The organism is Streptomyces cyslabdanicus, from assembly GCF_052663305.1.
The window spans coordinates 1-41324 of record NZ_JBQRUW010000078.1; the positions used below are offsets into that span (position 1 = coordinate 1).

Consider the following 41324-nt stretch of genomic DNA (forward strand, 5'->3'; position numbering starts at 1 on the left):
GCCCGCGTCGCCTATGGAGTCGTGCTCGCCGGGCACGGTGAAGACGCGGTCGGTCCGCATCCCCGTCATCATCTGCCTGACCTGGTCGAACTGCGAGGACGTGGACAGGTGGGTCAGATCGCCGCTATGCATGACGAAGTCGGGTCGGAAACCCAGTGAGTTGACCTGGCGGATCGCTTCGGAGAAGGAGCCGGCCACGTCCATGTTCGCCGGACCCTGAAAGCCGATGTGGCTGTCGGAGACCTGCACGAACCGCAGTGTGCCGCTCGTCGTCGTGCCGGCTCCCGCGGCCGCGGTTCCGGCGGTGGTCCCGGCGATGCCGCGGCTGTCGGCGATGTGGCTGATCACTTCTCCGCCGGCCACGGTCAGCACCACGGCCCCGCCGAACCACCCTGCGTGCCGGAGGAGTTGGCGTCGGGACATGCCGTGTTCGTCGGGTACGGGCGGTTCGTTGCCACCGATCGGTGATCCCTGGTGAGGGTCGTGGTACTCGGTCATCGGGTCACCTCCACGGTGGCGGTCATGAACGGATGGATGGTGCAGAGGTAGTGGTAGGTGCCGGGCTGTGTGAACCGGTGGCTGTACGTGGCGTGAGTGGCCAGGGCGGCCGAATGCAGCGGGCCGCCCGATCCGGCGCTGGTGACGGTGTGGGCGTCGGTGTCCTGGTTGGTCCAGGTCACCGTGGTGCCCGCTTTGACCTTCAGCGTGGCCGGGGCGAACGCGAAGTTCTTGATCGCCACGGCGCTCCCGGCCACCGGCGCGGTCGGCTTACTGGTGCTCGGAGGGCTCATGGGCATGGTCATGCTGGGCATGGGTGAGGCGCCGGGAGCGGAGCCCGCCGCGTGTCCCGGTCCGGAGGCGCCGGGCATGCCGGCCGTCTGGTGCTGACCCTGTCCCGGTGTAATGGCACCGGCATGGGGGGACGAGGAGTGCGACGACTGGCCGCATGCGCTCAGGAGCCCCAGTGCGGCGACGGTGGCGACGGCAAGCCCAGCCGCAGCGCGTGATCGCCGGCCTGGTGTACGAAGGTGCGGGTACATGCTGTTCGTTCCTCACGATCAGGTTGAGATGGGCAGTGCGCCGGCCGAGTGCGCAGACGAAGCGAAGTCGCAGGCGGCATACGGCAGTTCCCCGTCTGCGGGCCGAGAATGGCTTGGGCGTGGGCGAGAGATGCCGCGTATGTCGGCTCTTGTCTGACTCCACGGGTGGCGGGGGTCGTACGGTTCGGTCGATTCGCAGCTTTTATGACACTTTCTTCAGGTCACCGCAGATCGATCAGCCCTCCGGCGCCCCGCGCGCGGTCCTGGCAGTACTCACAGAGGGTGACCATTTCGATACGGAGCATCACAAGGCAAGCCAGTAAATACGCGCAATGATCGCCTTATGCCCTGGAGTTCCCGAAAACGTGACCCAAGGACCGATCCGGATCGCTCCGCGGACCGTGTCTCTGGTAAAGGGACGCTTTCGGACACGGACGAGGAACTGCTGCGCACCCTGTACGCCGAGCACGCGGGCCCCCTGCTCCACTACGTGCTTCGACTGACCTCAGGAGACCGGCAATGGGCGGAGGAGATGTCGTGCAGGAGACGTTGCTGCGAGCGTGGCAGCATCCCGCCGCCTTCGACCCCGCACGAGGCCCGGCCCGGGCATGGCTGTGCACGGTCGCTCGGCACCTGGTTGTCGACGCCCGCCGGCCTCGGCAGGCCAGGCCTGCCGAGGCCGGCGGCGAGGCACTGGAGCGGGCCGCCGAGCAGACACCGGGAGAGGACGAGATTGAGCAGGCACTGCAGAGCTGTGCAGTTGCCGACGCCTTCCGGACGCTGTCCCCGGACCACCGCGCGGTCCTGCTGGAGACCTACTACCGGGGCCGGACCATGGCGGAGGCCGCCGATGTGCTGGGCATTCCGCTGGGCACCGTGAAGTCACGGACGTACTACGCCCTGCACGCCCTCAGGCTGGCGCTGCTGGAGCGGGGCATCGAGTCATGACCATGCGATGCAGGAGGTGGCGACCATGAGTGCCGAGCACGACGCCCTCCGGCTGGCGCTGGGAGGATACGTCCTGGGCGCGCTGCCCCCGACGGAGATGGAACAGGTGCGCGACCACCTCGCAGGATGCGCCGAGTGCCAGGCGGAACACACGCAGCTGGCGCGACTGCCCGCACTGCTGGCGACGGTGACCGCGGCCGAAGCCGCAGGCCAGACGATGTCGGCTGCCGACGGAGACCTGGCCGATCGGCTGGTGGCGCGGGCAACTGAGAGCACGCAGGGCTCTCCGCCCGCGCGGCCCGCCGCGGCCGGGGCGCCGCATGCACGCGAGGCGGGGGTACTGGAGAGGCTGCTGCAGCAGGCCGCGGCCCGGCGCCGCAAGACGTGGCGGCTGCAACTGGCGGGCGCCGCCGCCTCCCTGATGCTCCTCGCGGGTGCGGTCGGCGGCACCTGGCTGGCGACCACCGGGTCCGTGGTCAGTGAGGCGACGCCGCCCGGACCGACCACCCCGGCTCCGTCGCGCACCTTCTCCGGAAGCGATCCCACCACCAACGTCTCCGCCTCGGTGAAGGTCTCGCCCTCTGCCTGGGGCAGCGTCCTGCAGGTCTCCGCCAAGGGGGCGCCTGCCGGGATCACCTGCCGGCTGCAGGCGGTCGGACCCGGCGGGGCCAGGGCGGACGGCGCCACCTGGCGGGCGGGCGAGTACCCTCCCGGCACCACGATCCCAGGGGCGGTTGCCATGTCTCCGGGTGCCATCGAGCACTTCGAGATCGTCGCCGGCAACGGTCAGAAGCTGGTCACCATGCGGGCGTGAGATCGCCAGGAGTCCGCCCGACCCCGCGTCAGGCGGGCTCCTGGCACACCGGACCACGGTCGTTTACAAGACTCCGGCCCGCTCCCCTCCTGCGCTCGCCGAACCAGTGGGACCGGTCGCCCTCGCCGCCGATTCCCGCGAAGAAGGCCAGCCCCTGGCCGACTTGACGCGTAAGTGCCCAGCCCGGGGCGTGCAAGTCCCCCGATCACCGGCCACCCGACGACCGGTGTCCTCGGCTCCCCTGACCGAGGCGAACGAGTCAGCCTTCCACCGACCTTGACCTGACCCACAGGAAGTGGAGCAAAAGGTGTGAATTGCTCGAACCGTTCGGCATGCGTCGTCCGTGGAACTGAATGAACACTCCGATGCAGGATCCGGCATACCGACCCCTCTTCGAATGCCTTGGCAGTCTCCACGTTCCGGTCTCCGCACATCCACAGAAGAGTCAGAAGACCATGTTCGTAACCGATTCCCCCCGCCCGAGCCCACCGCTCTCCCGGCGTTGTCGCCACGAGGCACTGCTCACCCTGCCCGCGCAGGAGGCACACGTCTCCGCCGCTCGTCACCTCGCGGCCGATCTGCTGGAGACCTGGTGTGTTCCCAAGAGCGAGCGCGAGTCCGCCGTTCTCATCGTCGACGAACTCGCAGCCAACGCCGCCCAGTACGGCCGCGAGCACATGACCCTGCGGCTCGTCCTCGACCACGGCACCCTGAACATCGTGGTCAGTGACTCCGGAACGGCCGTGGAGCGCCATCGCCCCGACATCGCCCCGGACGAGCACGGCCGCGGCACCGGCATCGTCCAGCACCTCGCACAGTCGACCGAGGTCCACCAGACACGCAGCGGCCGCGAAGTCCGCGCCTGCCTGAGGTGCTCGCCATGACCCGGCCGGACGTTCGGCACGAGGAGCTGCGACCCCCTGCCGGTGCTGGCACTGCAGCACAGCGACGAGTCACCAGGGGCGGCAGCGCCGGGTCACCCGACGCCCCCACCGAGTGGCCTTCGCCACCCACAGGCTGTGCCCCATCGACGGCTGCCCGGGCCCGGCCCAGGTTCCCATGCGGTCCGCGGCACACCCATCGACCCTCGATCACGGCGACCCCGACCACGACACGGTGCTGTGTCAACGCTGCGGCGCCGGCCCCTACGAACCGGCGGAGGTGTGAGGGTGAACGCCACCCCGAACAGCGGCGAGGGCATCAGCGCCCCGCCCCCGCACGAGGCGTACGCGAATGCGCCAAACCTGCGCCGCGAGATGCACCGAGTGCTCGCTCTCGGGGCCGAACGCGACGGCCGCGAGGCCAGGCCCGTCACCGGCCCCCCGGTCGACGCGACGGCCGCCGAACGCGCCTGGCGGCTACGCCGGGCGGTCCTCATGGACCGGATGGCCCTGGATAACCCCGGCCCCGGCCCGGTCGCAGCCGCCGCAGAAACCGCCGAGCAACTCCTCCTGCACGACCGCCGCCATCCCAACCTGGTGGCCGGCCCGCTCCACCCCGACGCGATCACGCTCGCCCCCAGCCGCCGCCTCTACGTCCGCCAGGAGTACGCCGCCTGGACGGCCGCCGGGCGCCCTGCAACCTGAACCGCCCCCGACCCGATAGGAAGACGGACACATGACCCGCAAGGACAACACCCGGCACGCCCCCGCAGCAGCCGGCCAACTCCACTCGCCTCGCCTTCCACGCCCGACAGCCACGCGTGCGCACCGCGCCAGTCTGCAACAGGAACGGTCACTCCAGGGAAAACCGATGAACGCACCGTGGTCGAACGCGAAGACCCATCGGCTGTTCCAGGTACCCGAACGTGGTTGCTCCCAGGGGCAGCGACTGAGCCTCCATCGGGCCCAAACGCCCCCGCACACTCCGCGGGCCAGGCAGCCGGCGCAGGTGGCCATGCAGGTCACAGGCGGACCTCGACGGCGATACGCGCATTTGACCGGCCCCCGGCCGCCAGCCTCGATCTTGCATGAGGGTCCGTCAGCAAGCTGACGGACCCTCATGCAAGATCGAGGTTAAGGAGCAGCCGACCGCCGAGGAGACCGCGGCACAGATCAAGAACCTATCCGACCTCGCGGCCTACAGTGGCACGTTGAAGCGCGTGGTCAAGGTGCTGTCCGTCCTCACGAATCGGCCAATCTGAGGCGTGTTCGTGCTCCGAATGCGCGCACAGGCCCGCTGGGGAACTACTTCCATGCGACGGCCACGACGACTGCGGCCGCCGTGAACGTCCCAACGGCGTAGAAGGCCCACGCCTGCTTGTTGCGCATGCCCACCAGCGCCGCCACCGCTACCAGGACGTCCAGGGCCAGTTTCACCCCCATCTTCGCGTTGTCCACTGGAAGGTCCAGGGACGTCCGGGTCCATATGAGTCCCGCACCGGTGACCAGCTGAACGACCGCACTGATCGGCATGTAGCTGCCGGTCACCGGGTCCTTCCCTCTCAGCTGGTAGAAAAGGCCGCCCATGATCGCAGCAAACCCGAAGAGGTGGAAGACGAGGAACACGTACCGAAGAATCTCCATGGCGGTGATCGTTCCATAGGATCAACGCAAGTTGACCAGCTCTTGCACGAAAGCTCGACCACGTCCGCACCACCCTCGCGACCGCCACCGCCATGGTCGACGATCTCAACGAGTGGCACGAGCTGCGACCGGGCGGGCGCCTTCCTCAAGGAACGGGTCGGTTCGGCAGTCGCCGCCAGCGGCATGAACGCCGATGCGCAGACGCATTTCCGCCACCCTTCCTCGCCCCGCTTCGGCAGAGCCTTGCCGGCGAGGGGCCTGCGGCTATCGAATCCGGCCACCACTGGAGCGTGGCGATCGGCGAGACTCTGACACGGCGGCTATGGCAGCCTGCGGACATGTCAGAGCTGCGTGTTCATGCAGGCCGTCACTACGCCCTCCAGTTCCACTACGCCTTGCCGGACGATGCCTGGTGTGTGGAGCTGAGCGAGGCCGTCCCGGCGCCAGCCTCGTGGGCTGAGGTTCCCAACGCAGAGACACACCTGCCGGGAACTGCCTTCCTGGTGGCCGTGATGTCCGACGAGGATCCTGGCCTGGAGCCGACCGTTCACATCCACAGCTACGACGAGCACGTCATCCCCTACGAGATCATCCGCTGGTTCATGGAGCAGGTGGCCGAACAGGTCGAACGCTGCCGCATCGCGTTCGAGCGGAGAGAACCCGAAGCAGTGAAATGATCACGGAGTGACCGGTGTGATCACGGCGTCAGAGCCTTCCTGGATAACCCCGTTCAGCGGACTGAGCCCACGGCAGTTCGGCAAGCTGATCACCGCGCTGCGGCGCGAGGGCGTAGACCCGGTTCGCAAGGGCCGGCCGTGGAGCCTGCCGTTGGAAGACCGGGTGCTTCTGGTTGCCGCGTACTGGCGGACCAACCTGACGTGGACGGCTCCCTGGTCCCCACCCGCGACCACACCGTCGCCGAGCAGTCGAAGAACTACCGGTACTCCACCAACCACCAGGTCGTCATCAACGCCGACACCCGGCTCGTCGTCGCCGTCGGCCGGCCCCTGCCCGGCAACCGCGACGACTGCAAGGCGTGGGAGCTGTCCGGCGCGAAGGACGCCGTCGGCCGCACCACGGTCATCGCCGACGGCGGCTACCGCGGCACCGGCCTGGTCATCCCCCACTGCCGCGAACCCGGTCAGACCGAACTTGCGGCCTGGAAAGAAGAACACCACCGCTCCCACCGAAGGGTCCGCGCCCGCGTCGAGCACACCTTCGCCCGCATGAAGACCTGGAAGATCCTCCGCGACTGCCGCCTGAAAGGCAACGGTGTCCACCACGCCATGCTCGGCATCGCCCGCCTGCACAACCTCACCCTCGCCGGGTGACCGGGAAACGACGCTGGTCATGCATGGCGTAGATCATTTACGGGACAGCACTTAGTGATCGTTAACGGATTTGTCAGATGCGGGTCCAGATGCCCGCGCTTCCGGAAAAGGGAAAGCTCATGTGGAGTGCTCAGGACGTGGCGCGGGATCAGGTCCGGCGTCAGGCGAGTGGCCTGGACGTCGCTGCCGTTGCGGAGAAGATCGCGGAGGCCGCTGTCCGTGAGCGGGAAACCGCGGAGCAGTTGAGGGGGAACGGTTCCTTCTACGAGTTCGAGATGGATCGGGAGCGGCTGGCTGCCATCTGGCTGGCCAAGCATGCTGAGTGGCGGCGCGTCAGGGACTTGATGACTGCGGTCGGTTGGAGCGTGTACGAGCCGGAACGGGATGCTCAGGGCTCGGTGTGGGCTCGCGAGCGTGAGGAACGGTTTGCTGGTGCTCTTGCGCCACAGGCCGCCTTCGGGGAACGGCGGCGGGAGGGAGCGGATGAGTTGCGAGCGGAGGTCTGGCTGTCCGCCGCGTCCAGTCGGCTGATCCAGGTGATGGCGGACCGGGCGGGGCTGCGCCCCTCTCAGGTCCTGGCCCAGCTTGCCGAGCGGATCGTCGTGGGTGAGGACGGCACGGTGTCCGTCCCGCCCTTCACGCCGTCCCTGTGATTTCCGAAGCGAGGGGATGAGAAGGCAGAGGAGGAGTGCGGGGATGCTGGGTATTCAGCTTCGGGAACACCAGGTGGCCCAGAAAGCGAGTTTCCGTAAGTGGGTGGGCACGCACCGGTCAGCGGCGGCAGCCCTACGAGGCTCGCCGCCTTCTCGGGCAGCAGCTCAACCGTGCACACCCGGGCGTCGATCCCGCCCCCACTGAGGCGTGCTGAGGTGACGCCAGGAATGCCGCAGGTCTCGCCAACGTCGGCACCCTCTGAGGCCGTAGGGATTTCGTCAAGTCGCCAGCTGCGAGGGTGCCTTGGGCGGTCCACCGGCGATCACCAGTAGTGACGTCGTCCGCCGACAGCGTGTCCGAGTGCTCCGAGGACCCACAGGATGGCACCGATCACCAGCAGCACGATCCCGATGGTCCACAGGATGGAGATGCCGAACACGAAACCGAGGATGAGGAGGATGACTCCGAGCGCAATCACCGGGGCCTCCGATCTTCCAGGAGGAGGAGTAATACCGTCCATATGCCCGGTTACTTATGATGTAGGCCCATCTCGCGCGGAACCCGCGGACCGCCCACGCCTGGCCTGCTGGCGGCGCCCTGCTCCCATCGGTTCACCCTCGTGCGTACGGGGCAGAAGGCCTCAGGCATGACCGTGATGACGTGCGTGGCGCTGCCCTGGGCACCTTGGGGTGGTGGCGTTCGCCGTTGCCGCCACGGTTGCGCGCTTCGCCGGGGCGCGGGTCGTGCAGGGTGCGACCGCCGGGGAGCTGCGGGTCGCCCTGGTCGTCGGCGACGTCATGGGCACTTCCATGGCCTCGGCCGCGGTCACGGGCCGGCTGCGTGTCGCCGCACGTGCACTGGGCAAAACCGCCCTCCGGCCGGCAGAGGCCTGGAGCATCGGCTGGCGGTGTGAGGTGTCGGCCAGAGATCTCACACCAACGGGTGAAGGACCCGCACAGGGCGATCTGCCGGTTGAGATGCGGATTCCTGGCCATCGGGTCGCGGGAAGCGCCGGAACGCGGCCAACGCGCCCTGTGGAGCGGGATACTGGTGTCTTCCGACGACGGGGCGACCAGGGGGCGCATCAGTGAAATCTACGGGAAGGACGGGGCGTTGGAGTGGGGGCGGCGGGCGGGGCGCTCGGCATGCGGTCGTCGTGGGCGGAAGCCTTGCGGGGCTGCTCGCGGCGCAGGTCCTCGCCGAGCACGCCGACCGGGTGACCGTCGTGGAGCGCGACCGGTTCCCGGACGGCACGATGGCGCGGCCCGGTGTACCGCAGGGCCGGCATCCGCATGTCCTGCTGGAGGGTGGGCAGGTGGCCCTGGAGTCGCTGCTGCCGGGCTTCCTGGCACAGCTGCGGGCGGCGGGTGCGCCCCGTGTGGGCATGCCGTCGGACATGGTGCAGAGGCAGGACGGGCGCTGGTTCCGGCGGCTGCCCGCGACGACGCACATCTACACGGGTTCCCGCGCGCAACTGGAGGAACTGGTGCGACGGCGCGTCCTCGCCGATCCGGTGATCAGCGTGGTGGAGGGGGCCGATGCCGTCGGGCTCCTCGGTGACGCCTCGCGCGTGCGGGGCGTGCTGCTGCAGGACCGCTCCGGCGATGCCCGAGGGGAGCAACGGGCCCTCGAGGCCGACCTGGTCGTCGATGCCTCCGGCAGGGGCACGAAGGCCCGGCAGTGGCTCACGGCGATCGGGGCCGAGTCCCCACACGAGGAGACCATCGACACAGGTCTCGCGTACGCCTCCCGCGTCTACCGCGGCAGGAGCGGCGTCCTCGACGGCGACACTTGCGGCTACTACGTCTACCCCAGTCCCGCCCAGGTCCACGGCGGTGGTGCGCTGCCCTTGGAGGACGGCACCCACCTGGTCGTCGTCTCGGGGCTGCGCGGTGACGAGCCGCCCACGGGCGACGACGAGTTCGTGACGTACGCCAAGAAGCGGCTGCCGCATCCGCTCCTGCACCAGTGGCTGGACGAGGCCGAACCTCTCTCACCGGCGTTCGGCCATCGTCGGACCTCGAACATTCGCCGCCGCTACGATCTGCCCGGCCGTCGCCCTGCCGGATTCCTCGCCACCGGCGACGCTCTGTGCGCGTTCAACCCGATCTACGGGCAGGGCATGGCCGTCGCCGCGATGAGCGCCCTCGCCCTGCGTGACGCACTGGCCGATCCGCGCCGGACCCCCACGACGCGGCGCGTGCAGCGGGCACTGCTCGCCGCGTCCCGGCAGGCGTGGGACATCTCCGCCGGAGCGGACCGCAACATGCCGGGCGCGGTGGGCACTGCGGCAGCCGCCGGAGCTGCGGACCGCGTCGCCGACTGGTACTTGCAGCGCGTCCTGGAGCGCTACCCCGGCGACCCTGTAGTCGGGCCCGCCTTCCGCTCCGTACTGACCCTCCGCACGCCCGTCGCCGCCCTGTTCACCCCGCCCGTGGCCCGGGCCGTCCTCCTCCGCCCGCCCGCCCCGACGCCCACCGAGCCGCCGACGGCACCAGAGGAACCGGGAATCTGAGCGAAGCCGGCCGCTGACGGCAACCAGCCGATACACAGCTCGGTGCCGATCAGCAGCAGGCCACCGTCATTGACCGGACCACGCTGCGCGATCTTCGACACATGGTGAAGAACATGGAGCGGGGTGTGGCCCGCCGAACCAGCCCCTCGCCGGGACGACGGCCAGTGGATCACCTCCCCGGTACCGTCGGACGGCACGGTGACGGACCGTCCGAAACGTGCCCGGTGCCAACCGGCGACCACCGTCGAAGTCGACGACGGCGCCGCCCGTCGCCGATGCCGGCTCTACCCACCCCCGAAAGCCTGCGCTGCCGGCCCGGCCTGGGGTGTTTGGTGTCAGGCGAGGTCCCGGCGGCGGCCCACCGGGACCGTGAGCAGGTACAGCGGCGGCAGGAGCGCGGCTGTGCACACCGTCCACAGGGCCGCGTGCGTCCCCGCGTAGGTGGCGAGCAGGCCGGCGATGAGGGCGCCGAGCGGTTGGGCGCCCCAGGAGACGAAGCGGACGGTGGCCATGACACGGGAGAGGAGCTCAGGCGGGGACTCGGCCTGGCGGTGGGTGCGGGTGGTGATCGACCCGATGACGACGCCGAAGGCGAAGCCGGCGTTGCCCAGGGCGAACCAGTACGTGTTGGCTGCGGACGTGGTCAGCGGGGCCAGCAGGGCGGCAGTACCGCCGGCCAGCGCGGTCCCGACGAGTCCCCGGGCGGTGCCGAACCGTCGGGTCAGTCGGACCGCCACGGCGGATCCGGCGAGCGCGCCGATTCCGTCCGTGGCGAGCACGAGGCCGAGTTGTACGGGCGTCAGTCCGGCCTCACGGACCAGGTAGAGGGGCGTGAGGGCGACCAGGGCGGCGCAGACGAAGTTGGTGGCGGTGGCCCAGAGCATGCAGGGCAGCATCACTGGGTGCCGTGTCACGTACGTCCAGCCCTCGCGGATCAGCCGGAGGGCGCCGTCGCCGGTGCGGGAGGCGGGACGGCGCTCGGGCAGGGTACGCAGCAGCACGGCGGAGAGCAGGTAGCTGGCCGCGTCCACGAGGAGCGCGCCGACCGGGCCCGCGGCGTGCACGAGGAGGCCGCCCCCGGAGGGCCCTGCGGTCTCGGTGACGGCGTGTGTGCCGGACATCAGGCTGTTGCGGGCGGCGAGTTGTCGGTTCGGGACGATGGCGGGCAGAAAGGTCGAGTTGCCGATGTCGAAGAGTACGGTCGCGGCGCCGGTGACCAGAGCGGCGAGCAACAGGTGCGGGTAGCTGAGCCGGTCGAGCCACCAGGCGAGCGGGAGGGATCCGACGGCGACGAACCGTACGAGATCGAGGGTGACCTGGAGGCGGCGGAGCGGGACGCGCTGGGCGATCACTCCGGCCGGGAGGCTGAGCAGCAGCCAGGAGATCTGTCCGGCGGCGGCGAGCAGGGCGGCCTGGAGGGCGGTGGCGTCGAGGACGGTGAGGGCGACCAGGGGGAGGGCGAGGGCGGTGACGGCGGTGCCCGCGTTGCTGACGGTGGCGGCGGTCCAGTAGCGCCAGAAGACGACCGGGGGCGAGGTCGCGTGGTGGGTGCTGCGGCGATCGTGCTCCGGGACCGTCGGTGTCTCGCTCATGCGACGCCCACCCTCCAGTGAGTCTCTCATGGGAACTTACCTGGTTGCGATTGAGTTCCTATCGGGAACTGACCGCATGGCGCAAGATGGTTTCGAAGACGGGACGTTGTATCCGGAAGACGGGAGACCCATGGTCAGGTCGGTGCCCGAGCGGGACGCCGCGTGTGCGATCGCGCAGGCGGCGGCGGTGGTCGGCGATTGGTGGAGCCTGCTCCTGGTGCGGGAGACCGCACGCGGGCACCACCGGTTCGACGCGCTCCAGGAGGAGTTGGGAATCTCCCGCAAGGTGCTGACCGAGCGCCTTGCGCACCTGGTGGAGGCGGACGTCCTGGAGAAGGTTCCGTATCACACCGGCCCGGTGCGCTACGAGTACCGGCTGACGGAGAGCGGGCGGGGGCTGCTGCCCGTGCTGCTCTCGATGCAGGACTGGGCGGACCGCTGGCTGCTCGGCAACGGCTCGCTGAGCGGCACGGCCGACGAGGAGAGTGCCGAGGCGCGGCGGGTGGCGGGCCTGTTGGGCGAGCGGCTGCCGCGCCTCGAGTTGCCGGGGCACTGGGACGGTGAGCCGCTGGACCCGGTGGCCGAGGCTGCGGCCACCGTCCTGTTCTGCTACCCGGCAACCGGTCGCCCGGGCCCGTTGCCGGACGACTGGGCCGACATCCCGGGTGCCATCGGCTGCACGCTGGAGAACCGGCTGTTCCGGGACGCGTACGACGACTTCCGCGCGGCGGGCGCCGAGGTGCGCGGCGTGAGTACGCAACGCCCGGATGAGCAGCGGGTGTTCGCGGTCGAGGAGGGCATCCCCTTCGTTCTGCTCTCAGACGTCGACCTGCGCCTCGCCGCCGCTCTGCGGCTGCCGGTGTTCCGCGCCGGGCAGGCACTGCGGCTGAAGCGGGCGGTACTGGTGGTGGACCGCAACCGCGTGGTGCGCCAGGCGCGCTTCCCGGTGACGGACATCCCGGGGGCAGTGCGCGAGGCGCTGGCGGTGGTACGGCGGGTGGCGGCGGGGAGCTGACGGGCGCGGGCGCGGCGACGGCACATCGCCCACCTTTCCCGGGCCAACGGGGGTGAATCAGATCGGTCTTGACCAGGCCGGTCCTCGACCTGGTGGGCGCGGGCGAGAGGCTCCCGGGCCGCCGATCCTGTGCCTGCCGCACGGCCGGTGGCCCTCTGGTCTCTCCCGCGGACGGCTTGCCGGATCAGCGGCTGACCCGTTCCGGGTGATGTCGCCCGCGGCGGTACGGGGATTCGACACCGATCTCGCCCCACGGCCCGCCACGAACGCCGAGCTCAGGATGTGCCCTCGGCCTCGGCGCCGTTGTCGCTCCCGGCCGTTTCGTCCCGTGTCATGCCGAGGAAGCGCCGGACGGCTTCGACCGGCATGTCGAGTCCCTCGGACGCGGACTGCTCGTCGCCGAAGACCTGCACTGCCTCAGTGACCGCCACGGCCAGTTCGACCTCCGCCTTGCGGACCTTGGCCTCGGCCTTGTCCACGGTGTCGACCACCGCCAACTGACGGCGCTGCCTCTCCTGAAGTCTCTGTTTACGGGAAGGGGTTTTGTCAGGGTTCTGCACAGTCATGACCAAGATCATAATCAGTTGGGTGCACGCCCATGAAATCGGCAACTCACCGGCATTACCGGGGCGTTCACGGCTCGAAGGCTCAGCACCGGCGGCCCCGTGAAGCTGTTGCCCAAGGCAGGTGCGGTGCCGGGGCGTCGTCACTCGGTCCGGGCTCGCGGGCTGTTCGGGGTGCGGCTGCTACAGGTCGAACTCCAGGTGCTCGATGTCCGTGAAGCGGACCTCCTCCAGCCGGCCCGCGCGGCGGCCGTTGTCCTGGAAGTACACGTCCTTGAGCGCTTCGGCGGCGATCTCCTCGAGGCGCTGCTCGGTGGCGCCCTGCTCCTGGGCATCGAAGAGGCGGGCGGCGTAGCGGGTCGGCGTCCTTGCCCGGACCCGACAGCTTCGGCTGCCCGAGCTTCGCTTCCTTGAGAGCCCACTCCACCAGGGACGGGATGGTCTTGGCGGGCACGTTCAGGACCAGGCCGCCGACGCCGTACGCGTACGCCTGGCCCTCGGCGTCGACGTCGACGACCACGAGCGGACCGTTCTCGAACCGCGTATCGGTGCTACCGGCTGGGGTGCCGGCGAGGGCGGCTTTCCGCGCGGGCGGGCGGCGCGATGTCGGCCTGGTCGCGGCCGCCGGATGCGGTACAGCGGCGGGGCGCAGTGCGGTGTTCTCGGACGCAGGCTCCAGGATCGGGCCTGTGGGTTCGGTGCGGGCTTTGGGCGGTTCGGTGCGGGCTTTGGGCGGTTCGGCTCTCGTTGACGCAGGAGCGGATGGGACGGCAAGCGTCTCGGGGACCGCCGTGTCCGTCGCGGGCGCCGCGGCGTTGGGGTCGGCGGGGTAGAGCTGGGCGAGTTGCTCGAGCATGCGGGCGTAGGCGTCACGCTCCGGCGGCCGCGGCTCGGTCCTGCCTGCCTCCCAGCCGCTGACCGTCGCCCGCCGCACCCGCAGTGCGGCGGCCACCTCGTCCAGCGTCAGGCCATGTGCCTGGCGCAGCCGCCTGCGCTCCGCCGGGGGCGGCAACGGGGAACGGGACGCGATGAGCGCGTCGACCGCGTCGAACAGCTCGGACATGCAGAACCTCCTGTCCCCGACCCTAGCGTGAAGCGCACATTTCGCGTACGGAGCGCGTACGGACAGCGTTCGCGTCGTGATCTCGTGAAGCTGGGCAGCGGCCAGGACCGGCAAGAGCCCGGTGGTGGTTGTTGCTTGGTGAGCCCCTGGCTTGGCAGCAGCGTAGAAGACGGGGTGGGCGAGGTTCGCGCAGGCCGGGCGGGAGTGGCTGGGGCCGCTGGCCGGCACCGACTACGGTGGCCCGCTGACCTCCTGGATGGGCAGCGTCATCCGCCTCCGCCGCGGGGCGGCCGGCGGGCCGCCCGGAGCAGGCGCGGTGACGGCGGGCACGGCCGGTGATTCAGCCCTGGAGGGAGGCGAGCCAGGCGGTCAGCAGGCGGTTGACCTCCTCGGGGCGCTCCTGCTGGATCCAGTGCCCGCAGCCGTCCAGGATGTGGGTGGAGGTCAGGCCGGGGAGGGTGGCTGGGTAGGCGTCGATCGCGTCGGCCATCCAGGTCGTGGAGGCATCCAGGGCGCCGCCGATGAACAGGGACGGCTGCTTGATGGGGGCGCCGCGGTACTGGGCGAGGTCCTCCCAGTCGCGGTCCATGGTGCGGTAGCGGTTGAGGGCGCCGGTCATGCCGGTGCGCTCGAACTCCCCGGCGTACACGTCGAGGTCGTCCTCGGTCAGCCAGGTGGGCAGCTTGCCGCCGGGGAAGCGGTCACGCAGCCGGCCGCCGGTGCGGGACACGAAGTGCGGGTCGGGCTCGCCCTGGGCGGGCATGGTGTCGGCGGACAGGGCCGCGTAGAAGCCCGCGAGCCAGCCCCGGACGTCGGGCTCCATCTCCGCTTCGGCCCGGCCGGGCTCCTGGAAGTAGGAGACGTAGAACTCCTCGTCGCCGCCCATCTGCGCGAAGACGTCGGTGGGGCGGGGGCCGCCGGGCGGCGCGTAGGGGACGCTCAGCAGTCCGACGGCGCGGAAGACCTCGGGGTGGAGCAGGGCGGAGGCCGCCGCGATGTTGGAGCCCCAGTCGTGCCCGACGACCACCGCCTTCTCCTCGCCCAGGGCGCGCACCAGGGCGACGTTGTCCTCCACCAGGTCGAGCATCCGGTAGGCGTCCGTCGCGGCCGGTTTGGAGGAGCGGCCGTAGCCGCGCACGTCGAGCGCCGCGGCCCGGTACCCCGCCGCCGCGAGGGCCGGGAGCTGGCGGCGCCAGGAGTACCAGGACTCGGGGAAGCCGTGGACGAGCAGGACCAGCGGTCCGGTGCCCTGCTCGACCAGGTGCAGGCGCCCGGCGGGTGCCTCGATGGTGCGGTGGCTCAGGCCGGCAAACGGCGCGGACTGGTGCATGGCTTCTCCTTGGTTCACGGGTGGCCGCGGTTGTCCACCGATCATGTGGTGCTGTGGCCACCCGACGCGAGTACTCTTGCCATGCTGGCAAACTGGCAGGTCAGGGTGGTGGAAGCGGCACGGCCGGAGGGAGCGCGGTGATGGTGACGGACGACGGCGTAGCTGACACGCTGGCGGCCATGGGCCCCCGGCTGCGGGCCGCGCGCGAGCAGCGCGGCGCCACGCTCACCGGTGTCAGCCGTGCGACCGGGATCTCGCTGAGCACGCTGTCGCGGATCGAGACCGGCAGGCGCAAGCCGACCCTGGAGGTGCTGCTGCACCTCGCGAAGGCGTACGGCATCTCCCTGGACGAGCTGGCCGGCACCGCGCCCGTCGCCGCGGCCGGACCGCGCACCCCGATGTTGCAGCGTCCCGGCGACAAGGCGGTGCTGCCGCTGACCCGGTACGTGGGGGGCCTGCACGCCCACAAGCACGTCCTGCCCGCCGTCGGCGCGCCGCCGACGCGGCCGCGGCAGGTCTCCCACGACGGGTACGAATGGCTGTGCGTCCTGTACGGGCGGCTGTGGCTGGCGCTCGGGGAGCAGGACCTCGTCCTGAGCGCCGGGGAGGTGGCCGAGTTCGACACCCGTACCGCCCATGGAGTCACCAACGCCGGACCCGGCGGCCCGGTCGAGTACCTGATCATGTTCGGGCCGCAGGGAGAGCGCCTACGACCGCGCGCCCCAGCCCCCGGCCGCGGGGTCCGGTAGTGCGGAGCACAGCGTCCGGGACCATCCCCCCGGCGACAGTGGTGACCGGTGACCACCCAGCCGTCGGTGTCCTTGACGTCGACCACCCCGAAATCTCCTGCAGCAGAGCCCGCATGCAACAGGACCGAACTCGCTGCTTGACGTTCGCGTGTCGGGGATCGGTGGTGTTCAGCGCAGGGTGAGCGGGGTCGTGGATGCGACGTGGGACAGTTTCTCCGGGTTGCGGACGTAGTAGAGGCTGGTGACGCGGGCGTCCTCGATGTGGATCGCCATGACGCCGTCGATCTCGCCGTCCAGGCGGACGAGGAGTGCCGGGTTGCCGTTGACCACGGTCGGTTCGGTGGTGAGCGTGCCTTTGAGCTTGCCGATGCCGCCGGCGAACATGCGGGCCACCTTCTCGGCGCCGGTGACCGGCCGCAGCGCGGCGTGTTTGATGCCGCCGCCGTCGCTCATCAGGACGACCTCGGGGGCGAGCACCTCGAGGAGGGCCTGCGGGTCCCCGGTTTCGAGCGCGTGCTGGAACGACTTCAGGACCGCCTGGCTCTGGTTCGCGGAGACCGGCCGGCGGGGGCGGCGGGATTCGACGTGTCGGCGGGCGCGGTGGGCGATCTGGCGGACGGCCGCGGGGCTCTTGTCGACGGCGGCCGCGATCTCGTCGTAGCCGATATCGAAGACCTCGCGCAGCACGAAGACGGCGCGCTCGGTCGGTGACAGCGTCTCGAGGACGAGCATCAGCGCCATCGACACGCTCTCGGCGAGTTCGACGTCCTCGGCCACGTCCGGCGCGGTGAGCAGCGGCTCGGGCAGCCAGGTGCCGACGTATGCCTCCCGGCGGCGCTTCATGGTGCGCAGCCGGTTGAGTGCCTGGCGGGTGGTGATCCGGACCAGGTAGGCGCGCTGGTCGCGTACCTGACCCTGGTCGGCCTTAACCCATCGCAGCCAGGTCTCCTGGAGGACGTCTTCGGCGTCGGCCGCCGATCCGAGTATCTCGTAGGCGACGGTGAAGAGCAGGTTGCGGTGGGCGAGGAACGCCTCGGTCGCCGGGTCGGTGGCGTCGTCGCTCATCTCTCGTCCCTCTTCCTCGTCCTTCGCGGTCGGCCCTGGCGGCCGACCGCGTTCGCGTGCGTCCACGGCAAGATCCTGGCGGCACCCGGCGGTCAGGTTGCCCGGTCGGCGACGGCAGGTACCTCGGCGCGGTGGGCACGCAGCAGTTGCCGGCGCTTGCCGGCCCCTCCCGGAACGCGGTGCAGGCTGTACGAACCGGGCTTGTGCGCCTCGTCGGACAGGTGCTTGGGGATGCCCTTGCAGACCGTTTCCTTGATCCTGGCGCCCAGGCCGTCGTCGATGTGCAGCCACACCGCGACGTCGGACCTGTTGGCGAACTGGAAGATGCCCGCGCTGCGGCCCAGGCTGACGCACTGGGCGGAGAACGACTGGTGGAGGTTGTCCGGCTGCTCACCCGCGAGTCGGCTGAGCACGGTGTCGGCGGCCCGCGCGCCCAGCGGGATCGCGTTCAGGCAGCTCATCCGCAGTGGCAGGCCGGTCGGTGCGGCCGAGTCCCCGGCCGCGACGATGTGCGCGTCGTCCACGCTCGTCAGCGTCTCGTCCGTGAGCAGGCGGCCCACGGCGTCGGTGCTCAGCCCGCTGCGGGCGGCCAGGTCCGGAACGCCGAAGCCGGCGGTCCAGACGGTGACCTCGCTCGGCAGCTCACGGCCGTCGGCGAGCCGCACGGTGTCGCGGGTCACCGCTGTCACCTTCGCGTGGGGGCCGTCGATGAGCGTCACTTTGAGCTCGGTCAGCCGCTGGGCGACCGAGCGCCGGCCCCGGGTGTGCAGGTACGGGCCGAGAACGCCGCCGCAGACCAGGGTCACCCGGCGGCCCTGTTCCGCCAGCTCGGCGGCGGTCTCGATGCCGGTGGGACCGGCGCCGACGACCGTCACCGGGGCCGTCGCGGGAGCGGCGTCGAGGACCGGGCGCAGCCGCTGTGCCGCTTCCAGGGAGGCGATCGGGTAGGCGAACTCGGCCGCGCCCGGCACGCTCGGTTCGGCGCTGCCGCTGCCCACGGCGTAGATCAGGTAGTCGTAGTCGAGCGTGCCGTCGGTCGCCAACGTCACGCTGCGCTCGGCCGCGGCGATCCGGGTCACGGTGTCGACCACCAGCCGGACGCCCTCGGCCAGGACGTCCTGGTAGGCGATGACTGCGTCGTCGGACCCGCCCACCAGTTGGTGCAGGCGGACCCGGTGGACAAAGTCCGGGCGCGGGTTGATCAGTGTCACGGTCACGTCGTCGCGCAGTGTCAGCCGGTTCGCGGCCATCACGCCCGCGTATCCGCCACCGATCACCACCACATGCGTGTTCCCGGTCATTCTGCCTCCTCCGTTTCCACGTGTTCGGCCTCAAGACACCGCGCCATCGGCCGCTGTGACAGGGTGTGATCCGGATCACTTCACTGGGGCTCGACCGGAGCTGGGGCCGCATTGGTTCGCCCGGTCGGGTCGGGCTGCTGTTGTGAGAGTGGGGTCCGCCCCAGAGGGTGCCCTTCTCGCTTCGGATGCGGGCTCGCTTTCGCGTTCGGCGGCCAGGACGTCGCGGTGGCGGGCGTCGTCGACCATCAGCTGGTAGCACGCCACGCTGGAGGCGTCAGCGGGTGCCACCGAGATCCTGGTGACCGGCCGGACCGTGCTGTTCATCGACTTCTCCCGCACCCTGTCCGACGCACTGCTGCCCTTCCTGGGGCTGGTCGCCGGCCTGGCCTTCCTGCTGCTGCTGCTCCTGGTGTTCCGCTCGATCCTGGTGCCGCTCAGGGCCGCCCTCGGATTCCTGCTCTCGGTCAGCGCGGCGCTGGCGCGATGGTCGCGGTGTTCCAACTGGGCCGGGGTGCCGACGTCTTCGGTATCGAGCAGCCCGGTCCGATCATGACGACGATGCCGATCTTCATGATCGGTGTGGTCTTCGGCCTCGCCATGGACTACGCCAAGCACCGCGACGGCCCGGCGCGTCAGTTCCCGACCTGCCTCGGTGCGCAGCGTCGCCGATCCGCCGTACGAGCTCGACGCGCGGTGCGCCTGCGGGCGCGGTCTGCGGGCCTACGGCGGCGGGGACGGGTGCCGGCGGTCACCGACACCGTGCAGTGGTGTGCGCCCGCCGCGGCGACGTGGCCAACTCCCTTGCGGACGCGACCGGTCTGCGGGTGAAGGCGCCGGACGGCATCGCCGCCAGCGGCACGCTGGACCTGGTGGTCGAGACGGTCGCGCGACGGGCCGGAACGGTCAATCTGGGCACTGTGCTACCGGTCTACCTGGACGCTAAGGTCGGCCCCGTGCTGCGGCGCGTGGAGGCGACGGCGCCGGGAGAGCGGGTGCACGCCCCGTTCACGGTCCGGGTGGCACCGGGCGCGACCCCGCAGGCGTACTCCTTCTGCCCGTACACGGTGCAGGATCTCGGGATCACGGCGGCGCGGGTGCACGTCACGGTGCGCCCGGCACCGGACACGGGCACACGCACGGACACCAACGCCTCGTTGGCAGCGGCCGGAATGGAGCGCACGACAGTATGAACATCACGGACAGCGCGACGGATACCCCGGCCGGCGGGCGCTCCTGGGCGCCTCTGAGGCACCGGCCGTTCCGGCACCTGGCGGCCGGACGTCTGCTGGTGTACTTCGCCAACGCGATGGCCCCGGTCGCGCTGGCGTTCGCCGTCCTCGACGCCACGGGACGGGCCACCGACCTGGGCATCGTGGTGGGGGCGCGTTCGCTGGCGAACGTGGCTCTGCTGCTGCTCGGCGGGGTGGTGGCGGACCGGGTGCGACGCACCCTCGTCCTGCAGGGTTCGGCGCTCGGCGCGTCGGCGGTCCAGGCGGCCATCGCCCTGAGCGTGCTCCTGGACGCCACGTCCATCCCGCTGCTCGTGCTGCTCAGCGTCCTCAACGGCGCGCTCGCCGCCCTGTCCCTGCCCGCCTCCGCCGCGCTCACCCCGCAGACCGTGCCGGGCGATCTGATCCGTCCGGCCAACGCGGTGATGCGTATGGGCACCAACCTCGGTGCGATCGCCGGATCGTCGCTCGCGGGCGTCGTCGCCGCGGTGTTCGGCCCCGGCTGGGGACTTTTGGGCAATGCGGTGGCGTTCGTCGGGGCCGCGGTGTGCTTCTTCGGCGTGAAGCCGAAGGACGAGAGGCCTGCCGCCCCGGCTGAGCGGACCCGCCCGCTGCGTGAACTGCGGGAGGGCTGGCAGGAGTTCACCGCCCGCCGCTGGGTGTGGATCGTGGTGGCGCAGTTCATGGTGGTCAACGCGGTCATCGCGGGCGGTGTGCAGGTGCTCGGGCCGATCGTCGCCGACGCCACGTTCGGGCGCGGTGTGTGGGGCGCGGTGCTGGCCGCGCAGATGGCGGGGGCGGTCGCCGGCGGTGTCCTCGCCGCTCGCTCCCGGGCCCGGCACGCGCTGCTCATCGGCGTCGCGCTGGTGGCGGTCGAGTCGCTTCCCCTGGTGGTGCTCGCCGAGGCACCGGGCGCCCTGCTGCTGGGCGTCGCGATGTTCGCGAACGGCGTCGCCCTCGAACAGTTCGGCGTGGCCTGGGACGTGTCGCTGCAGGAGAACATCCCGGCGGACCGGCTGGCGCGGGTGTACTCCTACGACGCGCTCGGCTCGTTCGTGGCCTTGCCGCTGGGCGAGATGACCGCGGGCCCGGTCGCCGCGCACTTCGGAGTGCGCGCCACGCTCCTCGCGGGCGCCGTGCTGGTCGTCCTCGCGACGGCGGGGGCCCTGTGCAGCCGGCAGGTACGTGCCCTGACGACGGGCCGGCCTGTCGCGTTGGCCCCGCAGACGGCAGCGGGCGAGCGGACGACGGCCGCGGCGGCCACGCGGTGACCCGTCCTGTGGCGGTTGCCGTGGGACGGGTCCAGGGTGGGGCGTGACGCCCGGTCGCCTACCGCACGATCTCAGGAGCTGCGGGCGAAGTGGGCGTCGATGTCGCCCACGCTGGTGGCCGGGTCGGCCACCAGCGTGGACAGTTCGCCGTCGGTGTGATGGCGGGTGGCGACGGCGGGGCACCGGCGGCAGGCGGCGACGCCGGCCTGTCCCCCCACTCGCCTGCTCCCTCGTGGGCCCGCAGTCGTTCACCCCGGTGAGTGCCTCCAACAGCTTCTGGCGCTACGTCGGACTCGACCGCCCCTGCTGGATCGACGTCGAACGGGTGGCCTTCGAGAGCGGCAGCACGGTGACGGTGGAGGTCGTCGGGCGCCAGGACGGGCACAACGTCTTCTCCTCGACGCTGACGGGACGCGTGGACTGAGACAAGTCGCGCGGTCGCCCGACACGCACGGACAGGGCGGCGTACTCCGACGTGAGGTCGGGGTACGCCGCCCTGTCCATGGACAGCCGCGGGCCGGGGCCCGCGCTGTCGCGGTGGTTACTTCGGGTCCTTGTTGAACGTCGAGGCCGACCAGAAGTAGCCGAGAGCCGCGAGGCCGAGGCTCCAGCCGACGGCGAGCCAGCCGTTGTGGCCGATGTCGGTGCCCAGCAGGAGTCCGCGCAGGGTCTCGATGGCGGGAGTGAACGGCTGGTACTCGGCGATGGGCTGGAACCAGCCCGGCATCGAGTCGAGCGGCACGAACGCGCTGGAGATCATGGGCAGCAGGATCAGCGGCATCGCGTTGTTGCTGGCCGCCTCCGCGTTCGGGCTGACCAGGCCCATGCCGACAGCGATCCAGGTGAGCGCCAGAGCGAAGAGGACCAGCAGACCGAAGGCGGCGAGCCACTCCACAACGCCCGCGCCCGAGGAGCGGAAGCCCATCGCGACACCGACCGCGCCGACGAGGACCACGCTGATGATCGCCTGCAGGACGCTGCCGACGACGTGCCCGATGAGGACGCAGGCGCGGTGGATGGCCATGGTGCGAAAGCGGGCGATGATGCCCTCCGCCATGTCGCCGGAGACGGAGACCGCGGTGCCGATCGTGGTCGAGCCGATCGTCATGAGCAGGATGCCGGGGACGATGTAGGCGATGTAGGTGTCGCGGCCCGCGCCGCCACTGATGGCTCCGCCGAAGATGTAGACGAACAGCAGGAGCAGCATGACCGGCGTGAGCAGCAGGTTCAGGGTGAGCGAGGGGTAGCGCCGCGCGTGCAGGAGGTTGCGGCGCAGCATGGTGGACGAGTCACGGACGGCGAGGGAGAGGGAGCTCATCGCGCAGCCTCCATCGGCTGGTCGGTACGGGCGGGCCGGGCGGGGGCGTCGGTGAGGGCGAAGAAGACGTCGTCGAGGTCGGGGGTGTGCACGGTGAGTTCGTCGGCTTCGACGCCGGCGAGGTCGAGCCGGTCCAGAACAAAGCGCAGCGCGCGCTGGCTGCCGTCGCTGGGGACCTGGAGCGAGAGGGCGTCGTCGTCGCGGGTGGCGGTGTCCAGGGCCGAGGCGGCGCTTTGGTAGGCGGCCGGGTCGGCGAACCGCAGCCGCACGTGTCCGCCCGGGATCAGCCGCTTGAGTTCGTCGGCCGTGCCCTGCGCGGCGATCTTTCCGTTGTTCAGCACCGCGATCCGGTCGGCGAGTTCGTCGGCCTCCTGAAGGTACTGCGTGGTCAAGAAGACCGTGACGCCGCCGGTGACAAGTTCGCGGATGATCTGCCACATGTTGTGGCGCGAGCGCGGGTCGAGGCCGGTGGTCGGCTCGTCCAGGAAGATGATCCTGGGGCCGCCGACCAGGGTCATGGCGATGTCGAGGCGGCGCTTCATGCCGCCGGAGTAGGTCGAGGCGGGCTTCTTCGAGGCCTCCACCAGGTCGAAGCGTTCCAGCAGTTCGGCGGTGACCCGACGGCCCTCGCGCTTGGACAGGTGGTGCAGGTCGGCCATCAGGAGCATGTTCTCCTCCCCCGTGATCAGCCCGTCCACGGCGGAGAACTGGCCGGTCACCCCGATCGCCGCACGCACGGCCTGTGCCCGGGCCGTGAGGTCGTGGCCGGCGATCTGCGCCTGTCCTTGGTCGGCGCTGATCAGTGTGGAGAGGATCTTGACGGCGGTGGTCTTGCCCGCGCCGTTCGGGCCGAGCAGGGAGAAGATCGTTCCCTCGGGCACGGACAGGTCGATGCCGTCGAGAACCACCTTGTCACCGTACGACTTGCGCACACCGCGCGCGGCGACAGCCAGGTTCGTCATGAGCGGTACTCCTTCTTGTGGCCGCAGGCGGTCAGAGGCTGCGGGCGGTGATGTCGCCGTGGGCGGTGGTGGCGTGGACGGTGAGGGCGGCATCGGCGCCCTGGGTGCCCAGCAGGCTGTTGGTGACGCGGCCGTAGGTGGTGCCGGCGTCGAGGACGGTGGAGGTGCCGCGGGCGGTGGTGACGGCGATGTCGCCCTGCTCGGTGCGCAGGGTGAGGGTGCCGCCGACCGCTTCGGTGACCGTCAGATCGCCCTTGTGGGTGGCGAGGTGGGCGGTGCCGTCCAGGCGGCCGAGAGTGATGTCCCCGGCGGCGAGGGTCAGGCGCGCGCTCGCGGCCTCGTCCACCTCGACCGAGCCCTGGGCGCCCTCGAAGGTGACGTCGTCGAGGCGTCCGACGGCGCAAAACTCGCCGCTGGCCGCCCTGGCCTGGACGCGGGAGCCGGCGGGCAACTGGACGGTGACCTCGACAGAGCCAAAGTTCCCGAGGACGCGGTGCGTGTCGGGGACCGCGATGTGCAGCACACCGTCGTCGTAGGCGATCCGAACCTGCTCGGCGGCCTTCACGTCGCGGCCCTTGGAGGCGTCGGCGGGCAGGACCTCGACCGTGGTGTCGGCGCGGTCGGCGGCGATGAGCTGGATACGGCCGGCGGGGATGTCCAGGACGGTCGAGACCGGGGCGGGGGTAGCGAACTTCTGCATGGTTCTCTCCTTGCTCCTCGTTGCGAGCTCCACCATCCACCCGCTGTTTCTGACGATGGAAACGCTACGTTGCTTTCAAGTTTCGAGCAATATACTTGTTGCGCATGTTCGCCATTTATGCAGGTGAAGGTGATGAAATCGTTGCTCTGGCCTGTGATTTAACGCAACGAAGTGCACTTCGAACGTTGCAATGAATGAGGGTGAACGCTCTTCTCGCCATCCCGGCGCACCGGCGGTCACCACGCCGGTTCCGCGGTGCGCCCCCGCACCGGCGAGGCGGCGCCGGCAACCCGCTGGATCAGCCGGCGAGCCGCCCGCAGCAACGACGCCCCGCGAGCCGCCTGGCCCCGCTCCCGCAGCACGCGCGCGTCCTCGAACAGGCCCCGGGCAGTGTGTGCCATGAGCTCTCGGTCCACCGCGCACAACCGCCCGCGCGCACCGTCGGCCACCACCGCGAGCAGCGGGGCGGCGACCTCGGCCGGCGAGGCCCGTGCCGCGCGGAGCACGTGCGCGGCACGCAACCCGAGCCGGGCCCGGCCCGGTACACCGATGCCGGCGAGGACGGCGGCCCGCACCGCCGACTCCCTGCGACCCAGGCCATCCAGGAAGCCACACGCACACAGGACGGCCAGGCCGGGCAACACGCTGGACGCACCCCCCACCAAGGCGCCCAGGCAACTGCCGCCGCCCGGACGAACACCGAGGACAGCGAGCGCGTGCACGGTGGACATCACCTCAACGCCACAGCACCGCAGGCAGTCGGTAACCGCCCGCACGAACAACCCGTCGCAAGACGACTGCCAGAACACGGCGCCCTCCCCCAAAAACGCCCGCAAGAACAGCAGGCTGCCACCACTGAGACGGCGCAGGCACACCACCACCCTGGCCAACCTCGGCCCGCACACCAGACCCCGGCCCACAAGGACGCGCTCAACATCGGGTCTGTCCAACGAGCGGCAGGGTGGTTGGGTTACTGGCGGGCGGCTGAGAGCCGGCCGTCGAAGGTGATGTCGAAGGCGTTCAGTGCGGTCTTCCAGCGCATGGTCCAGCGGGCCTGGCCCTTGCCGGTGGGGTCGAGCGACATGACGGCCATGTAGACGCACTTCAACGTGGCCTGCTCGTTGGGGAAGTGTCCGCGGGCCTTGACCGCCCGGCGAATGCGGGCGTTGACCGACTCGATCGCGTTGGTGGTGCAGACGATGCGGCGGATCTCGGTGTCGAACCGCAGGAACGGAGTGAACTCCTCCCACGCGTTCTCCCACAGCTTCACGATCGCCGGATACTTCCGGCCCCAGGCGTCGGCGAACTCCGCGAACCGCTCCAGGGCGGCCTCCTCGGTCGGCGCCGTGTAGACGGGCTTGAGGAGCTTGGCGATCTTGTCCCAGTCCTGGCGGGCGGCATAGCGGAAGGAGTTCCGCAGCAGGTGGACCACACAGGTCTGCACGATCGTCTTGGGCCAGACCGTCTCCACTGCTCGGGCAGGCCCTTGAGCCCGTCGCAGACCAGCATCAGCACGTCGCCCACGCCGCGGTTCTTGATCTCGGTGAGGATGTGCAGCCAGCGCTTGGCGCCTTCGCCGCCGTCCCCGGCCCACAGGCCCAGGACCTCTCGCCGGCCCTCGAAGGTGACGGCCAGGGCCACGTAGATCGGCCGGTTGGCGACGGCGCCGTCGCGGATCTTGACGTGGATGGCGTCGATGAAGACCACCGGGTAGACGATGTCGAGAGGCCGGTTCTGCCATTCGGCCATGCCGTCCAGGACCTTGTCGGTGATGGTGGAGATGGTCTGCCGGGAGACCTCGGCGCCGTAGACCTCCGCGAGATGAGCCTGGACCTCACCGGTGGTCAGGCCCTTGGCGGCCAGCGAGATGACCATCTCGTCCACGCCAGTCAGGCGCTTCTGCCGCTTCTTGACGATCTTCGGCTCGAAGGAGCCGTCCCGGTCGCGGGGCACGGCTATCTCCACCGGTCCCACGTCGGTCAGCACCGTCTTGGAGCGTTTGCCGTTGCGGGAGTTGCCGCCGTCCTTGCCCGCCGGATCGTGCTTGTCATAGCCGAGATGGTCGGTCATTTCGCCCTCCAGGGCGGACTCCAGCAGCCGCTTGGTCAGCTGCTGCAGCAGCCCGCCCTCGCCGGTCAGCTGCAGGCCCTCGGCCCGGGCCCGGCTCACCAGCTCGTCGATCAGCTGGTCGTCCACGGCCTTCGCCGACACCGCCGCTGCCAACTCGGCAGCCTCGTGCTCGGCCACGTTCTCACTGGTCATCGATGCATCTTCCATGATCGGGAGTTACACCGAACGATTGGCTCTGTCCCGTAATCGGTGGTAGCGCTGTGTAGTGATCATTGGAGGAGGATGCGGTGGCGGAGCAGGGGGAACCCGGCTCGGCCGTGCATCTGCCTCATGATCCGCTTGGTTCGCGTGTTGACGCCCTCGGTGCGGCCGTTGTGGTAAGGGAGGGTGAGTCCGGCGTCGACGGCGGCGCGGTCGAGTTCGAGGCCGTTCGCGAAGGAGTGCAGGTGGGGCAGGTCGGCGGCGCGGACCGTGGTGATCCAGTCGGTGAGTTTGGCGTCGTTGCCTTCCGCTGGGGTCAGTAGCTGAGCGAACTCGCCGGTGAGGCGGGCGAGTTCGGTCATCTCGGGGCAGGCTGCGGTGAGTTCCCGCAGTAGTGCGGTGTCCTTGTTGCGCAGGTTCTCGGGGCGGGTGAGCAGGAGGCGGGCGAAGCGCTGCGGGGTGGTGACCGGCTTGTCGCCCTCGGCGCGGCCCTGGGTGATGTAGCGATAGAGCAGGTTGAGGCTCCCGGTGTAGCCCAGCTCCTTGATCTCCCGGAAGAGTCGGAGGACGGGGACGGCCGGGTCTTCCGCGCGGCGGGTGCGCAGGCGGTCGCGGTAGGGGTCGACGAGCGTGGGCTTGTAACGGGGTGCGCGGCGGTCGCCGGTGGGCTCCTTCATGCGGGCGTACCGCTTGACGGTGTTCAGGGCCACATCGAGGCGGCGGGCGCATTCGAGCAGGCCGACGCCCTGGTCGAGCAGATGGTGGACCCGCTGCCAGCGCTCGCGGGTGGTCTGCTCGCGTACGCCCCCGAGCCGGGCGGGGTTCACAGCGGTGGCCCAGCAGGTGGCGTGCGAGCGGACCTCGGCCAGGACCTTGCCGCACAGGTTGCTCCACAGGTGCCACCTGTCGCTGACCTGCACCGCTTCGGGGAGGGCCTGGCGGATCGCCTCGCCATAGGAGCCGGATCCGTCGCGGCAGACGTATTCGGCCCCGGGGTGCTCGCGCAGCCACGCGACCAGGGTCTGCGCGGTGCGGTCGGGCAGGACGTCGATCCGCTCGCCGGTCTCGGCGTCGATGATCACGGTGGCGTAGCGGTGCCGGCGCTTGAGGGCGAAGTCGTCGATGCCGAGCACGCGCGGGACGCGCAGCGGCGGTGCCGCCCTGCGCATGAGCATGCGCAGGGCGGTCGAGCGGGAGATCGCGCAGGCCAGCACGCGGGAGATGCGGGCGCCCGCCCGGCCCGCTAACTCCTTGACCACGGAGCCGAGTTGGTCGGCCAGGCGGTTGGTGCGACGCTGGTAGCGCTCCACGACGCCCGGAACCTGCTCACGGAAGGTCTGCCGCGGGCAGCCGAGCACCGGGCAGACCAGGCGCCGGACCCGCACCGACGCCACGACCCGCCGTCCGTCCACCGGCACGTCCGCGACCACCCGCCCGTGGAAGCCATGCACCCGCCCCGTCGGCTGCCCGCACACCGGGCACGGCACCGGATCGTCCCGGGTCCGCGCCGACACCCGGATGACCTCGCCCTCGTCCGTCACGCCCTCGACGACGAGGGCCGACAGCCCCGAAAACACCACACCCACAAGCTCATTGACATCTCTCACACCATGCCAACGACGACCGTCACCCTTCGTTACCACCGATTACGGGACAGAGCCGAACGATTTACAGTCCCGTTTCTGAAGCCCGGCATAGATCAGGATGGATCAGCAGGGCAAGATCAGGCGTATGGAAAGCGCACGGTTTGCAGAGCTGTTCGAACGGGGGCGGGACGCACTGCTGTCCGGGGACGTCCCACACCAGGAGCCGCCCCTGGAAGGTGGAGGACGCTGGGGTCTCACCGTGGTCCTGCGGCCGGACTCATCAGTGGCGCGACGAATGGAGCGCGTTAGTGCGGAGGCAATGGCTGTAGCAGGAGACTCACACTGGCCCACAGGTGCGTCGATCTCGTCACATTTCACTATCCGCACGCTGGAGCATTACCGGCCAAACGTCGCCAAGGACGACGAGCGGGTCATACGGTATCAGGCAGCACTGCGCCAGGCGTCCGACCGGGTGGGAGCCATCCGGCTGGAGCTGACAGGGCTGACTCTCACTCCCGCGAGTATCATGCTGTGCGCTTCTCCGTCAGACCACACCGTCGAACGGTTCGCCGGGTATCTGGCGGAGGAACTGGCGGATGACGCATGGTTCGAAGGCGGGTTCGACCGCGATATCTGGTACTCGAACTTGGTTCACTTCACCGGGCTTCCTGAGGATTCCCAGGCCCTTGTTGAGTGGGTAGCTGCCCGCCGGAGCCTGGACCTGGGGTCCAGCGTGCACACCTCCGCGGATCTGGTCGCCTGGACGTTCAATGATCGACAAATGGTGCCTGCAACTCTTGGGAGAGCGGAGCTGAGCGGGCCCCCCGGATCGCAGGTCGCGGTCGTCGATCAGGATTCGAACGAGAAGTGCGGCTGACTCGAGCCGGGCCGGGCAGGCCGGTCTGGGCTCAGCGGTTCGACTGACGGTCTTCCGCGGGGGCTGAGTACGTGTTACTTGGGTGGCTGGGCCAATGACGGCTCGCTGTCAGAGGGCTCGTCCACTCTCCGGCAAGTGACACACCAGCTGATAGATCCACGCACCCTCAAAGCCGCCATCCGTGATGCGCAGGAGGCTCTAGAGGTCTTTAACGGTGCGGGTTACCTCAGGGCTTCGGCGTAGTCAGCCCTGGTCCGATCTGTGACGGTTCGTTGACCGGTGGGCGTCCCGGAGACAGGACAGGCACGGATTTCCAAGATCATGGAGCTCTCTACGCCCCGTGACCTGCCTGGAAGACCGTGCCTGCCGACGCATCATTGCCGATTCCGCCTGCCCTTGACCAGCTCCGCGAGCAGCCCGGCGTCGGGCCCGGGGAGGTGGCGGGCCTGCTGGAACGGCTGGCCGAGGTGCCGGACCCACGGGACCCTCGCGGTGTGCGGCACGCGTTGGCCGTTGTTCTCGCCCTGGCCGCGTGCGCGGTGCTGGCGGGGGCGACTTCGCTGCTGGCGGTCGGCGAGTGGATCGCGGACGCGCCGCCCCAGGTGCTGGAACGGCTCGGTGTGCGCCCCGATCCGGTGCTGCCCAGGCGGCTGGTGCCGGCCGAGACGACGGCGCGCCGCCTGCTCGCGCGCGTCGACGGCGACGCCCTGGACCAGGCGGTGGGCGGCTGGCTCGCCGACCGCTGCCCCGCCGGCTCCGGGTTGCGCGGACTGTCCGTGGACGGCAAGTCCCTGCGCGGCGCGGCCAGGGCGAGGGGGCGGAAGATCCACCTTCTTGCGGCGGTGGAGCACAACACCGGCCTGGTCCTGGCCCAGCTCGACCTCGGCGAGAAGACCGGCGAGACCACCTGCTTCCAGCCGCTGTTGGACACCGTCGCCGACCTGGCCGGGACGGTCGTCACCAGCGACGCACTGCATACCCAGCGCGAGCACGCCGGCTACCTTCTGGGCCGCCGGGCCCACTACATCGCGATCGTCAAGGGCAATCAGAAGAAACTGCGCAAGCAGCTGAAGTCCCTCCCCTGGAAGGGCATCCCGCTCCAGGGCCGTACGCACGGCAGCGGCCACGGCCGCGCGGAGATCCGCCGAATCAAGGTCGCCACCGTGAACAACCTGCCCTTTCCCGGCGCCTGCCAGGCCGTCCAGATCAAGCGCCGCCGCACCGACCGCAAGACCGGCAAGACCACCATCACCACCGCCTACGCGGTGACCAGCCTGACCGCCGAGCAGGCCGCCCCCGCCCGGCTCGCACAGCTGGTCCGGGACCACTGGAAGATCGAGGCCCTGCACCACGTCCGCGACACCACCTTCGCCGAGGACGCCCCCCAACTGCGGACAGGCAATGCACCCCGGGCGATGACGACCTGGCGCAATCTCGCCACCGGCGCCATGCGGCTGGGCGGCGTCAAGAACATGGCCGCCGGCCTCCGCCCCAACGCACGCAACGCCTGCCGACCCCTCGCGTTCCTCGGCCTCGCATGATCACAAACCGGACGTCATCCAGTCTTTGCCGAAGCCCTGGGTCCGACGGCTGAGGTTCATCTACTCTGTCGTCATGGCATGCAGGGTATGTGGACTCGGTGGGCACAACAATCGCACATGTCCGGGTGAACACCCCACGCTTCCGAACTGTGGTAAGCCGACAGCCAACATGAGCGACTACTCCGAACGACACGACAGCGATTACTGCTCTCCGTTTACCTCCTCCGATTGCTGGGGTGAAGCGCGGTGACAGCGCTTGTCTGTACAGGCTGTGACGATCCCCTCGAGAACGCGACTGACTGGGACGACGAGTCTCAGATGTGCAGCGCTTGTTATGAAGTCAGCGGCGGCCCCATGTACTGCTGCGGCGTTATGTACGACGATGGCGAAGACACCTGCAGGAGTTGCGGCGACCCACTTTAAGAGACCGTTGTGCTCCAACATTGCGTCGCGGGCCTGCGACGCAACGCCCGCAATCCCCGATAGCCCCTCGCACTCCTCGGCCTCAGATGATCACAAACCGGACACAACGCGACTACGCCGAGGCCCTGCGGGTTACCTCGGGTCGTGACGGCGGTTGTGGTCTGCGCTATGCCGGGAGGGTGAGGTATCCCGATGGCGGTGGGCTGACGGCCGAGGAACGGTCTCGGCGTGAGCAAGTGCGGTTCGCAGCCGCCGATCTGATCGAGACCGGGGCCAGTGACCGGGAGGTGGCCCGGCGATTCAGGGTGAGCTACGTTGGATCAGCGCGCCGCGGGACCGCGCTCTTATCGATGAGCCTGCCGGACAGAATTGGCGATATTACGAGGCCCGAGCACCCATCTCGTCCCGAATTGGCTGGGGCGTCGGCGCGTTGCGGATGAAGATGAGGATGAGTACCGCCGCAATGAACTCCACGCCGGCGATCACGTACAGACCATCGGAATAGGAGCCAGTTGATGTCTTCACGCCGCTAAGGAATTGAGGCGCGAAGAAGCCTGCCAGGTTCGCTACGGAGTTGATGAGTGCCACACCCGCGACGAGGGCGGTCCCGGTCATGAAGCGCGGAGGCAGGTTCCAGAACACCGGAATCGATCCCATGGTCCCGGCCGCCGAGACTGCAAGCGCGAAGATAACGCCCGGCGCACTTCCGGTCTGCTGTGCGATGGCGGCCATGACGAGACCGAGAGCACCCAGGGCCGCAGCGCACGCGGCGTGCCAGCGCGACTCGCGACTGCGGTCGGACAGCCAGCCATTGATGATCATACCGAGCCAGCCGAAAGCGAAGATTCCCGACATGATCCAACCGACGGTGGTGATGTCGCTGTATCCGGTGGCTGCCACGAGGCTTGGTCCGTAGAAGGACAGCGTGGCGTTTCCGGTGATGATGCAGAACAACGAGAGGATGAGAACCCACACGGTCCGGGTGCGGAAGCTTGCCCAGAACTTGTGCTGGCGACCGCTGTGTTCGGCGGACTCCTTGGCCAACTCGTAGGCGATGTGGTCGCGCTCCTCTGAGTTGAGCCACTTGGCATTGCTCGGCTTGTCTGTCAGGACGAAGGCAGCGAGCACGCCGAGGATGATCGAGGGGGCACCTTCGATGATGAACAGCCACTGCCAGCCTGCGGTCCCGAGCAACCCGTCGGTGTACTTCATGACGTAGCCGGCCATGGGGCTACCCAGCAACAGAGAAAGCGGCGAAGCTGACATGAAGATGGCTATGGCTTTGCCCCGCCGCTGCGCCGGGAGCCAGAAGGTCAGGTACAGGATGACGCCGGGGTGCAGCCCAGCCTCAAAAGCCCCCTGCAAGAAGCGCAGGCCGTAGAAGTTCCACGGCTGAGTTACGAAGGCCATGAGCACCGATACCGCGCCCCACCCCAGGGCGATGCGCATGATCGTTTTGGGCGCTCCGATCTTTTGCAGCAGGAGGTTGCTGGGCACCTCGAACAGAAAGTAGCCCAGGAAGAAAATTCCCGCGCCCGCGCCGTAGATGGCATCGCTCCATTTGAGGTCGTCCATCATCGTGAGCTTTGCAAAACCGATGTTGACTCGGTCGATCCAGGCGATGACGTACACGAGAGTCACGAACGGGATGATCCGCAGAACGACCCGTCTGAATGTTCGGTCACGTTCTTCAACCGTCGCGGTCGTCTTCGGCAGCCCGGGGTCGGGGTGGGGCATCACTGCCTCCTAGGTTTCCGTGATGCGAGATGAAGATTTCGCTTGACGGAGCGTGACCGTAGGGCGCAGCCATGTTTGCCGTCAAGAGCTTGCGTCAAAACCTGACTTCATTGCGTGGCCTACTCGTGCGCGGTGGTCGGGGGTCGGACGCTTGGGCTGCTGACCTGCTAGAGCCGTACACACGAACCACCTGTAGCCTCCGGCTTGATCGAAGCCGGGCGGGACTGCACATCCTCGTCCAGGCGCTGCGGATCACATCGGCGTTGCCTGCGAGCCGAAGCCGTCTCGCACGCCGGCAGACCCCAGGGCCAAGGCAGTCGTGATGCGGTGGGCCCGCCGATCGAGGGCTGAGGGCAAGTGCCGGACCGCCCAACCGACCCCGTCCGGGCAACCGACCTTGTGGCGTACCGAAGTTCATGGTCGGCGCGGCGGCGCTCCTCGCCCTGACGTGCACGGAACGCGACGCCGCCAGGTGGCTCTTGGGCGAGCTCAAGCCCCTGCCTGCGACCTGCTCAAGTGCGCACGGACTCGACACCCGGGGTCAACTATTCGATGCTCGGGATCGGTTGGGATCCCGGAGGCGACCTGCTCGAGCATGCTGGCAACGACCTGTTCGGGCGGGCGGACCAGGGATGCGGTGCGCCACTTGTTCGCCGCCTTCGGCGCGGGGCGGGTATCGAATTCGGCCCACCACCGCGCACGCGGTACGACGGGGCTCCGGCCGCCGCACCCCCTCCTACGCGGATTCGGGCGACGATTCGGCGGGAGTCGACCCAGGTGCGGCGCACGTCCGGATGGGGATGCCGAAGGTCGCGCCGATGACCGTCACCGTTGCGCCGGCCGGAAGTACGGCACGGGGCCAAAGCGGCGATCAGCTTGGGCGAGAACCCGAGGGACACGCCGTACGTCCGGAACAGCAGGGACAGGGCGGGGATCTCGTGACGCCCGACCGTGTACACCACATCACCAGCCCGATAGCCGAGTTGGGCGCGCGGCGCCAGCTTCCGGCAGTCGTCGTCCAGCCGTTCGACCGACACCGTGAGTGCCCGGCCGGGGTCAGCCCTCGGCGGCGAGCGCCCCCGAACCCGTGGCCGACGATCTCACCGCGGCATCGGCCGAGTTGGGAGCCGGTCTGGCCCCGTTCAAGTGAGCCTCGCCGACGCAGGCACTTGGAAAAAATGGGATCCCATTCATTGACGGGACACCTCAGAGGTCCTAGCTTTATGGGATCCCAAGTAGGTACGGATTCGGCCTCCACATGGCCGGACCTGAGGCGCAGTCGGGAGACGACTCAAGCCAAGGTCCGCGGCTCATGCTCGTGCCCGGTGCGCAAAGGAGCTACGACGATGCACTACCGCTCGGACCCCGAACCTGTGAACATTCCCCTGGGTGAACCGTCCGCCTCGACGGCGACCCGAGGGACCATCCCGCCGCCGGTCACCGAGGCGCCGATCAACGATCAGCGCCGGGCGAACCTGCTCCTTGCCTCGACCATGGACCGGATCGGCACCAACCGGTGCCACAAGGTGATCCTCTCCATCGTCGTCATCGGTGCGTTCTTCGACGTCATCGAGCAGAACACGGTGGGCATCGTCGGACCCTCGCTCAAGGAGCAGTGGGGGATCTCGGCGACCGGGATCGGCCTCCTCGCATCGGCCACCTTCGGGGCGATGTACGCGGGCGCCGCCCTCGCGGGGTGGCTCAGCGACCTCAAGGGCCGCAAGACCATGTTCAACTTCAACCTGGCGCTCTACAGCCTGGGAGCCCTGGTCTGCGCCTTCGCCCCGAACTTCGCGGTGCTGGTCACGGGACGAGTCATCGTCGGCCTCGGTCTGGGCGGCGAGTTCGTCGTCGGCATGACCCTGCTCGCGGAAATGACCTCGACACAGTTCCGCAGCACAGCCCTCTCGCTCCTCCAGGTGGGCGCCGGCGGCCTCGGCAACCCCGCCGCCTACCTGTTCGGCCTCTTGACAGTCGGCATAGTGGGTCCGCACCTGCCCGAGTTCCTGGGCGGGCCGGACGCGAGCTGGCGATGGGTGTTCGCCCTGCTCTGTCTCCCGGCCCTGCTGATCCTCTACACCCGCCGCCACATGCCGGAGACACCGCGGTACCTCGTGTCCAAGGCACGGATCGAGGCCGCCAACAAGTCGCTCAGTGTCCTCGAATCGGGCCGGCTCAACCCGCGCGACCTCGTGGTGACCGACCACCTCCCCAGTGATCTCCAACTGACCGAGGAGAAGCCGCGCCTGACCGAGATCCTGCGCGGCAGGCTGGGGCGCAACTCGGCCGTACTCGGCTCCTGCACCGCCGCGCTCTTCGGCGCGCAGTTCGTCCTGCTCACCTTCTGGCCGACGATCCTGGTGGAACAGGGCTACGCCGTTGACACCAGCCTCGCCTTCACCATGATCATTTTCATCGGCGCGGTCACGGGGGCCATCTTCGCGTCATACCTCAACACCAGATGCCGCCGGCGCCCGACGGTGTTCGTCGCCGCCGCCCTGTCCTGCGCCTCGGCTATCGCGTTCCCCTTCCTCGCCCACGGCTCGACGGCCATCCTCATCCTCGGCTTCCTCTTCGAGTTCTTCTCCTGGTGGGCGAACTGCTCGATCTCCGCGTGGTGCCCGGAGCTCTACCCGACGCGCGTCCGCGCCCTGGGCATCGGCTGCATCTCCAACCTCGGCATGATCGGCGGCGCTCTGCTGCCGCCTCTCGCCGGCGCCCTCCTCGGCTCCCTGGGAGCCTCCGCCCTGCTGACGCTGGTAGCGGCCATGTGCGCGATCGTCCTCATCGCCGTTCCCTTCGGCCCGGAGACCTTCGGACACTCACTGGAGGAACTGCACGAGAGCTGAGCGCCGCGGACACCCGGCCCGCAGCTCGCCCCACACCCACCCACCTCGGCCATGAACGACCACAACCGGATTGGACGGAACATTGCGCATAGGTATTGACGGGCTCAAGATGCCCGAGTCGGCCAAGCGCGGGCCCATCGGAACTCTCACGCACGCCAAGGAGAACGGCCTCGAAGGTGTCTTCTTCCGCTCCGTCCTCGGCATCAGCCCCACCCTCGACCCGGCCGAGCTGCGGAACATCCGGGACCGCGCGGACGACATGGGGATGTACCTGGAGACCGGCCTCGGCAAGGTGAACCCGTTCGCCATCCCGGAGGCACCCGAGCTCCGGGCCGTCGGCGCCGGCGACACCCTCCTCGGGTTCCGCCGGATGATGGAGGCGTGCGCATCGATCGGCTGTTACGAGTTGTGGGCTTCGACGGCCAACGTCAAGCCGATGTTCCCCGGCCGCCTCGCCTGGGACCGCTTCCGAACCGACGTCACCTGGGAAGAACAACTCGTCGCCATCGAGCGCTTCCTGGGCCGGCTGGCACCGTACGCACGTGACCTCGGTGTCCGCATCAACCTTGAGACCCACGAGGAGATCACCTCCTTCGAGTTGGTTCGCCTTGTGGAAGCTGTCGGCCCGGATGTGGTCGGCATCACCTACGACACGGCCAACGCACTGCACCGCGTCGAACACCCGGTGTGGACGGCCCGCCGCGTGGCGCCGTACATCCAGCAGACCCACATCAAGGACGCCCACGTCGCGCACGGAGAGGACGGTCTGTACTACCAACTGCGACCCTGCGGCACGGGAGTTGTCGACTTCAGCGAGATCATCCCGATCATCACCGAGGCCAACCCGGCGGTGAACCTCACTCTGGAGAACTATGAGTCGTACGAGGACCGGCCCAGGAACCCCGAGAAGTGGCTGCTGGAGATCTACGACGAGGAATTCATCAGCGCCCACCCCGACCTGAGCACCAGCGAGTTCGCGGCCTATCTCAAGATGGTCCACGACTACGAGGCACGCATCGCTGCCGGCGAGCTGCCCAACCTCGACACCTACGCGGAACAGCCCTTCGGGTACGTCGAAACGGTCCGGTACATCACCGACAGCGCGGCCCATATTCGAGAGGTCTGCAACGCGGCCAAGGCCGCGCAGAACCCTGCCTAGCCCCATCAGTGGTCAGTCAATCAAGTCACTGCAAAATAAATCAGCTGAGTACCCATCACGCCATCAAGGGAGACACCACCATGACCGCTCTGTATGAGACGTTCGACGAAAGGTCGATGGACCTGCCCGACGAGCTGATCCGCGGGACGAGCGACGTACACGTCCACAGCGGACCCTGGCTGAAGTCCTGCCCCGGCCGTCTGGACCCGTTCGCGATCGCGGAGCAGGCCAAGGCCGCGGGGATGAAGTCGCTCGTGTTCCTCGACCACACGCTGGGGATCAGTAACGGCACCTCCATGCTCGTGAAGCGGCAGGTGCCCGGGATCGAGATCTTCGGCGGCATCATCATGACAAGTGTCCTCGGCGGCCTCAACCCGCGTGCTGTGAAGACCGCCCTGCACTACGGCGCCGGCGCGAAGTTCGTGCACTTCGGCGCGCACTGCACCCACTTCATGGCCAGCCACGAGGGCAGCTACGTCGACGGCAAGCCCGTCCCGTTCAAGGACCAGTACCCGAAGTTCGCCGAGGAGGAGCTGTCGCGGTCGATCCGGATCCCGCTGGAGGGCCCTGCCCCTGACGACCTCGCGGAGATCCTGGGTCTGATCGCGGAGCGCCCGGACGTCCACCTCAACACCGGGCACGTGTCGGTCGAGGAAGCCTTCCGCCTGGTGGAACTCGCCCAGGAAGCCGGGATCAGGAAGATCGTCGTGGCGCACCCCTGCCGTGGACGGATGTCGACCGAGCAGCAGAAGCAGCTCGCGGCCAAGGGCGTCATGCTCGAAGGCGCGGTGTCCGACTGGATGTTCCACCGCGGCCTGCCCCGGACGAACTACTACGTGGAACGCGAGTGGGCGGACGAGATCGCCGGCATCGCCAACGCGCCCGAGTTCAGCGGCATCATGCCGTGGGCGCGGCAGATCCGGGAGGTCGGCATCGAGCACTTCATCCTGGGCACCGACTACGGGATCCGCTCGGGCCCGACGCCGGTCGAGGGCATGCGGACCCTGATCAGTTCGCTGCTCGACCTCGAGTTCAAGCCGGACGAGATCAACACCATGATCAAGGACAACCCGGCCCAGCTGCTCGACCTGGAGCCGTGAGTCGGACCCAGGGCAGCCCGGCCCACGGTTCGACCGTGGGCCGGGCATGACGCGGAACATGTGAGTGCCTACAGGCGGCCGATGTGCGTACGACGCACGGGCACACTTCGAAAGGATCGATCCCTTGCACACCGGAACCCGGACCGTGCTCCTGGTCAACCCCAACACCAATCGTGGGACGACGTCGATGATGGTCGAGCTGGCGCGGGGCGAGCTGGCGCCCGCGGGTCTGGTGGTCGAGGGGATCACCGTCGAGCACGGCCCGTCGATGATCGTGGACCCGATCACGTTGGACGAGTCCGCGCAGCACGTCGTCGACGCGGTGCGGCGCCGGCTCGCCGCACCGATGGCGGCGGTGATAGTGGGAGCGATCGGGGATCCGGCGCGTGACCAGCTCGCCGCCGAGCTGGACGTGCCCGTGGTCGGGATCGGGCAGGCTTCGATCCTGGCGGCCGCAAGCGAGGGCCGCAGGTTCGCCATGGCGACCAGCACTCCGCTCCTGGCCGATTCCTTGACCAAGCTGGTCGAGCAGCACGACAGGTCCGAGGGGTTCACCGGGGTGCGTCTGACCGCCTCGGACCCGGTCGTGCTCGCGGCGTCCGCCGAGCAGCAGTACCTGGAGCTGGCTGCGGCGGTGCGGGCCTGCGTCGAGGAGGACGGGGCCGAAGCCGTGATCATCGCCGGTGGACCGCTGAGCGAGACGGCCCGCAGGCTGGCCGCACTCGACCTCGTCGAGATCATCGAGCCGGTGCCGTGCGCCGGCAGGTTGGTCGCCGACCTGGTGGGCGGGCCCGGCCCCATGAGCCCGATTCGGTCGGGCCTCGGTCCGGGAACCGTTGGCGTGCCCGTTCCCCGGCTTTAGACTGGCCGTTCCTGTAGCGGTCGGTTGAGCGAACGTGAGCTGAGTCCAGTGGCGATGTCGTCTTCGAAGTTGTACCGGAACAAGCTGCCGTTGCGTGACATCGTTGGCGAGAGCATCCGCAGCAGCATCTACGACGGCACGTTCGCGCCCGGGACGCGGTTGGTGGAGCAGGAGTTGGCGCAGCGCTACTCCGTCTCTCGGCTGCCGGTGCGCGAGGCACTGCGGGTGCTGCACAACGAGGGCCTCGTCGAGCACCTGCCGACGCGCGGCATGGTCGTGCGTACGTTGGACGAGCGGCAGGTGGCCGAGTTGTACGACCTCCGCGAGGTCCTTGAGGTTCTTGCCGCCCAACAGGCGAGCGAACGTGTGGCACAGGGCGCCGAGTGCGGTCTCGCGGCCGCGTTGCACAAGGCCAGCGAGGCCGCGGGAGCGGACGACGCGCCGGGTGTGCACGCGGCCAATTCCGACCTGCACCAGGAGATCACGGCGCTGGCCGACAACGTGCTGCTGGCCCAGACACTCGAGCCGATCGTCGGGCGGGTCGACTGGTTGCGCCGCGGCGTGGAGGATTTCGACGTGATCTTCGCCGAGCACGTGACCCTGACCGACGCCATCGCCGTTGGCGATGTCGAGGGGGCGGGTGAAGCGGCGCGCGCCCATGTGCGCGCGTCGCGCGAGCGCACGCTTTCGGGACTGTTCGGCTGACTGGCCCTCGGCGGGGTGTTCTCGGCCGCACGGCACCAGCGCTGCTGGGTTCACAGAAGCTGTAAAGAATCAACCTGTTGGCGTGTCGCTATCCGGTGGGACTGCGGCGAAGAGTTCGTCCGCGGTGCGGTAGCGGGTAGGTGCGGGGACAGGGGTGTGTCCTTCCTGCTGGAGGAGGGGGCGAGTTTCGCGGACGGCATTGCCGGTCGAGGATCGGCAGACGTCGCCGAGTGCCTCGGTGAGGACGTCGAGTGTGCACAGCTTCCGCATGTAGAGGATGGTCAGCAGGACGCGTTCACTGTTGCTGATCTTCTGGGGGAAGACGCCGCTGCGGGTACCGGGCTGGCGCGGGCCGCCGCGTCGTTGATGGCCGAGGCGCTCGGCCAGGGCGGTCTGCCGTGGAGCGAGCCGCTGGGTGAGCTGGTGCAGTTCGTCTCGGGTGAGACCAGTCAGCACGGGATGCGACAGCCGCTCGATGATCCCGTATCGGGCCGGTCGTTGATCGCTGTCCAGGAAGGTGAGCAGGGCATCGGTGGTGGGGAAGCGGACGGCGGCCACGCCGGGATCGTGATCGTGGTCTTCGAGGACTTCGCGGGTCTCCTTGACGTGGTCGGCGATGCAGGTGGCGGTGACCTCCAGCAGGTCGGCGAGCACGTTCAAGGAGCACACCTGGCGCTGGTAGAGGAGTGTCAGCAGCAGGCGGGCGGCATCATCGAACAGGGGCTTGCTGCCTCGCAGCTTGCCAGTCGCGCGGCGGGCCCGGCCGCCGCGTTGTTCGCTGTATCGCTGGTGGGCGCGGGCGGCCTGCGCCGGAGCCAGGGCGGTGGCGAGTTCCTCAAGCCGTGCGCTGCTCAGGCCGGTCAGCCGCTCATCGGCCAGGCGGTGCAACATGGCCTGGCGGCGCCGGGCGGGGCCGCCCGCCTCGCCGACGGGAGCCGGGGCGGCAGCGTCGGAGGCGTCTTGAGGGTGGAGGGTGTAGTTCCAGGTGCTATGGACGGCATGCCGTTCCAGCGGTAGGGCCTGGAAACGCTCTTTGCTAATGGCGATGCCGGTGGGGTAGTCATCGGTATCGAGGACGGCTTCGACGCGCAGACCGCCGCGGGTGCGGGTCGCTGCGATCGTCTTGACGACCACTTCGTGGCTGGTCAGCGGGCGCCCACGCCAGTTGTGGGTGATGTGCGAGAACAGCCGGTGCTCAATCTTGTTCCACTTCGAGGTACCCGGAGGAAAGTGACACACCGTGATGCTCAGGCCCGTCTCTGCGGCCAGGGCGGCCAGTTCACTCTTCCAGACCCGGTAGCGGTAGCCGTTGGAGCCTCCTGCGTCCGAGGTGATCAGCAGCCGGGTGGCGTGGGGGTAGTCGAGGCTGCCTCGTGATTGCCACCAGCGGCGGATCGACTCCACGGCGAAGACGGAGGTGTCGTGGTCGACGCCGACGTTGACCCAGCCTGTGTTGCGGGTGATGTCGTAGATCCCGTACGGGATCGCCTGCTGCACATCCGGGCCGCTGAAGAAGAAGTGGTGGTCCTCGACCTGAACCGGCTCGCCCTTCGGGCGCCACTCCCGCCCAGCCATCGGCAGCCGCCCGATCTGCTCCCGCTTCTTCGTGTCCACGCTGATCATCGGCTCGCCGTCGGCCTGGTGCTGCTTGACCTGCTCGTTGATGTAGCGGAACTGAGCATCCCGGTCCGGGTGCTGGGCGCCTTCGAGGGTCTTGACGTTCGCCTGCAGACTGAAGCCCTCCTGCCGCAGCAGCCGGCCCACCGTCGGCGCGGACACCGGGTGCCCCTGCCTGCTCAGCTCTTCGGCCAGATTGCGCAGGGACTTCGTCGTCCACCGCAACGGAGATTCCGGATCACCCCGCTCGTCCGGCTCGACCAGCCCCAGCAACGCCTTCAACAGTGCAGGATCGATCTCTTCGGCCCGCTTGCGGCCACCACCCGGCGCACGGATACGACCGCTGGGCAACCCGGCACCCGCATCGAGTTCCGACACTCCCCGGCGCACGGTGGTCTCGCTGACCTCGGCGATCCGCGCCACCGTGCGTATGCCGCCGTGCCCGAGCAGCCGGGCCTCCGTCGCCAGGGCCAGTCGCCGCTGTCTCTCGTTCAGATGCGGCAACAACACGGCGAATCTGCAACGGAGTTGGGAGCAGACATCCTCTGGAACCGCCATACCAAGGCAACGAGCCCACAGACGAGAAGCAACACCTTGATTCTTTACAGCTTC

At 69.2% G+C, this 41324-nt stretch carries 36 protein-coding genes and 7 pseudogenes; 23 read left to right on the forward strand and 20 right to left on the reverse strand.

Translation table 11 applies throughout. The features are described from left to right. Nucleotides 1–498, reverse strand: a 498-nt coding sequence (locus ACTYVM_RS35825) for a metallophosphoesterase family protein (RefSeq protein WP_445529961.1), incomplete at its 3' end; no start/stop codon positions are given. Next, nucleotides 495–791 (reverse strand): plastocyanin/azurin family copper-binding protein, encoded by a 297-nt coding sequence (locus tag ACTYVM_RS35830; protein WP_445529491.1) that lies wholly within the window; start codon nucleotides 789–791, stop codon nucleotides 495–497. The genes ACTYVM_RS35830 and ACTYVM_RS35825, both read right to left, overlap by 4 nt. Nucleotides 792–1485: 694 nt before the next feature. On the opposite strand from ACTYVM_RS35830, the pseudogene ACTYVM_RS35835 reads away from it, so the two are divergent. From ACTYVM_RS35835 to ACTYVM_RS35850, 4 genes and pseudogenes are all read left to right on the forward strand, one after another. Beyond that, nucleotides 1486–1988 (forward strand): annotated as a pseudogene (locus ACTYVM_RS35835) (sigma-70 family RNA polymerase sigma factor). Between the two features lie 25 nt (nucleotides 1989–2013). Beyond that, the gene (locus ACTYVM_RS35840; RefSeq protein WP_445529490.1) at nucleotides 2014–2802 is read left to right on the forward strand and encodes an anti-sigma factor; all 789 of its coding nucleotides are present in this window, start codon (nucleotides 2014–2016) and stop codon (nucleotides 2800–2802) included. Between the two features lie 455 nt (nucleotides 2803–3257). Next, the gene (locus tag ACTYVM_RS35845) at nucleotides 3258–3686 is read left to right on the forward strand and encodes an ATP-binding protein (protein ID WP_400036336.1); all 429 of its coding nucleotides are present in this window, start codon (nucleotides 3258–3260) and stop codon (nucleotides 3684–3686) included. Nucleotides 3687–3971: 285 nt separating this feature from the next. Continuing rightward, nucleotides 3972–4388 (forward strand): hypothetical protein, encoded by a 417-nt coding sequence (locus ACTYVM_RS35850; protein WP_445529489.1) that lies wholly within the window; start codon nucleotides 3972–3974, stop codon nucleotides 4386–4388. Between the two features lie 600 nt (nucleotides 4389–4988). Here the strand turns inward: ACTYVM_RS35850 and ACTYVM_RS35855 are convergent. Next, nucleotides 4989–5327, reverse strand: a complete 339-nt coding sequence (locus tag ACTYVM_RS35855) for a hypothetical protein (protein ID WP_376653126.1) — start codon at nucleotides 5325–5327, stop codon at nucleotides 4989–4991. 338 nt (nucleotides 5328–5665) lie between these two features. Here ACTYVM_RS35855 and ACTYVM_RS35860 point away from each other — a divergent pair, with 338 nt between their 5' ends. The 3 genes and pseudogenes from ACTYVM_RS35860 to ACTYVM_RS35870 all read left to right on the forward strand — a co-directional run bounded on the left by ACTYVM_RS35860 (nucleotide 5666) and on the right by ACTYVM_RS35870 (nucleotide 7311). Beyond that, nucleotides 5666–6004, forward strand: a complete 339-nt coding sequence (locus ACTYVM_RS35860; RefSeq protein WP_445529488.1) for a hypothetical protein — start codon at nucleotides 5666–5668, stop codon at nucleotides 6002–6004. Nucleotides 6005–6011: 7 nt separating this feature from the next. Beyond that, nucleotides 6012–6658, forward strand: a pseudogene (locus ACTYVM_RS35865) (transposase). A gap of 77 nt (nucleotides 6659–6735) precedes the next feature. Further along, nucleotides 6736–7311, forward strand: coding sequence for a hypothetical protein (locus ACTYVM_RS35870; protein ID WP_445529487.1), 576 nt, complete (start codon nucleotides 6736–6738; stop codon nucleotides 7309–7311). Nucleotides 7312–7634: 323 nt separating this feature from the next. Here ACTYVM_RS35870 and ACTYVM_RS35875 read toward each other — a convergent pair whose 3' ends face one another. Continuing rightward, nucleotides 7635–7790 (reverse strand): DUF6131 family protein, encoded by a 156-nt coding sequence (locus tag ACTYVM_RS35875; protein ID WP_400036327.1) that lies wholly within the window; start codon nucleotides 7788–7790, stop codon nucleotides 7635–7637. Nucleotides 7791–8055: 265 nt separating this feature from the next. Between ACTYVM_RS35875 and ACTYVM_RS35880 the strand changes: the two genes are divergently transcribed. Together ACTYVM_RS35880 and ACTYVM_RS35885 are read left to right on the forward strand one after the other, a co-directional pair. Continuing rightward, nucleotides 8056–8403: a SpoIIE family protein phosphatase gene (locus ACTYVM_RS35880; protein ID WP_445529970.1), complete on the forward strand. Its 348-nt coding sequence runs from the start codon at nucleotides 8056–8058 to the stop codon at nucleotides 8401–8403. Nucleotides 8404–8468: 65 nt separating this feature from the next. After that, nucleotides 8469–9827 carry an FAD-dependent oxidoreductase gene (locus ACTYVM_RS35885; protein WP_445529485.1) on the forward strand — a complete coding sequence of 453 codons (1359 nt, stop codon included), beginning with the start codon at nucleotides 8469–8471 and terminating at the stop codon, nucleotides 9825–9827. A 335-nt stretch (nucleotides 9828–10162) separates the two neighbouring features. Here the strand turns inward: ACTYVM_RS35885 and ACTYVM_RS35890 are convergent, their stop codons facing one another. Further along, nucleotides 10163–11419 carry an MFS transporter gene (locus ACTYVM_RS35890; protein WP_445529484.1) on the reverse strand — a complete coding sequence of 419 codons (1257 nt, stop codon included), beginning with the start codon at nucleotides 11417–11419 and terminating at the stop codon, nucleotides 10163–10165. Nucleotides 11420–11549: 130 nt separating this feature from the next. Between ACTYVM_RS35890 and ACTYVM_RS35895 the strand changes: the two genes are divergently transcribed. After that, the gene (locus tag ACTYVM_RS35895) at nucleotides 11550–12434 is read left to right on the forward strand and encodes a winged helix-turn-helix transcriptional regulator (RefSeq protein ID WP_445529483.1); all 885 of its coding nucleotides are present in this window, start codon (nucleotides 11550–11552) and stop codon (nucleotides 12432–12434) included. 275 nt (nucleotides 12435–12709) lie between these two features. On the opposite strand, the gene ACTYVM_RS35900 is transcribed toward ACTYVM_RS35895, so the two are convergent. The 4 genes and pseudogenes from ACTYVM_RS35900 to ACTYVM_RS35915 form a co-directional block, all read right to left on the reverse strand. Next, nucleotides 12710–13000: a hypothetical protein gene (locus ACTYVM_RS35900; protein WP_445529482.1), complete on the reverse strand. Its 291-nt coding sequence runs from the start codon at nucleotides 12998–13000 to the stop codon at nucleotides 12710–12712. A gap of 180 nt (nucleotides 13001–13180) precedes the next feature. Next, nucleotides 13181–13360: pseudogene (locus tag ACTYVM_RS35905) on the reverse strand (telomere-protecting terminal protein Tpg); the annotation flags it as partial. Continuing rightward, nucleotides 13350–14060 (reverse strand): annotated as a pseudogene (locus ACTYVM_RS35910) (helix-turn-helix domain-containing protein); the annotation flags it as partial. The pseudogenes ACTYVM_RS35910 and ACTYVM_RS35905, both read right to left, overlap by 11 nt. A 340-nt stretch (nucleotides 14061–14400) precedes the next feature. After that, complete coding sequence (locus tag ACTYVM_RS35915; RefSeq protein WP_445529481.1) at nucleotides 14401–15390, reverse strand: alpha/beta fold hydrolase; 990 nt, start codon at nucleotides 15388–15390, stop codon at nucleotides 14401–14403. 140 nt (nucleotides 15391–15530) lie between these two features. On the opposite strand from ACTYVM_RS35915, the gene ACTYVM_RS35920 reads away from it, so the two are divergent. Next, complete coding sequence (locus ACTYVM_RS35920) at nucleotides 15531–16139, forward strand: helix-turn-helix domain-containing protein (protein WP_445529480.1); 609 nt, start codon at nucleotides 15531–15533, stop codon at nucleotides 16137–16139. A gap of 168 nt (nucleotides 16140–16307) precedes the next feature. Here the strand turns inward: ACTYVM_RS35920 and ACTYVM_RS35925 are convergent, their stop codons facing one another. Next, nucleotides 16308–17204 carry an RNA polymerase sigma-70 factor gene (locus ACTYVM_RS35925; protein ID WP_445529479.1) on the reverse strand — a complete coding sequence of 299 codons (897 nt, stop codon included), beginning with the start codon at nucleotides 17202–17204 and terminating at the stop codon, nucleotides 16308–16310. A gap of 92 nt (nucleotides 17205–17296) precedes the next feature. Then, nucleotides 17297–18505 carry an NAD(P)/FAD-dependent oxidoreductase gene (locus ACTYVM_RS35930; RefSeq protein WP_445529478.1) on the reverse strand — a complete coding sequence of 403 codons (1209 nt, stop codon included), beginning with the start codon at nucleotides 18503–18505 and terminating at the stop codon, nucleotides 17297–17299. A 268-nt stretch (nucleotides 18506–18773) separates the two neighbouring features. Between ACTYVM_RS35930 and ACTYVM_RS35935 the strand changes: the two are divergent. From ACTYVM_RS35935 to ACTYVM_RS35945, 3 genes and pseudogenes are all read left to right on the forward strand, one after another. Further along, a pseudogene (locus tag ACTYVM_RS35935) lies at nucleotides 18774–19111 on the forward strand (MMPL family transporter); the annotation flags it as partial. Between the two features lie 161 nt (nucleotides 19112–19272). After that, complete coding sequence (locus ACTYVM_RS35940) at nucleotides 19273–19695, forward strand: hypothetical protein (protein ID WP_445529517.1); 423 nt, start codon at nucleotides 19273–19275, stop codon at nucleotides 19693–19695. Continuing rightward, complete coding sequence (locus ACTYVM_RS35945; RefSeq protein WP_445529477.1) at nucleotides 19692–21005, forward strand: MFS transporter; 1314 nt, start codon at nucleotides 19692–19694, stop codon at nucleotides 21003–21005. Before ACTYVM_RS35940 ends, ACTYVM_RS35945 begins: the two co-directional genes overlap by 4 nt. A gap of 71 nt (nucleotides 21006–21076) precedes the next feature. Here ACTYVM_RS35945 and ACTYVM_RS35950 read toward each other — a convergent pair whose 3' ends face one another. Then, nucleotides 21077–21223 carry a hypothetical protein gene (locus ACTYVM_RS35950; RefSeq protein ID WP_445529476.1) on the reverse strand — a complete coding sequence of 49 codons (147 nt, stop codon included), beginning with the start codon at nucleotides 21221–21223 and terminating at the stop codon, nucleotides 21077–21079. A gap of 14 nt (nucleotides 21224–21237) precedes the next feature. On the opposite strand from ACTYVM_RS35950, the gene ACTYVM_RS35955 reads away from it, so the two are divergent. Continuing rightward, a complete protein-coding gene (locus ACTYVM_RS35955; RefSeq protein ID WP_445529475.1) occupies nucleotides 21238–21429 on the forward strand; it encodes a hotdog family protein in 192 nt (63 codons plus the stop codon). 117 nt (nucleotides 21430–21546) lie between these two features. Here the strand turns inward: ACTYVM_RS35955 and ACTYVM_RS35960 are convergent, their stop codons facing one another. The 6 genes and pseudogenes from ACTYVM_RS35960 to ACTYVM_RS35985 form a co-directional block, all read right to left on the reverse strand. Then, nucleotides 21547–22323: an ABC transporter permease gene (locus ACTYVM_RS35960; RefSeq protein ID WP_445529474.1), complete on the reverse strand. Its 777-nt coding sequence runs from the start codon at nucleotides 22321–22323 to the stop codon at nucleotides 21547–21549. Then, nucleotides 22320–23285 (reverse strand): ATP-binding cassette domain-containing protein, encoded by a 966-nt coding sequence (locus tag ACTYVM_RS35965; protein WP_445529473.1) that lies wholly within the window; start codon nucleotides 23283–23285, stop codon nucleotides 22320–22322. The genes ACTYVM_RS35960 and ACTYVM_RS35965 overlap by 4 nt, the downstream gene beginning before the upstream one ends. 31 nt (nucleotides 23286–23316) lie before the next feature. Further along, entirely contained in the window at nucleotides 23317–23985 is a 669-nt protein-coding gene (locus tag ACTYVM_RS35970; RefSeq protein ID WP_445529472.1) for a DUF4097 family beta strand repeat-containing protein, read from the reverse strand. 236 nt (nucleotides 23986–24221) lie between these two features. Beyond that, nucleotides 24222–24560 carry a hypothetical protein gene (locus ACTYVM_RS35975; RefSeq protein WP_445529471.1) on the reverse strand — a complete coding sequence of 113 codons (339 nt, stop codon included), beginning with the start codon at nucleotides 24558–24560 and terminating at the stop codon, nucleotides 24222–24224. Nucleotides 24561–24955: 395 nt separating this feature from the next. After that, nucleotides 24956–26247 (reverse strand): annotated as a pseudogene (locus ACTYVM_RS35980) (IS256 family transposase). Nucleotides 26248–26324: 77 nt separating this feature from the next. Further along, nucleotides 26325–27863, reverse strand: coding sequence for an ISL3 family transposase (locus ACTYVM_RS35985; RefSeq protein ID WP_445529962.1), 1539 nt, complete (start codon nucleotides 27861–27863; stop codon nucleotides 26325–26327). A gap of 298 nt (nucleotides 27864–28161) precedes the next feature. Here ACTYVM_RS35985 and ACTYVM_RS35990 point away from each other — a divergent pair, with 298 nt between their 5' ends. The 3 genes and pseudogenes from ACTYVM_RS35990 to ACTYVM_RS36000 all read left to right on the forward strand — a co-directional run. Continuing rightward, nucleotides 28162–28719 carry a hypothetical protein gene (locus tag ACTYVM_RS35990; RefSeq protein WP_445529963.1) on the forward strand — a complete coding sequence of 186 codons (558 nt, stop codon included), beginning with the start codon at nucleotides 28162–28164 and terminating at the stop codon, nucleotides 28717–28719. Nucleotides 28720–29156: 437 nt separating this feature from the next. Next, nucleotides 29157–30260, forward strand: a complete 1104-nt coding sequence (locus ACTYVM_RS35995; protein ID WP_445529971.1) for an ISAs1 family transposase — start codon at nucleotides 29157–29159, stop codon at nucleotides 30258–30260. A gap of 602 nt (nucleotides 30261–30862) precedes the next feature. Then, nucleotides 30863–31033 (forward strand): annotated as a pseudogene (locus ACTYVM_RS36000) (IS630 family transposase); the annotation flags it as partial. A gap of 28 nt (nucleotides 31034–31061) precedes the next feature. Here the strand turns inward: ACTYVM_RS36000 and ACTYVM_RS36005 are convergent. Continuing rightward, nucleotides 31062–32420 carry an MFS transporter gene (locus ACTYVM_RS36005; protein WP_445529964.1) on the reverse strand — a complete coding sequence of 453 codons (1359 nt, stop codon included), beginning with the start codon at nucleotides 32418–32420 and terminating at the stop codon, nucleotides 31062–31064. Between the two features lie 1346 nt (nucleotides 32421–33766). Here ACTYVM_RS36005 and ACTYVM_RS36010 point away from each other — a divergent pair. The 5 genes from ACTYVM_RS36010 to ACTYVM_RS36030 all read left to right on the forward strand — a co-directional run bounded on the left by ACTYVM_RS36010 (nucleotide 33767) and on the right by ACTYVM_RS36030 (nucleotide 39095). Next, the gene (locus ACTYVM_RS36010; protein ID WP_445529965.1) at nucleotides 33767–35269 is read left to right on the forward strand and encodes an MFS transporter; all 1503 of its coding nucleotides are present in this window, start codon (nucleotides 33767–33769) and stop codon (nucleotides 35267–35269) included. Between the two features lie 82 nt (nucleotides 35270–35351). Continuing rightward, entirely contained in the window at nucleotides 35352–36428 is a 1077-nt protein-coding gene (locus ACTYVM_RS36015) for a sugar phosphate isomerase/epimerase family protein (protein WP_445529966.1), read from the forward strand. A gap of 80 nt (nucleotides 36429–36508) precedes the next feature. After that, entirely contained in the window at nucleotides 36509–37528 is a 1020-nt protein-coding gene (locus ACTYVM_RS36020; protein ID WP_445529967.1) for a DUF6282 family protein, read from the forward strand. A gap of 124 nt (nucleotides 37529–37652) precedes the next feature. Next, nucleotides 37653–38390, forward strand: coding sequence for an aspartate/glutamate racemase family protein (locus tag ACTYVM_RS36025; RefSeq protein WP_445529968.1), 738 nt, complete (start codon nucleotides 37653–37655; stop codon nucleotides 38388–38390). A gap of 54 nt (nucleotides 38391–38444) precedes the next feature. After that, on the forward strand, nucleotides 38445–39095 hold the full coding sequence (locus ACTYVM_RS36030; protein ID WP_445529969.1) for a GntR family transcriptional regulator: 651 nt from the start codon (nucleotides 38445–38447) through the stop codon (nucleotides 39093–39095). A 69-nt stretch (nucleotides 39096–39164) separates the two neighbouring features. On the opposite strand, the gene ACTYVM_RS36035 is transcribed toward ACTYVM_RS36030, so the two are convergent. Continuing rightward, entirely contained in the window at nucleotides 39165–41270 is a 2106-nt protein-coding gene (locus ACTYVM_RS36035) for an ISAzo13 family transposase (RefSeq protein ID WP_445527459.1), read from the reverse strand. Nucleotides 41271–41324 lie beyond the last annotated feature (54 nt).

Excerpts from the sequence above, each read along its gene's own strand:
- ACTYVM_RS35830 (WP_445529491.1), bottom strand. The coding sequence starts at position 791 with ATGAGCCCTCCGAGCACCAGTAAGCCGACCGCGCCGGTGGCCGGGAGC.
- ACTYVM_RS35840 (WP_445529490.1), top strand. The coding sequence starts at position 2,014 with ATGAGTGCCGAGCACGACGCCCTCCGGCTGGCGCTGGGAGGATACGTC.
- ACTYVM_RS35845 (WP_400036336.1), top strand. The coding sequence starts at position 3,258 with ATGTTCGTAACCGATTCCCCCCGCCCGAGCCCACCGCTCTCCCGGCGT.
- ACTYVM_RS35855 (WP_376653126.1), bottom strand. The coding sequence starts at position 5,327 with ATGGAGATTCTTCGGTACGTGTTCCTCGTCTTCCACCTCTTCGGGTTT.
- ACTYVM_RS35860 (WP_445529488.1), top strand. The coding sequence starts at position 5,666 with ATGTCAGAGCTGCGTGTTCATGCAGGCCGTCACTACGCCCTCCAGTTC.
- ACTYVM_RS35870 (WP_445529487.1), top strand. The coding sequence starts at position 6,736 with ATGCGGGTCCAGATGCCCGCGCTTCCGGAAAAGGGAAAGCTCATGTGG.
- ACTYVM_RS35890 (WP_445529484.1), bottom strand. The coding sequence starts at position 11,419 with ATGAGCGAGACACCGACGGTCCCGGAGCACGATCGCCGCAGCACCCAC.
- ACTYVM_RS35895 (WP_445529483.1), top strand. The coding sequence starts at position 11,550 with ATGGTCAGGTCGGTGCCCGAGCGGGACGCCGCGTGTGCGATCGCGCAG.
- ACTYVM_RS35900 (WP_445529482.1), bottom strand. The coding sequence starts at position 13,000 with ATGACTGTGCAGAACCCTGACAAAACCCCTTCCCGTAAACAGAGACTT.
- ACTYVM_RS35915 (WP_445529481.1), bottom strand. The coding sequence starts at position 15,390 with ATGCACCAGTCCGCGCCGTTTGCCGGCCTGAGCCACCGCACCATCGAG.
- ACTYVM_RS35920 (WP_445529480.1), top strand. The coding sequence starts at position 15,531 with ATGGTGACGGACGACGGCGTAGCTGACACGCTGGCGGCCATGGGCCCC.
- ACTYVM_RS35925 (WP_445529479.1), bottom strand. The coding sequence starts at position 17,204 with ATGAGCGACGACGCCACCGACCCGGCGACCGAGGCGTTCCTCGCCCAC.
- ACTYVM_RS35930 (WP_445529478.1), bottom strand. The coding sequence starts at position 18,505 with ATGACCGGGAACACGCATGTGGTGGTGATCGGTGGCGGATACGCGGGC.
- ACTYVM_RS35945 (WP_445529477.1), top strand. The coding sequence starts at position 19,692 with ATGAACATCACGGACAGCGCGACGGATACCCCGGCCGGCGGGCGCTCC.
- ACTYVM_RS35960 (WP_445529474.1), bottom strand. The coding sequence starts at position 22,323 with ATGAGCTCCCTCTCCCTCGCCGTCCGTGACTCGTCCACCATGCTGCGC.
- ACTYVM_RS35965 (WP_445529473.1), bottom strand. The coding sequence starts at position 23,285 with ATGACGAACCTGGCTGTCGCCGCGCGCGGTGTGCGCAAGTCGTACGGT.
- ACTYVM_RS35970 (WP_445529472.1), bottom strand. The coding sequence starts at position 23,985 with ATGCAGAAGTTCGCTACCCCCGCCCCGGTCTCGACCGTCCTGGACATC.
- ACTYVM_RS35990 (WP_445529963.1), top strand. The coding sequence starts at position 28,162 with ATGGCTGTAGCAGGAGACTCACACTGGCCCACAGGTGCGTCGATCTCG.
- ACTYVM_RS36005 (WP_445529964.1), bottom strand. The coding sequence starts at position 32,420 with ATGCCCCACCCCGACCCCGGGCTGCCGAAGACGACCGCGACGGTTGAA.
- ACTYVM_RS36010 (WP_445529965.1), top strand. The coding sequence starts at position 33,767 with ATGCACTACCGCTCGGACCCCGAACCTGTGAACATTCCCCTGGGTGAA.
- ACTYVM_RS36020 (WP_445529967.1), top strand. The coding sequence starts at position 36,509 with ATGACCGCTCTGTATGAGACGTTCGACGAAAGGTCGATGGACCTGCCC.
- ACTYVM_RS36030 (WP_445529969.1), top strand. The coding sequence starts at position 38,445 with ATGTCGTCTTCGAAGTTGTACCGGAACAAGCTGCCGTTGCGTGACATC.
- ACTYVM_RS36035 (WP_445527459.1), bottom strand. The coding sequence starts at position 41,270 with ATGGCGGTTCCAGAGGATGTCTGCTCCCAACTCCGTTGCAGATTCGCC.